General features: G+C 61.8%; 53 protein-coding genes and 1 pseudogene (2 of these 54 cut by a window edge). 25 read left to right on the top strand and 29 right to left on the bottom strand.

The window, feature by feature from the left end:
* Together ACVWYU_RS06230 and dmeF are read left to right on the top strand one after the other, a co-directional pair.
* Positions 1 to 127 carry the 3' end of a metal/formaldehyde-sensitive transcriptional repressor gene (locus ACVWYU_RS06230; protein ID WP_047528162.1) on the top strand. It extends 149 nt beyond the left edge of the window, so 127 of the gene's 276 nt are visible here — the last part of the coding sequence; its start codon lies beyond the left edge, outside the window; the stop codon is at positions 125 to 127.
* Positions 128 to 139: 12 nt separating this feature from the next.
* Positions 140 to 1,066, top strand: coding sequence for a CDF family Co(II)/Ni(II) efflux transporter DmeF (gene dmeF, locus ACVWYU_RS06225; protein WP_248916586.1), 927 nt, complete (start codon positions 140 to 142; stop codon positions 1,064 to 1,066).
* Between the two features lie 453 nt (positions 1,067 to 1,519).
* Here dmeF and ACVWYU_RS06220 read toward each other — a convergent pair whose 3' ends face one another.
* The 5 genes from ACVWYU_RS06220 to ACVWYU_RS06200 form a co-directional block, all read right to left on the bottom strand.
* Positions 1,520 to 2,539, bottom strand: a complete 1,020-nt coding sequence (locus ACVWYU_RS06220) for a branched-chain amino acid aminotransferase (RefSeq protein WP_090320577.1) — start codon at positions 2,537 to 2,539, stop codon at positions 1,520 to 1,522.
* Positions 2,540 to 2,858: 319 nt separating this feature from the next.
* Entirely contained in the window at positions 2,859 to 4,241 is a 1,383-nt protein-coding gene (gene lpdA / locus ACVWYU_RS06215) for a dihydrolipoyl dehydrogenase (RefSeq protein WP_390956386.1), read from the bottom strand.
* 3 nt (positions 4,242 to 4,244) lie between these two features.
* A complete protein-coding gene (locus ACVWYU_RS06210; protein ID WP_457372231.1) occupies positions 4,245 to 5,519 on the bottom strand; it encodes a dihydrolipoamide acetyltransferase family protein in 1,275 nt (424 codons plus the stop codon).
* Positions 5,520 to 6,578 (bottom strand): alpha-ketoacid dehydrogenase subunit beta, encoded by a 1,059-nt coding sequence (locus ACVWYU_RS06205; RefSeq protein ID WP_090320586.1) that lies wholly within the window; start codon positions 6,576 to 6,578, stop codon positions 5,520 to 5,522.
* A 1-nt stretch (position 6,579) separates the two neighbouring features.
* Positions 6,580 to 7,815, bottom strand: coding sequence for a 3-methyl-2-oxobutanoate dehydrogenase (2-methylpropanoyl-transferring) subunit alpha (locus ACVWYU_RS06200; RefSeq protein ID WP_090320589.1), 1,236 nt, complete (start codon positions 7,813 to 7,815; stop codon positions 6,580 to 6,582).
* 186 nt (positions 7,816 to 8,001) lie between these two features.
* Between ACVWYU_RS06200 and bkdR the strand changes: the two genes are divergently transcribed.
* Positions 8,002 to 8,490: a Bkd operon transcriptional regulator BkdR gene (gene bkdR / locus ACVWYU_RS06195; protein ID WP_008059350.1), complete on the top strand. Its 489-nt coding sequence runs from the start codon at positions 8,002 to 8,004 to the stop codon at positions 8,488 to 8,490.
* Positions 8,491 to 8,740: 250 nt separating this feature from the next.
* On the opposite strand, the gene ACVWYU_RS06190 is transcribed toward bkdR, so the two are convergent.
* Entirely contained in the window at positions 8,741 to 9,604 is an 864-nt protein-coding gene (locus tag ACVWYU_RS06190) for an MBL fold metallo-hydrolase (protein WP_457372230.1), read from the bottom strand.
* A gap of 162 nt (positions 9,605 to 9,766) precedes the next feature.
* Between ACVWYU_RS06190 and ACVWYU_RS06185 the strand changes: the two genes are divergently transcribed.
* The 3 genes from ACVWYU_RS06185 to nahK all read left to right on the top strand — a co-directional run bounded on the left by ACVWYU_RS06185 (position 9,767) and on the right by nahK (position 14,482).
* On the top strand, positions 9,767 to 10,573 hold the full coding sequence (locus ACVWYU_RS06185; RefSeq protein ID WP_247258024.1) for a sulfite exporter TauE/SafE family protein: 807 nt from the start codon (positions 9,767 to 9,769) through the stop codon (positions 10,571 to 10,573).
* A 182-nt stretch (positions 10,574 to 10,755) separates the two neighbouring features.
* The gene (gene nosP, locus ACVWYU_RS06180) at positions 10,756 to 11,919 is read left to right on the top strand and encodes a nitric oxide-sensing protein NosP (RefSeq protein ID WP_390956383.1); all 1,164 of its coding nucleotides are present in this window, start codon (positions 10,756 to 10,758) and stop codon (positions 11,917 to 11,919) included.
* Positions 11,849 to 14,482 carry a hybrid sensor histidine kinase/response regulator NahK/ErcS' gene (gene nahK, locus ACVWYU_RS06175; protein ID WP_457372229.1) on the top strand — a complete coding sequence of 878 codons (2,634 nt, stop codon included), beginning with the start codon at positions 11,849 to 11,851 and terminating at the stop codon, positions 14,480 to 14,482. The genes nosP and nahK overlap by 71 nt, the downstream gene beginning before the upstream one ends.
* Positions 14,483 to 14,569: 87 nt before the next feature.
* Here nahK and ACVWYU_RS06170 read toward each other — a convergent pair whose 3' ends face one another.
* The 6 genes from ACVWYU_RS06170 to ACVWYU_RS06145 form a co-directional block, all read right to left on the bottom strand.
* A complete protein-coding gene (locus tag ACVWYU_RS06170) occupies positions 14,570 to 15,235 on the bottom strand; it encodes a response regulator (RefSeq protein WP_457372228.1) in 666 nt (221 codons plus the stop codon).
* A gap of 56 nt (positions 15,236 to 15,291) precedes the next feature.
* A complete protein-coding gene (locus ACVWYU_RS06165) occupies positions 15,292 to 15,849 on the bottom strand; it encodes a PQQ-dependent catabolism-associated CXXCW motif protein (RefSeq protein ID WP_457372227.1) in 558 nt (185 codons plus the stop codon).
* Positions 15,850 to 15,965: 116 nt separating this feature from the next.
* Positions 15,966 to 16,757 carry an ABC transporter permease gene (locus tag ACVWYU_RS06160; RefSeq protein WP_457372226.1) on the bottom strand — a complete coding sequence of 264 codons (792 nt, stop codon included), beginning with the start codon at positions 16,755 to 16,757 and terminating at the stop codon, positions 15,966 to 15,968.
* Complete coding sequence (locus ACVWYU_RS06155; RefSeq protein WP_457372225.1) at positions 16,754 to 17,485, bottom strand: ABC transporter ATP-binding protein; 732 nt, start codon at positions 17,483 to 17,485, stop codon at positions 16,754 to 16,756. Before ACVWYU_RS06155 ends, ACVWYU_RS06160 begins: the two co-directional genes overlap by 4 nt.
* Positions 17,482 to 18,441 (bottom strand): YVTN family beta-propeller repeat protein, encoded by a 960-nt coding sequence (locus ACVWYU_RS06150; protein WP_247258019.1) that lies wholly within the window; start codon positions 18,439 to 18,441, stop codon positions 17,482 to 17,484. The genes ACVWYU_RS06155 and ACVWYU_RS06150 overlap by 4 nt, the downstream gene beginning before the upstream one ends.
* A gap of 31 nt (positions 18,442 to 18,472) precedes the next feature.
* Positions 18,473 to 19,657, bottom strand: coding sequence for an ABC transporter substrate-binding protein (locus ACVWYU_RS06145; protein ID WP_457372224.1), 1,185 nt, complete (start codon positions 19,655 to 19,657; stop codon positions 18,473 to 18,475).
* 157 nt (positions 19,658 to 19,814) lie between these two features.
* Between ACVWYU_RS06145 and ACVWYU_RS06140 the strand changes: the two genes are divergently transcribed.
* From ACVWYU_RS06140 to ACVWYU_RS06120, 5 genes are all read left to right on the top strand, one after another.
* On the top strand, positions 19,815 to 19,937 hold the full coding sequence (locus ACVWYU_RS06140; RefSeq protein ID WP_457372223.1) for a hypothetical protein: 123 nt from the start codon (positions 19,815 to 19,817) through the stop codon (positions 19,935 to 19,937).
* A gap of 151 nt (positions 19,938 to 20,088) precedes the next feature.
* Entirely contained in the window at positions 20,089 to 20,550 is a 462-nt protein-coding gene (pedF, locus tag ACVWYU_RS06135; protein ID WP_090320621.1) for a cytochrome c-550 PedF, read from the top strand.
* A 3-nt stretch (positions 20,551 to 20,553) separates the two neighbouring features.
* Complete coding sequence (locus ACVWYU_RS06130; RefSeq protein ID WP_457372222.1) at positions 20,554 to 21,429, top strand: substrate-binding periplasmic protein; 876 nt, start codon at positions 20,554 to 20,556, stop codon at positions 21,427 to 21,429.
* A gap of 9 nt (positions 21,430 to 21,438) precedes the next feature.
* The gene (locus ACVWYU_RS06125) at positions 21,439 to 22,206 is read left to right on the top strand and encodes a quinoprotein dehydrogenase-associated SoxYZ-like carrier (protein ID WP_090320627.1); all 768 of its coding nucleotides are present in this window, start codon (positions 21,439 to 21,441) and stop codon (positions 22,204 to 22,206) included.
* Positions 22,207 to 22,222: 16 nt separating this feature from the next.
* Positions 22,223 to 23,161: a quinoprotein relay system zinc metallohydrolase 1 gene (locus tag ACVWYU_RS06120; protein ID WP_457372221.1), complete on the top strand. Its 939-nt coding sequence runs from the start codon at positions 22,223 to 22,225 to the stop codon at positions 23,159 to 23,161.
* Between the two features lie 3 nt (positions 23,162 to 23,164).
* Here ACVWYU_RS06120 and ACVWYU_RS06115 read toward each other — a convergent pair.
* Positions 23,165 to 23,251 (bottom strand): annotated as a pseudogene (locus ACVWYU_RS06115) (outer membrane lipoprotein carrier protein LolA); the annotation flags it as partial.
* A gap of 173 nt (positions 23,252 to 23,424) precedes the next feature.
* On the opposite strand from ACVWYU_RS06115, the gene ACVWYU_RS06110 reads away from it, so the two are divergent.
* From ACVWYU_RS06110 to ACVWYU_RS06070, 9 genes are all read left to right on the top strand, one after another.
* A complete protein-coding gene (locus tag ACVWYU_RS06110; RefSeq protein ID WP_090320633.1) occupies positions 23,425 to 25,200 on the top strand; it encodes a PQQ-dependent methanol/ethanol family dehydrogenase in 1,776 nt (591 codons plus the stop codon).
* Positions 25,201 to 25,437: 237 nt separating this feature from the next.
* Positions 25,438 to 26,958 (top strand): acetaldehyde dehydrogenase ExaC, encoded by a 1,521-nt coding sequence (exaC, locus tag ACVWYU_RS06105; protein ID WP_247258014.1) that lies wholly within the window; start codon positions 25,438 to 25,440, stop codon positions 26,956 to 26,958.
* Between the two features lie 262 nt (positions 26,959 to 27,220).
* Positions 27,221 to 27,292, top strand: a complete 72-nt coding sequence (pqqA, locus tag ACVWYU_RS06100; protein WP_003253598.1) for a pyrroloquinoline quinone precursor peptide PqqA — start codon at positions 27,221 to 27,223, stop codon at positions 27,290 to 27,292.
* Positions 27,293 to 27,348: 56 nt separating this feature from the next.
* Entirely contained in the window at positions 27,349 to 28,263 is a 915-nt protein-coding gene (pqqB, locus tag ACVWYU_RS06095; protein ID WP_457372220.1) for a pyrroloquinoline quinone biosynthesis protein PqqB, read from the top strand.
* 133 nt (positions 28,264 to 28,396) lie between these two features.
* Positions 28,397 to 29,149, top strand: a complete 753-nt coding sequence (pqqC, locus tag ACVWYU_RS06090; RefSeq protein ID WP_457372219.1) for a pyrroloquinoline-quinone synthase PqqC — start codon at positions 28,397 to 28,399, stop codon at positions 29,147 to 29,149.
* Positions 29,146 to 29,418, top strand: a complete 273-nt coding sequence (gene pqqD, locus ACVWYU_RS06085) for a pyrroloquinoline quinone biosynthesis peptide chaperone PqqD (RefSeq protein WP_090320645.1) — start codon at positions 29,146 to 29,148, stop codon at positions 29,416 to 29,418. Before pqqC ends, pqqD begins: the two co-directional genes overlap by 4 nt.
* Positions 29,396 to 30,538, top strand: coding sequence for a pyrroloquinoline quinone biosynthesis protein PqqE (gene pqqE / locus ACVWYU_RS06080; protein ID WP_090320648.1), 1,143 nt, complete (start codon positions 29,396 to 29,398; stop codon positions 30,536 to 30,538). The genes pqqD and pqqE overlap by 23 nt, the downstream gene beginning before the upstream one ends.
* Before the next feature lie 247 nt (positions 30,539 to 30,785).
* The gene (ercA, locus tag ACVWYU_RS06075) at positions 30,786 to 31,949 is read left to right on the top strand and encodes an alcohol dehydrogenase-like regulatory protein ErcA (protein WP_457372218.1); all 1,164 of its coding nucleotides are present in this window, start codon (positions 30,786 to 30,788) and stop codon (positions 31,947 to 31,949) included.
* The gene (locus tag ACVWYU_RS06070) at positions 31,933 to 33,672 is read left to right on the top strand and encodes a PAS domain-containing hybrid sensor histidine kinase/response regulator (RefSeq protein ID WP_457372217.1); all 1,740 of its coding nucleotides are present in this window, start codon (positions 31,933 to 31,935) and stop codon (positions 33,670 to 33,672) included. The genes ercA and ACVWYU_RS06070 overlap by 17 nt, the downstream gene beginning before the upstream one ends.
* Here the strand turns inward: ACVWYU_RS06070 and ACVWYU_RS06065 are convergent.
* The 9 genes from ACVWYU_RS06065 to copC form a co-directional block, all read right to left on the bottom strand.
* Positions 33,657 to 34,526, bottom strand: a complete 870-nt coding sequence (locus ACVWYU_RS06065) for an aldose 1-epimerase (protein ID WP_457372216.1) — start codon at positions 34,524 to 34,526, stop codon at positions 33,657 to 33,659. The genes ACVWYU_RS06070 and ACVWYU_RS06065 overlap by 16 nt on opposite strands.
* 76 nt (positions 34,527 to 34,602) lie before the next feature.
* The gene (locus ACVWYU_RS06060) at positions 34,603 to 35,883 is read right to left on the bottom strand and encodes a TRAP transporter large permease (protein ID WP_457372215.1); all 1,281 of its coding nucleotides are present in this window, start codon (positions 35,881 to 35,883) and stop codon (positions 34,603 to 34,605) included.
* A complete protein-coding gene (locus ACVWYU_RS06055; protein ID WP_090320663.1) occupies positions 35,884 to 36,411 on the bottom strand; it encodes a TRAP transporter small permease in 528 nt (175 codons plus the stop codon). It lies immediately after the preceding gene.
* A gap of 80 nt (positions 36,412 to 36,491) precedes the next feature.
* Positions 36,492 to 37,475 (bottom strand): TRAP transporter substrate-binding protein, encoded by a 984-nt coding sequence (locus tag ACVWYU_RS06050; RefSeq protein WP_090320665.1) that lies wholly within the window; start codon positions 37,473 to 37,475, stop codon positions 36,492 to 36,494.
* 66 nt (positions 37,476 to 37,541) lie between these two features.
* On the bottom strand, positions 37,542 to 38,429 hold the full coding sequence (locus ACVWYU_RS06045) for an SMP-30/gluconolactonase/LRE family protein (protein WP_457372214.1): 888 nt from the start codon (positions 38,427 to 38,429) through the stop codon (positions 37,542 to 37,544).
* Positions 38,430 to 38,484: 55 nt separating this feature from the next.
* On the bottom strand, positions 38,485 to 39,309 hold the full coding sequence (locus ACVWYU_RS06040) for an NAD-dependent epimerase/dehydratase family protein (protein WP_247258003.1): 825 nt from the start codon (positions 39,307 to 39,309) through the stop codon (positions 38,485 to 38,487).
* A 191-nt stretch (positions 39,310 to 39,500) separates the two neighbouring features.
* Complete coding sequence (locus ACVWYU_RS06035; RefSeq protein WP_457372213.1) at positions 39,501 to 40,796, bottom strand: OprD family porin; 1,296 nt, start codon at positions 40,794 to 40,796, stop codon at positions 39,501 to 39,503.
* Between the two features lie 235 nt (positions 40,797 to 41,031).
* Positions 41,032 to 41,889 (bottom strand): copper homeostasis membrane protein CopD, encoded by an 858-nt coding sequence (gene copD / locus ACVWYU_RS06030; RefSeq protein WP_457372212.1) that lies wholly within the window; start codon positions 41,887 to 41,889, stop codon positions 41,032 to 41,034.
* Between the two features lie 3 nt (positions 41,890 to 41,892).
* Complete coding sequence (gene copC, locus ACVWYU_RS06025) at positions 41,893 to 42,258, bottom strand: copper homeostasis periplasmic binding protein CopC (protein ID WP_457372211.1); 366 nt, start codon at positions 42,256 to 42,258, stop codon at positions 41,893 to 41,895.
* 140 nt (positions 42,259 to 42,398) lie between these two features.
* Here copC and ACVWYU_RS06020 point away from each other — a divergent pair, with 140 nt between their 5' ends.
* The gene (locus ACVWYU_RS06020; RefSeq protein ID WP_090320682.1) at positions 42,399 to 43,019 is read left to right on the top strand and encodes a TetR/AcrR family transcriptional regulator; all 621 of its coding nucleotides are present in this window, start codon (positions 42,399 to 42,401) and stop codon (positions 43,017 to 43,019) included.
* Between the two features lie 155 nt (positions 43,020 to 43,174).
* Here ACVWYU_RS06020 and preA read toward each other — a convergent pair whose 3' ends face one another.
* From preA to hydA, 3 genes are all read right to left on the bottom strand, one after another.
* Positions 43,175 to 44,449: an NAD-dependent dihydropyrimidine dehydrogenase subunit PreA gene (gene preA / locus ACVWYU_RS06015; RefSeq protein ID WP_457372210.1), complete on the bottom strand. Its 1,275-nt coding sequence runs from the start codon at positions 44,447 to 44,449 to the stop codon at positions 43,175 to 43,177.
* Positions 44,450 to 45,817, bottom strand: a complete 1,368-nt coding sequence (locus ACVWYU_RS06010) for an NAD(P)-dependent oxidoreductase (RefSeq protein ID WP_457372209.1) — start codon at positions 45,815 to 45,817, stop codon at positions 44,450 to 44,452.
* Between the two features lie 204 nt (positions 45,818 to 46,021).
* Positions 46,022 to 47,461, bottom strand: coding sequence for a dihydropyrimidinase (gene hydA / locus ACVWYU_RS06005; protein WP_248916563.1), 1,440 nt, complete (start codon positions 47,459 to 47,461; stop codon positions 46,022 to 46,024).
* Between the two features lie 545 nt (positions 47,462 to 48,006).
* Between hydA and ACVWYU_RS06000 the strand changes: the two genes are divergently transcribed.
* Positions 48,007 to 49,491, top strand: a complete 1,485-nt coding sequence (locus tag ACVWYU_RS06000; RefSeq protein ID WP_090320694.1) for an NCS1 family nucleobase:cation symporter-1 — start codon at positions 48,007 to 48,009, stop codon at positions 49,489 to 49,491.
* Positions 49,492 to 49,633: 142 nt separating this feature from the next.
* A complete protein-coding gene (locus tag ACVWYU_RS05995) occupies positions 49,634 to 50,917 on the top strand; it encodes a Zn-dependent hydrolase (protein WP_457372208.1) in 1,284 nt (427 codons plus the stop codon).
* Positions 50,918 to 50,982: 65 nt separating this feature from the next.
* Here the strand turns inward: ACVWYU_RS05995 and ACVWYU_RS05990 are convergent, their stop codons facing one another.
* Both ACVWYU_RS05990 and ACVWYU_RS05985 read right to left on the bottom strand, forming a co-directional pair.
* Positions 50,983 to 51,396 (bottom strand): DUF6691 family protein, encoded by a 414-nt coding sequence (locus tag ACVWYU_RS05990; RefSeq protein WP_247258033.1) that lies wholly within the window; start codon positions 51,394 to 51,396, stop codon positions 50,983 to 50,985.
* Positions 51,397 to 51,398: 2 nt separating this feature from the next.
* On the bottom strand, positions 51,399 to 51,833 hold the full coding sequence (locus tag ACVWYU_RS05985) for a YeeE/YedE family protein (RefSeq protein WP_248916561.1): 435 nt from the start codon (positions 51,831 to 51,833) through the stop codon (positions 51,399 to 51,401).
* A 195-nt stretch (positions 51,834 to 52,028) separates the two neighbouring features.
* Between ACVWYU_RS05985 and ACVWYU_RS05980 the strand changes: the two genes are divergently transcribed.
* Together ACVWYU_RS05980 and ACVWYU_RS05975 are read left to right on the top strand one after the other, a co-directional pair.
* On the top strand, positions 52,029 to 53,525 hold the full coding sequence (locus tag ACVWYU_RS05980) for a helix-turn-helix transcriptional regulator (RefSeq protein WP_457372207.1): 1,497 nt from the start codon (positions 52,029 to 52,031) through the stop codon (positions 53,523 to 53,525).
* 181 nt (positions 53,526 to 53,706) lie between these two features.
* Positions 53,707 to 53,958 carry a DUF1652 domain-containing protein gene (locus ACVWYU_RS05975; protein WP_090320707.1) on the top strand — a complete coding sequence of 84 codons (252 nt, stop codon included), beginning with the start codon at positions 53,707 to 53,709 and terminating at the stop codon, positions 53,956 to 53,958.
* Between the two features lie 589 nt (positions 53,959 to 54,547).
* Here ACVWYU_RS05975 and ACVWYU_RS05970 read toward each other — a convergent pair.
* Together ACVWYU_RS05970 and ACVWYU_RS05965 are read right to left on the bottom strand one after the other, a co-directional pair.
* Positions 54,548 to 55,315, bottom strand: a complete 768-nt coding sequence (locus tag ACVWYU_RS05970) for an SDR family oxidoreductase (RefSeq protein WP_457372206.1) — start codon at positions 55,313 to 55,315, stop codon at positions 54,548 to 54,550.
* 137 nt (positions 55,316 to 55,452) lie between these two features.
* A protein-coding gene (locus tag ACVWYU_RS05965; protein ID WP_247257991.1) for a phosphotransferase family protein crosses the window boundary here: on the bottom strand, positions 55,453 to 56,023 show its 3' portion. It continues 497 nt past the right edge of the window; only the last 571 of its 1,068 coding nucleotides appear in the window; the start codon falls outside the window, past its right edge — the gene reads right to left on this strand; its stop codon occupies positions 55,453 to 55,455.

Raw genomic sequence — 56,023 nt, 5'->3', positions numbered from 1 at the left:
CGGGTTGCTGGAACAGTTCATCGACGCCCACGCCCGTGAGCACGTCGCACATCCGGGACTCAGTGACGAAGCCCGTGCCGAAGGTCTGGAAGACTTGTTGCAAGCCATTCGTCGTTATTCGAAATAGAGATCTGTAACCATGACACTGACACCACAGGCTGCGCGCTTTTCTCACGACCATGTGTTTCTGGGCGCCTCCCATGACGACAATGCCCGCCGCACCCTATGGGTGGTGGTGCTGACGTTTGTAATGATGATCGGCGAAATTGCCGCCGGCTACATCACCGGTTCGATGGCGTTGCTGGCCGACGGCTTTCATATGGCAACCCATGCCGTAGCCCTGGGCATCGCCGCGGCGGCTTATGGCTTCGCTCGCCGACACGCCAACAACGCGCGTTACAGCTTTGGTACCGGCAAGGTCGGGGATCTGGCCGGGTTTGCCTCGGCCATGGTGCTGGGGCTGGTATCGATCGGCATTGCGGGTGAATCCATCCTGCGCCTGTTCCAGCCGACGACCGTGGCCTTCACCGAGGCGACAGTGATTGCGGTGGTGGGGCTGGTGGTGAACATCGTCAGTGCCTTCCTGCTGGCGGGCGATCACGGTCACCACGATCACGGGCACAGCCATGACCACGGCCATCATCACCATCATGACAACAACCTGCGCTCGGCTTACGTGCATGTACTGGCCGACGCCCTGACCTCGATCCTGGCGATTGCCGCCTTGCTGGCGGGGCGCTATCTGGGCTGGGTCTGGCTCGACCCGGCAATGGGGATTGTCGGCGCGATCGTGATTGCGAAATGGGCGCTCGGATTGATGCGCGACAGCGCCGCCGTTCTGCTGGACGCCACGGATGAGCATGTGGCTGAGGAGATTCGCGAGTTGCTTGAGTCTTCAGACGATGTGCGCATCAGCGACCTGCATGTCTGGCAGGTCGGCCCGCAGGCACGGGCGGCGATCGTCAGTGTCGTGGCGGCGGCGAACATCAGCGCCGACACCATCCGCGAACGCCTGGCGCCGGTGCATGAACTGTCCCACCTGACGGTAGAACTGCGCAGCGTTTAACCAGGTAACACGCGTTATCGTTAACGCCCATCGCCAGCAGGCTGGCTCCTACACAGGAGTCTACCCACGCACAGGTAGCGCGATACCTGTAGGAGCGAGCCTGCTCGCGATGGACTAAAGTGCGCCGCGTTTAACCAGGTTATACGCGTTATCGTTAACGCCCATCGCCAGCAGGCTGGCTCCTACAGGCGGCGGTGCCAGGCTTAGGTGACGCGATACCTGTAGGAGCGAGCCTGCTCGCGATGGACTCAAATACGCCGCGTTTAACCAGGCCACACGCGTTATCGTTAACACCCATCGCCAGCAGGCTGGCTCCCACAGGGCGGCGCGTGTGCCAGCAAATAACGAGTTCGAGCGTTAGCTCGCCTTGTCGAACGAAACACGCAAAACACGCTTAAAACAAAGCCCCCCATCGGCAGGCCGATGGGGGGCTTTTGTGCATCTGGCGTCGGGTCAGACCTTGACGATCCAGCCTGCTGGCGCTTCGATGTCGCCGGTTTGCACGCCGGTCAACTCTTTGTAGAGCTTCTGGGTGATCGGGCCGACTTCGGTTTCGCTGTGGAACACATGCAGGTGGTCGTTGTAGCTGATGCCGCCGATCGGCGTGATCACCGCAGCAGTACCGCAGGCACCGGCTTCCTTGAAGTCCGACAGCTTGTCGATGAACACGTCGCCTTCGACAACTTCCAGGCCCAGGCGGGTTTTCGCCAGTTCGATCAGCGACAGACGGGTGATGCCCGGCAGCACGGATGGCGAGTTCGGGGTCACGAACTTGTTGTCGTGGGTGATCCCGAAGAAGTTGGCCGAACCGACTTCCTCGATCTTCTTGTGGGTCATTGGGTCCAGATAGATCGCGTCGGCGAAATGCGCCTTCTTGGCCTGGGAGCCCGGCATCAGGCTGGCCGCGTAGTTGCCACCGACCTTGGCCGCACCGGTACCTTGCGGGGCGGCGCGGTCGTAGCTGGAGATCAGGAAGTTATGCGGGGTCAGGCCACCCTTGAAGTAGGCGCCTACCGGGATGCAGAAGATCGAGAAGATGAACTCGGGTGCGGTACGCACGCCGATGTTGTCGCCGACGCCGATCACGAACGGACGCAGGTAAAGCGCGCCGCCGGTGCCGTAAGGCGGAATGAAACGCTCGTTGGCGCGAACCACTTCCTTGCACGCTTCGATGAACTGCTCGGTGGACACGTGCGGCATCAGCAGGCGGGCGCAGCTGCGTTGCATGCGCGCGGCGTTCTGGTCCGGACGGAACAGGTTGATCGAGCCGTCCTTGCAACGATAGGCCTTCAGGCCTTCGAAGCATTGCTGGCCATAGTGAAGGGCCGTGGAGCCTTCGCTGATGTGCAGCACGTTGTCTTCGGTCAGGGTGCCTTTGTCCCACTCGCCATTACGCCAGTGCGACAGATAGCGCTTGTCGGTCTTGATGTAGTCAAAACCCAGCTTGTCCCAATTGATGCTCTCGTTACCCATGACACCCTCTATCACTTAACAACCGCCGAAACGGTTCAAGGCTTCTGACGTTTTTCCGGATGGGCACAACAATACTTCATTCCGGGCCGGTTTCGCAGCCCGGACGATGGGGGGATAGGCAAAAATCGAAGCTTGCTTATTAAACTCCCATTGTTCTCGCATGTTTCACCCCCTTTTTGTGGCGAGGGAGCTTGCTCCCGCTCCAGTGCGCAGCACTGGTAAAACCTGCCACTGTGGTGCATCAGATGTTCCGCAGTGGCAGGTTTGGGGTCGCTTCGCAGCCCAGCGGGAGCAAGCTCCCTCGCCACAGGGGGCGCATTTACAAATGCAACGCATGCCCCAGCGCCCGCAATGCCGCTTCCTGCACTGCCTCGCCCAGCGTCGGGTGCGCATGAATCGTGCCGCCGATGTCCTCCAGTTGCGCGCCCATCTCCAGGCTTTGCGCAAAGGCCGTGGACAACTCGGACACCCCGACGCCTACCGCCTGCCAACCGACAATCACATGATTGTCGCGACGGGCGACCACGCGCACGAAGCCGCTTTTCGACTCCAGGGTCATTGCCCGGCCATTGGCAGCGAACGGGAAGCTGGAAACGATGCAGTCCAGTCCGGCAGCCTTGGCTTCGTCCGGCGTCTGGCCGACCACCACCAATTCCGGGTCGGTGAAGCACACCGCAGCGATGGCCGTCGGGTTGAACTCACGGGATTTGCCGCTGATCAGTTCGGCGACCATCTCGCCCTGGGCCATGGCCCGGTGCGCGAGCATCGGTTCGCCGCTGAGGTCGCCGATGGCGTAGACGTTACGCATGCTGGTCTGGCAGCGGTTGTCGATCTTGATCGACGAGCCGTTCATCGCCAGGTCCAGCGCTTCAAGGTTCCAGCCCTGGGTGTTCGGCTTGCGGCCGACGGCCACCAGTACCTGATCGGTTTCCAGGTTCAGGGTGTCGCCGTTGGGGGCCAGAACTTGCAGGGTATTTGCTTTGGAATCAAAGCCTTGAACGCTGTGCTTCAAGTAAAGCTTCACGCCGAGCTTTTTCAGTTCTTCGTGCACCGGCTGGGTCAGTTCGGCGTCGTAGGCCGGCAGAATCCGCTCCTGCGCCTCGACCACGCTGACCTCGGCACCGAGCTTGCGGTAGGCAATGCCCAGCTCCAGGCCGATGTAACCGCCACCGACCACAATCAGCCGTTTCGGTATCGATTTCGGTGCCAGGGCTTCGGTGGACGAAATGATCGGCCCGCCAATCGGCAGCATCGGCAGGTTAACGCTCTTCGAACCCGTGGCCAGCACCAGGTGCTCACATTGAATGCGGGTGTCGCCGACTTCGACGGTCTTGCCGTCGATGACCTTGGCCCAGCCTTGAATGACCTGGACCTTGTTCTTTTTCAGCAGCGCGGCGACGCCGGTGGTCAGGCGATCAACGATGCCGTCTTTCCACTCGACGCTCTTGCCGATGTCCAGGGTCGGCGCCGACACGCTGATGCCCAGGGCCGAATGCTGGCTGTGCTGTTGAGTCTGGTGAAACTGCTCGGCGACGTGGATCAGTGCCTTGGATGGAATGCAGCCGATGTTCAGGCAGGTGCCACCCAGGGATTGCCCTTCTACCAGAATGGTGGCAATGCCCAACTGGCCGGCACGGATCGCCGTCACGTAACCGCCGGGACCGCCGCCGATGATCAGCAGCGTGGTGTTCAGAGTTTGCATGACTTACTCCACAAACAGGGTGGCGGGTTGTTCGAGCAGGCCACGCACGGCCTGGATGAATTGCGCCGCGTCCATGCCGTCGACCACGCGGTGATCGAAGGAGCTGGAGAGGTTCATCATCTTGCGAATCACGATCTGGCCTTTGATCACCATTGGCCGTTCGACGATTTTGTTCACGCCGACAATCGCCACTTCCGGCAGGTTCAGCACCGGCGTACTGACGATGCCGCCCAACGCGCCGAGGCTGGTCAGGGTGATGCTCGAACCGGACAGTTCATCGCGGCTGGCCTTGCCATTGCGTGCGGCCGTGGCCAGACGGGCGATTTCTGCCGCGCTGTCCCACAGACTGCGGGCTTCGGCGTGGCGCACCACCGGGACCATCAAGCCGATGTCGGCCTGGGTGGCGATCCCCACATGCACCGCGCCGAGGCGGGTGATGACCTGGGCTTCGTCGTCGTAACGGGCGTTGATCTGCGGGAAGTCGCGCAGGGCGACGACCAGGGCGCGGACCAGGAAGGGCAGCAAGGTCAGCTTGCCGCGAGTGGCGCCGTGTTTTTCGTTGAGGTGCGCGCGCAGCTCTTCCACGGCGGTGACGTCGATTTCTTCGACGTAGCTGAAATGCGCGGCGCGTTGCGTGGCGTCCTGCATGCGCTGGGCGATCTTGCGGCGCATGCCGATCACCGGGATCTGCTCTTCATCGTTGCGCTGGGCGTAAGCGCTGCTGACGCTCGACGCATTCGACTGGCCCTGGGCCAGGTAGGTCTCGAGGTCTTCGTGCAACACCCGACCGGCCGGGCCGGTGCCGCGTACCAGACGCAACTGGATGCCCAGGTCCAGCGCATGCTTGCGCACGGCCGGGGATGCCAACGGACGCTCATTCGCTTCACGGGCCACCATCGGGCCCTGGCACACGGCCGGGCGTGGCGCAGCGGCTGCGACTGGTTTGCTTTCGACCACGGCTTCCACTTTCGGGGCTGCAATCGCTGCTTCTTTGACAGGGGCCGCTGGCTGAGCCGACTCTTTAACGTTGCCCGCACCTTCGACTTCAATGCTGATCAGCACACTGCCGACCGCCATGACTTCGCCCGGTTGACCGCCAAGGGCGATGACTTTGCCATGCACCGGCGACGGGATATCGACCATCGCCTTGTCGGTCATGACATCGGCCAGCACCTGATCTTCGACGACCATGTCGCCGACTTTGACGTGCCATACCGACAATTCAACTTCTGCAATGCCTTCGCCAATGTCCGGCATTTTAATGACGTGCGTGCCCATTCAGACCTCCATGACCCGTTTCAAAGCCGCGCCCACTCGGGACGGACCAGGGAAATACGCCCACTCCTGCGCGTGCGGGTAGGGGGTGTCCCAACCGGTGACGCGTTCGATCGGCGCTTCCAGGTGGTGGAAGCAGTGCTCTTGCACCAGCGCTGTCAGTTCGGCACCGAAACCGCAAGTACGGGTGGCTTCGTGAACGATCACGCAGCGCCCGGTTTTCTTCACCGACTTGACGATGGTTTCCAGGTCCAGCGGCCACAGGCTGCGCAGGTCGATGACTTCGGCATCCACGCCGCTTTCTTCGGCGGCAACCAGCGACACGTACACCGTGGTGCCGTAGGTCAGAACGGTGACATCCTTGCCCGGACGGGCGATGGCGGCCACGTCCAGCGGCACGGTGTAGTAGCCGTCCGGAACCTGAGCGGCGGGGTGTTTCGACCAAGGGGTCACCGGACGGTCGTGGTGGCCGTCGAACGGGCCGTTGTACAGGCGCTTGGGCTCGAGGAAGATCACCGGGTCATCGTTTTCGATGGAGGCGATCAGCAGGCCCTTGGCATCGTAGGGGTTGGATGGCATGACGGTGCGCAGGCCGCACACTTGAGTGAACAGGGCTTCGATACTCTGGCTGTGGGTCTGGCCGCCGTAGATGCCGCCGCCGCAGGGCATGCGCAGGGTCAACGGCGCGGTGAACTCGCCGGCCGAGCGATAACGCAGGCGGGCGGCTTCGGAAATGATCTGGTCGTAGGCCGGGTAGACGTAGTCGGCGAACTGGATCTCCACCACCGGACGCAGTCCGTAGGCGCCCATGCCCACGGCAGTACCGACGATACCGCTCTCGGAGATCGGCGCATCGAACACCCGCGAGGTGCCGTACTTGGCCTGCAGGCCTTCGGTGCAACGGAACACGCCACCGAAGTAGCCGACGTCCTGGCCGAACACCACAACATTGTCGTCACGCTCAAGCATCACATCCATGGCCGAGCGCAGGGCCTGGATCATGGTCATGGTGGTCGTGGTCATGGCGGTGTCCAACTGAATATTGTTGTTGTGATCGTTCATGTCAGATCCCCAGTTGCTGACGCTGGCGCTTCAAGTGCTCCGGCATCTCTTTGTAGACGTCTTCGAACATGGTCGCGGCGCTCGGAATCTGGCCACCGGCGAGGGTGCCGTACTGTTCGGCTTCCTTCTGCGCGGCGATCACTTCGGCTTCCAGTTCGGCGCTGACCGCGGCGTGTTCCTCTTCGGACCAGTGGCCGACCTTGATCAGGTGTTGCTTGAGGCGCGCGATCGGGTCGCCCAACGGGAAGTGGCTCCAGTCGTCGGCAGGGCGGTATTTGGACGGATCGTCGGAGGTCGAGTGCGGGCCGGCACGGTAGGTGACCCATTCGATCATGGTCGGGCCGAGGTTGCGGCGGGCGCGTTCGGCAGCCCAGGCAGAAGCGGCGTAGACCGCATAGAAATCGTTGCCATCGACCCGCAGCGAGGCGATGCCGCAACCCACGCCACGACCGGCGAAGGTGGTCGCTTCGCCACCGGCGATGGCCTGGAAGGTGGAGATCGCCCACTGGTTGTTGACCACGTTGAGAATCACCGGCGCGCGGTACACATGGGCGAAGGTCAGGGCAGTGTGGAAGTCCGATTCGGCGGTGGCGCCGTCGCCGATCCACGCCGAGGCGATTTTGGTATCGCCCTTGATCGCCGAGGCCATGCCCCAGCCCACTGCTTGCACGAACTGGGTGGCGAGGTTGCCGGAGATGGTGAAAAAACCCGCGTCCTTGACCGAGTACATGATCGGCAACTGACGGCCCTTGAGCGGATCGCGTTCGTTGGACAGCAGTTGGCAGATCAGGCCCACCAGCGGCACTTCGCGGGCCATCAGGATGCTTTGCTGACGGTAGGTCGGGAAGCACATGTCGTCGATGTTCAACGCCAGGGCCTGGCCGCTGCCGATGGCTTCTTCGCCGAGGCTCTGCATGTAGAACGACATTTTCTTCTGGCGCTGGGCGACCACCATGCGGTTGTCATAGATCCGCGTCTTGAGCATGGCGCGCATGCCTTTGCGCAGGATCTCGACCGGCACGCCTTCAGCCCATGGGCCGAGGGCATTGCCTTGGTCGTCGAGCACGCGAATCAGGCCCTTGGCCAGATCGGCGGTATCGGCGGGTTCAACGTCAATGGAGGGTTTGCGCACCGTGCCGGCGTCGGTCAGACGCAGGTAGGAGAAGTCGGTTTTGCAGCCGGGACGGCCCGAAGGTTCGGGAACGTGCAGGCGCAGCGGTTCGTACGCTTGGTTCATGGCTTCTACGCTCGATCTTGTGAATTTCTTGTAGTGAGCTGACAGATTTCGTTCTTGTAGAAGAAATCTTGTCCTACAAACATCATAGGCCCGGCCAAGAAGAATATTTCTCTCTGTTTCGTTGCGCTCAAGATCATTTACAGATAAAAAATCTGCATAAACATAAAAAACAGGTGGTTTTGTCTCATGCGCAAACTGGACCGTACCGATATCGGCATTCTCAACAGCCTTCAGGAGAACGCACGGATCACCAATGCCGACCTCGCACGCTCGGTGAACCTCTCGCCGACCCCCTGTTTCAACCGGGTCAAGGCGATGGAGGAACTGGGTCTGATTCGCGAGCAAGTGACTCTGCTAGATGCCGACCTGCTGGGGCTGCACGTGAACGTGTTCATCCATGTCAGCCTGGAAAAACAGGTGGAGGAGGCGTTGCAGCATTTCGAAGAGGCGATTTCCGATCGCCCGGAAGTCATGGAGTGCTACCTGATGGCGGGCGACCCGGATTATCTGATCCGCGTTCTGGTACCGACTATCCAGTCGCTGGAGCGCTTCATGATGGACTTTCTGACCAAAGTGCCGGGGGTGGCGAATATCCGTTCGAGCTTTGCGCTCAAGCAGGTGCGCTACAAGACCGCGCTGCCGTTGCCGGCGAACGGGTTGACCCTTGGCACCTGAACAACCGAAAACCACGCAGGAGCGAGCCTGCTCGCGATGGGCGTGAACGATAACACTGGCTACCTGGATGAACGCGGTGCTCTTACGTCCATCGCGAGCAGGCTCGCTCCTACAGTGTTTTTGGTCGCCCTAAGATTCCGCAGACACCCACAACCCCTGTGGGAGCGTGGCTTGCCCGCGATGGCGTCTGCACAGTCAACATCAACGTCGCCTGACACACCGCCATCGCCGAAAAGCCATTCACCTGCAGTCAGAGTTTATTCAGCGGGATTTTCAGGTAGACCACGCCATTGTCTTCTGCCGGCGGCATGTTCCCCGCCCGCACATTCACCTGGATCGCCGGCAGCAACAGCGTCGGCATCCCCAACCCGGCGTCGCGGTGGGTGCGCATGGCGACGAAGGTGCCTTCGTCGATGCCGTCATGCACATGGATATTGCTTTTTCGTTGTTCGCCGACGGTGGTCTGGCATTGCGCTTGCCGACCTTCGGGCGGGTAGTCGTGGCAGACGTAAAGTTTCACATCGGCCGGGAAGGCCAGCAGTTTCTGGATCGAAGCGTACAGATGATGAGCGTTGCCGCCGGGGAAGTCGCAACGGGCGGTGCCCACGTCCGGCATGAACAGCGTATCGCCCACCAGAATCTGCTCGCCGTCGATGAGATAGGCCATGTCCGCCGGGGTGTGCCCTGGGACATGCAGCGCGGTGGCCTTGAGGTTGCCGATGCTGAAGGACTCGTCCGGGGCGAACAGATGGTCGAACTGCGAACCGTCCACGCAGAACTCCGGTTCAAGATTGAACAGTGCCTTGAACACGTTCTGGACCTTGCTGATTGACGCGCCGATGGCAATCTTGCCGCCCAGTTCCCGACGCAAATAGGGCGCGGCCGACAGGTGGTCGGCATGGGCGTGGGTTTCCAGCAGCCATTGCACCTGCAACTGATGTTGGCGAACGAAAGCGATGATCCGGTCGGCCTGGGTGGTGGCGGTGCGCCCGGCGGCCGGGTCGTAGTCGAGCACCGGGTCGACGATTGCGCACTGGCTGCCATCGGCTTCGTAGATCACGTAACTGTAGGTCGACGAGGCAGGGTCGAGGAAGGCTTCAATCAAGGCGGGCATGGGGGCGGTTTCTGTTTGGTAGAGCATTGAGGGTAGTTTCATTCTCACCGGGTTGACCAGCCCCGAGTCGAATCCATGCGGTAAAAAAGCCGTGCGGGCTCTATCCTGTCACTCAATCGATACCGGGCGTTCCCGGCTTTTTCCGTGGATCATGAGCGTTTTATGGGGCTGGCGAGTTTTTTTGGGGTGGTGATGGGATTGGTGCTCGGCTTGACCGGTGCCGGCGGCGGGATTCTTGCGGTTCCCGCGCTGGTACTGGGGCTGGGCTGGAGCATGACCCAGGCCGCGCCCGTCGCGCTGTTTGCGGTGGGCAGCGCGGCAGCGGTCGGGGCGCTAGATGGTTTGCGCCATGGCCTGGTGCGTTACCGCGCGGCCCTGCTGATTGCCCTGCTGGGGGCGGTCTTTTCGCCGGTCGGGATCTATTTCGCCCATCAGATGCCGGAAAAAATCCTGATGATCCTGTTCAGCCTGCTGATGGTCATGGTGGCCGGACGGATGTTGCGTCGTGAGCGCCAGGAAGAGGGCCCGAGCGATCACGGTCACGCCAACTGGGGCCAGAAAAACTGCATGCTCGACCAGCACACCGGGCGGTTTTCCTGGACCGCCAAGTGCACCGCGACCCTCGCGGCCCTCGGCGCAGTGACCGGTGTGGTCTCGGGTCTGTTGGGCGTGGGGGGCGGATTCCTGATTGTCCCGGCCTTCAAGCAACTGACCGATGTGCAGATGCGCGGAATCATCGCCACCTCTTTGATGGTGATCAGCCTGATCTCGGCCATCGGCGTGATCGGCGCCTTGCATGCCGGGGTTCGTATCGATGGTCTGGGCTATGCGTTCATTGCCTCAAGCATCGTCGGCATGATCATCGGCCGAAAACTCAGCGCACGGGTGCCCGCCCGGGCATTGCAGGTGGGTTTTGCCAGCATCTGCCTGGTGGTCGCGGCCTACATGCTTTTGAAGGCGGCCATCTAGCCGGGGCCTGCGGCGTGCAGCGAAGAAGCGTTCCCGAGCCTGATGACTGTGCGCGTCACGGCCCGCTCCGTCTCCCTCTCATCCCATTGAAGCGACTACCCGCTACCCAAGTAGCATAGGTCGCTTCCCGCTGGCTTCGTACACTCGTACCTCATACACACGCACCTGCGGGGGGGGCGACGATGCAGGAGGTCCAGAACGAAGGTATCGTCAGCGCGATGTCCCAGGCCACCGATGCCCTGCAAGTGGCGCAGGAGCTGGCGCGGCAGTTGTTGCACCCGCACCTGGGCTTCGTGCTGTTCTTCTGTTCCGCCGAGTACGATTTGCAGGCGCTGGGGCAGGCCCTGGAACAAAGCTTCGGCGGCATTCGTTTGGCGGGCTGCACCAGCGCCGGTGAAATCACTCCCCTGGGGTATGGGCGCAATTGCGTGACGGCGGTCGGTTTCGATCACCGGCACTTCTCCATCGCCCTCGAACTGATCGACGAAATGGAACGCTTCAGCCTGATCGACGCCCAGCAAATGGTCGAACGCCTGGTCGGCGGCTGTCGCAGCAACACCCTGGCACCGATCAAGGGCAACAGCTTTGCCCTGACCTTGCTCGACGGCCTGTCCAGCCGAGAAGAAATGGTCCTGGCGGCCTTGAGCGCCGCGCTGGGCGACATTCCGCATTTCGGCGGTTCGGCCGGCGACGACAACTACCTGACCCACACCCATGTCTACTTCGACGGCGAATTTCACAGCGGCGCGGCGGTGGTGGTGCTGGTCAATACCTGGCTGGACTTCGAAGTGTTCACCACCCATCACATCCTGCCCCGGGCGGAAAAACTGGTGGTCACCGGGGCCGACAGCGCTTCGCGGCGGGTCTTCGAACTCAATGCCGAGCCGGCCGCCGCCGAGTACGCTCGACACATCGGGGTGCCAGTGGCCGAACTCGATCACCGCATCTTCGCCGCGCATCCCTTGGCGGTGCGGATCAACGAGCAGTATTACGTGCGCGCCATTCAGCAGGTTCATGCCGATTTGAGCCTGAGTTTCTATTGCGCCGTTGAGAACGGCATCGTCCTCACCGCCATGACCCCCGGCCCAATGCTGCCGAACCTGCAGAGCCTGTTCGACGGCTTGCAGGAACGCCTCGGCGATTTGCTGCTGACCATTGGCTGCGACTGTTTTCTGCGCCGCCTGGAGCTGGAGGACGACGGTAGCCTGGAACGGATCGGCGCCTTTTTGCGCGAGCAGCGGGTGATGGGGTTCAACACCTACGGAGAACAGTTCAATGGCATGCACATCAACCAAACGTTCACCGGGGTCGCCATTGCCCGAGGGCGTTCCCTCGGACTGCGCTGAGCTACGGGCGCAGATCGCCGGCCTGCAACACGACAACCAGAAACTGCAACGCATCAACGCCGCGTTGATTGAACGCATCGAGTCTGGCATCACCCGGGGCAATGATCCCTACGCCGCGTTCCAGCATTCGGTGGTGCTGGCCGAGCAGGTGCGGGAACGCACCGACGCATTGAATCAGGCCATGGCCGAACTCAAGGCGGGCAACCATTTGCTCAGCGAAGCACGCTTGCGCGCGGAAACGGCTCATCGACACCTTATCGACGCGATCGAGAGCATCTCCGACGCCTTCGTGCTGTTCGATGCCCAGCAATGCATCGTCCTGTTCAACAGTCGCTTCAAGGCCTTCTGGAGCAACAGCCGGGTACGGATCAACGCCGGTATGCGCCTGACGGAGGTCAAGCGCCTGATGATGAACAACGGCCTGTTCAGCGAAGAGCCGCGCGGGCATGCCGACGAAAACCTGTTGTATCGCCTGCAGGATGGTCGCTGGTTGCAAGTCAGCGAGCGGCCGACCCAGGAAGGCGGGCGGGTGATCCTGTTCACCGACATCACCGACGTCAAACTCAGTGAAACCGTGCGCCGCGAGCAAGCAGTGGCGCAGAAGTCGCATCTGTTGCAACGGGCGGTGGACAACCTTTCCCAAGGGGTGGCGATGGTCAACGCCGACGGCATCCTGGAACTGTGGAATCGCCGGTTTCTCGAACTCAGTGGCCTGGCACCGGTAGCGGCGCATAGACCGTTTGCCGAAGTGATCGCCGACAGCGAATTGACCCTGCTGACCCCGGCCAGCCGCGACGCCAACGGGCGGCCCATGCAGGAATGCGAGCAACGCCTTTACGATGGCCGGGTCCTGGAAATTCGCACCCATCCGCTGCCCATGGGCGGATTCGTCAACACCTTCACCGACATCACCGAACGCTACCAGCACGCCGAAGCCCTGAGCGAAAGCGAGCGCTGGATTCGCCTGATCACCGACCATGTGCCGGCATTGATCGCCTATCTGAATGCCGATCTGGTCTACGAATTCACCAACAAGGTCTACGAGGAGTGGTACTGCTGGCCACGGGGCGTGATGCTCGGCCAACGCTTGCGCGAAGTGCACAGCGAGCAACATTACCAGCGCCTGGAGTCCTACGTGGCCAGGGCGTTGGCGGGCGAGAGCGTGACCTTCGAGGTCGCCGAAACCAACGTCAATAACCAGGAACGCTACATGTTGCGTTCCTACGTGCCCAATCGGCTGGCCAGCGGTGAGGTGGTGGGGATTTTCGTATTGATCCGCGACATCACCGAACGCCGTCGCACCGCCGAGGCGTTGCACCAGGCCTATCAGAATCTGGAGCTGCGGGTGCGCGAACGCACCGCCGAACTGACCACCCTCAACGACCAGTTGCTGCGCGAGATCGAGGAGCGTCGCCGGGTCGAATCACGCTTGCGCGAGGCCAAGCAGGAGGCCGAGCAAGCCAATCTGTCGAAGACCAAGTTTCTCGCGGCCGTCAGTCATGACCTGCTGCAACCCTTGAACGCGGCGCGGTTGTTCACCAGCGCCTTGCTGGAACGTCGGGAAGCGGTCAGCAACGAGGTGCTGGTGCGCAATGTCAGCAACTCCCTGGAAGACGTGGAAAACCTGTTGGGCACGCTGGTGGATATTTCCAAACTCGATGCCGGGGTGATCAAGGCTGACATCGCGCCGTTCGCCCTGAGCGAGCTGTTGGAGACCCTGGCGGCGGAATACACCCAGGTCGCCCGCAGCGAAGGTCTGGAGCTGCATTTCATCGCCTGTTCGGCACTGGTGCGCAGCGATATCCAGTTGTTGGCGCGCATTCTGCGCAACCTGCTGAGCAATGCCATTCGCTACACCTACAGCGGTCGCGTGGTACTGGGTTGCAGGCGCCATCACCAGCGCCTGTCGATTCAGGTCTGGGACAGCGGCATGGGCATTGCCGAAAATCGTCTGGAGGAGATTTTCCAGGAGTTCAAGCGTGGCGATGTGCAACGCCCGGATCAGGATCGCGGCCTCGGGCTGGGCCTGGCGATCGTCGAAAAAATCGCCGGCATTCTCGGGCATAGGGTCCAGGTGCGCTCATGGCCGGGCAAGGGCTCGATGTTCTGCGTCGAAGTGCCATTGAGCGCCACCGCACCGCAAGCTGCCCCCGGTTTGCCGATGAGCGAGCCGATGCTCGAACGGCTGCGCGGGGCACGGGTCTGGGTGCTGGACAACGATGCGACCATCTGCGCCGGCATGCGCACGCTGCTGGAAGGCTGGGGTTGCCGGGTGGTCACGGCGCTGTCGGAAGAAGACCTGGCACGGCAAGTGGACAACTACCACGCCGACGCGGACTTGCTGATCGCCGACTATCACCTGGACAACGAGCAGAACGGTGTGGACGCCGTGGCCCGGATCAATGCCCGGCGCGGCAAACCGATCCCGGCGATGATGATCACCGCCAACTACAGCAACGAGCTCAAGCAGCAGATCCGCGAACTGGGGCACACCCTGATGCACAAGCCGGTACGGCCGATGAAGCTCAAGACAGCCATGAGCCATTTGCTTGCTCGGCCTTGATTTCCCCGGTGTGGGTGCCCCCCTGTAGGCGCGAGCCTGCTCCGGGCGGCGTTCCGACGATAGCCGCGATGCGGTCTTCAGGCAGACTCACCGCCGCAAATACGACCCGAAATCAATGTCCCCGGCACTCAGGATTGCCTGCACCCGGTTGTGCACGTTGAGCTTGCGCAGGATCGCCGAGACGTGGGCCTTGACCGTGGTTTCGGCGATTTCCAGGGTGTAGGCGATCTGTTTGTTGGACTCGCCCTTGGTCATGCGTTCCAGTACCTGCAATTGCTTGCGGGTCAGGGCCTGGAGCAGCTCCGGCGGGAAGCTTGGGGTGTCGTTCATCCGCCGGTGGGTGCCGGCTCTGGCCGAGCGGATAATGTCCGGGGGCAAGTAGACATCGCCGTTGAGAATCTGTTGGATCGCGTCGGTCATCTGGCTGCGGGGCGAGGATTTGGTGATGAACCCCACGGCGCCGTAAGTGATGGCCTGCAGGACGATTTGCTTGTCTTGCTCGGCAGACACGATCACCACCGGAATGGTCGGCGCTTCGTTGCGCAGGTTGATCAAGCCATTGAGCCCGTGCATGCCGGGCATGTTCAGGTCGAGCAGGATCAGGTCCAGGTCATCGTGTTCCCGGGTCAGGGCCAGGGCGCTGTCCAGGTCGGCGGTTTCCATCACTTCGCTGCCGGCAAAGCCGTCGCTGATGACGTTGTGGATGGCTTCGCGAAACAGCGGGTGATCATCGGCAATCAGAATTTTGTACATAGCCTTTCACCTCATTATTTTGATTATGGTGTGGCAACAACACGCACGCGTAAAGCTCAGGGAAAGGGTTCGGGCCGGGCCGGCGTCACCGGCAGGTTGGCCGCCTGCCAGGCGTCCACTCCGTCACGGTACCAATACAGTGTCTTATAGCCCAGGGTGGCCGCGCGTTTGACCGCGTTCCAGCTCAACCAACAGTCGGAGCGGCAGTAAAAGACCAGCGGTTGCGTCGGGTCACCGGCGGTCAGTTTTTTCAGGTTGTCAGCGAAATAGTCCTGCCACTGTGGCGTCAGCTCACCGTCACCGGTGTTGGCCAGCCAATGGCTGCCGGGCAGGTTTTCATGGGGCGTGTCTTCGATGAAGCGGCCTTGCAGCCATTGCCGGCGGTAGACGTCGATCAGCAGCGGGCGCGGGGATTGTTCAAGCAGGCTTTGCAGGGCCGGGGTGTCGACGAGTGTCGCGCCCTGCAGCTGGTCCGGCGTCGGGCTGCGGTACAGGTCGATGCGATAGCCCTCTGCGGAAAACAGCGGGGCTTGAGCGTGGGCGTTGCCCAGCCACAGGCTCAGCGACAACGCAGCAAGAGAGAGACGCAGCAGGCGATGTCTGGCATGCGGCATGGGTTCAGTCCTTATCGTTATGAGCCCATTACATGCCAGTCGCGCTGCGTTTGGAATGCGACCATAGACAGGAAAACCAGTACTAAAGTAGTAATTTTGGTCCTGCAGAGGGGCTGTCAGCCGGATTTGCGCAGGGCGGCGTGTTGCGGGTTGAACGTCAGCACGGCCAGCAGCGAAAACAGCAGGGTCAGCCCCACGCACACCGCCAGCGCCAGTGCATTGAAGCGTTCATACAAGGAAAACCGCACCAGTTCCACGGCATGGGTGAACGGGTTCAGGGCGCACAACCAATACAACCACTCACTGGACTCGCGCATCTTCCACAGCGGGTACAGGGCCGACGACAGGAAAAACAGCGGGAAGATCACGAAATTCATCACCCCGGCAAAGTTCTCCAGCTGGCGGATCGCGTTCGACAGCAAAAGGCCCAGGGCACTGAGCATCAACGCCACCAGCAACAACGCCGGCAAGGCCAACAGCAGGCCCATGGCCGGCGGTTGCACGCCGTAGACCCAGGCAATGGCCAGAAACGCATACACCTGCAACAACGAAATCAGCGCCGTGGCCAACAGCTTGCTGCACAGCAGAAAGGTCCGGGGCAGGGGGCTGGTCAACAGCACGCGCATGCTGCCCATCTCGCGGTCGTAAACCATCGACAGCGAACCCTGCATGCCGTTGAACAGCAGGATCATGCAGGCCAGGCCGGGAATGATGTACACCTCATACGGAATGTAGGTGTCGTAGGGCTCGATGATCGCGATGCCAAGTGCTGCGCGAAAACCCGCGGCGAACACCAACAGCCATAACAGGGGCCGCACCAGCGCGCTGAGAAACCGCGTGCGTTGCAGGACGAAACGCAGCCATTCGCGCAGCACGATACCGCTGAAACATTGCCAGTACGCATTCATCGGGCAGCTCCGGATGTGGTCAGACGGCTGAAGACCGAACCCAGATCGCCGCCGTGTTCCAGGCTCAGCGCATCGGCCTGCCCGCTGGCGACCAGTTGGCCTTGATGGAGGATCAGCAAGTCATCGCTGGGCTGCACTTCGTCGAGCAAGTGGGTGGTCCAGAGCACGCTGATGCCCTGCTCGCGGCACAGGTTGCGAATGTGCTGGTTGAGCGCCAGGCGGCTGGCGGGATCGAGTCCGACACTGGCTTCGTCGAGCAGCAGAAGACGCGGTTCATGCAGCAGGGCGCGGGCAATTTCCACCCGCCGGCGATGGCCGCCATTGAGCTCGCGTACCCGTTCGCGCCGGCGTTCGGTCAGGGCCTGCCGGGCCAGTTCCGCCTCGACCCGGATGGCGCTCTGGCGCCTGGACAGGCCATGCAGCGCCGCGTGATAACGCAGGTTCTGCTCGACGCTGAGGTCCAGGTCGAGGGTGCTTTGTTGAAACACCACGCCCAACTGCCTGAGCGCTGGCCGTGGTGTCCTCGACAACGAGCAGCCACCGACGCGGATGTCACCGCGCTGCACGTCATAGAGCCGGGTCAGCAAGGCGATCAGGGTCGATTTGCCGGCACCGTTGGGCCCCAGCAGCGCCGCGAAGCGCCCCGGCGCCAGACTGAAACTCACTTGGCGCAAGGCCTCTCGGGCACCGTAGGCGAAGCTCAGGTCGACGACCTCCAGGGCGTTCATGGGGTCACCACCACGCCCCAGGGATAGCGTCCGACCTTCACGGATTTGGTGACCTTGAGGCTATCGACATCAATCACCGAAACGTCACCGCTGACGCCATTGGTGGCCAGCAACTGCTTTTGATCCGGGGTAAACGCCATCTGCCAGACCCGTCGCCCCACCAGCAGATAGTCGAGAATCTCGAAGGTCCTGGCATCGATCACCGCCACATGGTTGGCCGGGCCCAGCGCGACGAAGCCGTACTTGCCATCGGCGCTGAGCTTGACGCCCACCGGCTGGACCTTGTCCGGGTGCACGCCCTTGATCTGGAAGTTCAGGGTCTTGAGGATCTTGCGGCTGGCCACATCGAGAATGGTCACGGTGCCGCCGATTTCCGCCGAGGCCCACAGCTGCGAACCATCCGCCGAGAACTCGACGAAACGCGGGCGTTGATCCACCAGGGTGCTGTCAGTCAGGGTCTGGGTGCCGGTATCGATCCAGTGCAGCATGTTAGTGGTTTCGCTGGTGTTCACCGCCCACTTGCCATCGGGGCTGACGGCCATGCCTTCGGGTTCGACGCCGACATTGATCTGGCTGAGGACCTTGGACGTTTCGGTGTCAATCACCGTGACCAGCGCATCGTCCTCGTTGGACACATACAACCAGCGATTGTTGGGGTGCAGGGCGAACTGCTCGGGATCCTTGCCCGAAGGCAACTCCTTGATGATCTTGCGCGTGGCCACGTCCATCACCTGCACCCGGTCCGAGTCGCTGGCGCAGATGTACAGCAGCTTGTTGTCATGGGACAGCAGCAGGCCGCGCGGGCGCTGGCCGACGGGCAGGGTGTCGGTGACTTGCAGGGTCTGCATGTCGATCAGGCTCAGGCTGTTGTCCTTTTCGTTGGAGACCCAGGCGGTGCTGGCCGTGGCATGCCCGGCGGCGAGCAGCAGGGCGCATGAAAGCAGGGTGCGGCGCATGGCAGATTCCTTGTTGTTGTCGTTGTTGTGCTCAGGGAAAGCGGCAGCTGACCTCGGGCTTGTCGTAACCCAGGCTGTCCATCTCGTTGAAGGGGTGCAGAAAGCCGTCCTGGGGCGAGGTGCTGACCAGTGCCCGGGGCTGGACGATGGGAATCGGTTGCCGCAACTGGCCGTTCCACGGTCGATAACTGAGCTTGCGGCCCTTGAAGCCGTCCAGCGGCAGTTGATCGCTGATTTCCAGGTCACGGATCGCCATGGGCTCGGTCTGGCGCAGTTTGCTCACGGCACTGGCGATGCTGCGCACGGCCATCCACGCGGCGAAGTCACGGTCGTTCATCCAGCGTCCGGCCAGGGCTTCGAAGCGTTTTTGCAACTGCGCGGCGCCGTAGGTTTCCACGGTTTTGTGCCAGCCCACCGGGGTCAAGCCCTGGGTGCCCGCCACCGGGCGCGGGTACCAGGTCTGGTACGGCACGTATTCACCAAAATCGCCGCGTTCATCGGCCACCAACACCACGTCATATTCAGCGGTCTGGGTGAACAGTGGCATGTCGGCCTGGGCGCTGCGTCGTTGATCGTTGTCGAAACTCCAGGCCTTTTCCGCCACCAGTTGCAGGCCGAAGCGTTTCGCCGCGCGGCGCAGGGCGGCGGCGTAGGCTTGATCGTCCGCGGTCGGGCCGACGATCAGCAGCGCCCGCTGCCATTTGCGCACCACCAGAAATTGCCCCAGGGCATCGGCGAGCATCGCCCGGCTGGGCAGGCTGTGCAGCACGTTCGGCAGGCAATCGGTGGTGCGCAGGCTGTCGTCCGGGCTGCCGGCGTTGAACAACAGACTGTCGGGAAGCACCGCGCTGAGCCGGCGCAGGGTCTCTGCCGGCGCGTTCACCACAAACAGCCGCAGGCCTTCTGCGTGCTGGGCCTTGGCGGCTTCGATCAACCCATCCGCATTGTCGGCGCTGGCACTCACCAGGCTGTAGCTGTGGTTGAGAAAGCGCCCGGTGCTGTTGCTGTCGGTGATCGCCAGTTCGGCGCCACGCAACCCGGCATCGCTCGGTTCAGGAATCACGTTCGACAGCAGTGGTCCGGGGTCGGGGCGATAGCCCAGGTAGCCGATCCGCACCTGCAATGACGCGTCCGCTGCCTGGCTCTGAGTCGCCAGGCCGGCAGCGCAGGCAATCGCCAGCAGATAGAACAAGGCGTAAGGGGCAAGCTGGCGCATAGGGCACTCCTTAACAGGTAGCGCCAGCATAGGAAGGCCGTGGAACCGTGGAAATATGCAGAAAGTACCGATGAGGCAGTACCAAGGTCGTAACCCGCGGCAAACGGCGCGGTTCTAGCATGGGCAGCAACGACCGTCATTCTGGATGGGACTGACCATGCTTATTCTCAAGGCACTGCTCTTGCCGTTTCTGCTGATTCTTACCCTGATCGGCGTTGACAGGCTTCACGCCCCGCGTCCCGTGGCGCCCCAGGTCCTGCCCCTGACACCGGGTCGCTAGCACCGCCGAGGTGCGAGTGCGCCACAAGCTCTACGACCAAGGGAGGAGGTCGCGACCACCAAAGCAGCATGGGGCCGGCGCGGCGGGGTTCCTAAGATGATCGCCATAGCCTCTGCCAAGAGGTTTTGCGTGCAATCTTGAGGGCATAACAATGACAACAAAACGCAACGCCTTGCTCGCTGCCGGACTGCTGGCCGGCTTTATCAGTGCAGGTTCCGTATGGGCCCACGGCAACGTGGTGCCTCAGGCCGTCGAAACCAAAGGCCTGACGCCGATCAAGGATGCCGGTGTGAAGGTGGATGGCGATGGCTGGGCCGCCGAGAACCCGTACCGCAATTCCCCGGAGCACGACAAGGCCCTGGAAATCGGCTCGTCGGCCTACACCCAGAACTGCGCGGCCTGTCACGGTCTGGAAGCCATATCAGGCGGAATCGCACCGGATTTGCGCAAGCTTGATGTCGGCGATGCCGGCGATGAGTGGTTCGTCGAACGGGTGCGCAACGGGGCGGTGCGAGACGGTCGGGTCTACATGCCGAAGATGGCCGACTACCTGAGCCAGGAAGCCCTGTGGGCGGTCCGCACTTATCTGGACAGCGTCCACATCGAGGAGTAACCCATGCGCCTGCTCGCGGTGTTGATCAGCGCTGTGTGGCTGTGCTGCCAGTCGGTGCAGGCGCAGGTCCGCAACTATGACGAAATGATCGCCGCCGGGGAACTGAAGGTAGCGGTCTACAAGGACTTCGCGCCCTACAGTTTCGAAGACGCCGGTCAGCCTCGCGGTGTCGACGTCGAACTCGCCGAGGCGCTGGCCAAGGCGCTGGGCGTGCGCCTGAAGCTGATCTGGGCGCCGGCCGGAGAAAAGCTCGACGACGACCTGCGTGACTACATCTGGCGTGCCAGCCCGCTGCACAAGCAGCAACTGGCCGACCTGATGATGCGCGTGCCTTACGACCGCGATTACGCGCAGAAACGCAACGAATTCGGCGAGATGGAAAACGGTCATGTGGTGATGTTCGGTCCTTACCAGAACGAGCAATGGCAAGTGGCGTACGACCGTCGGCGGCTGGACAAGGTCGGCAGTGTCGCGGTGTTCGAGCAGCACCCGATCGGGGTCGAGGTCGACAGCGTGCCGTCGTTTTACCTGACCTCGGTGTTCAACGGCATGCTCGCCGTCAAGACCCACCATTACCCGGGCGTACCCCAGGCGTTTGCAGCGATGAAGGCCGGTGAGGTCGACGCGGTGATGGCCATGCGCGGCGAGATCGACTGGCAGGTGCACGAGGCCGCCGACCCGCAAGTGGCGCTGGCGGAAAACGCTTATCCGAACATGGGCAAACAACTCTGGGAAATCGGCATGGCCGTGCACGAAAGCAACCGGCAGCTGGCCTATGCCGTGGAAGAGGCACTGGAAGGCCTGATCCGCGAGGGCTCGGTGAAAACCATCTATGGCCATTACGGCCTGCGGTATGACGTACCCGAGATGTATCAATAGGAGCGGGCGATGAACTGGCAAGCGAGTTGTCTGTTGGCCTGCTGGTTGAGCCTGGGCCAGGCCGCACAGGCCGCCGACATCGATCCGGGCAAGGACCCGGTGCCCTCGGTCATGTGGTCGTTCTATCACAAGCAAATGCTCGGCGATGCGCCGTTCGTGTTCGATGAGCGGGTCAAGCTGCTGGCCCCGCCGTTTGCCGAGGACGCCCGACAAGTGCCGGTGGAAATCGACGCCCGGGCGTTCAAGGGCGAGGTGGTGAGAATACTGGCCTGGGCCGAGCTGAACCCGTTGCCGAAAATCGTCGACTTCGAACCCTTGAGTGGTGTGCTGCCGTGGCTGTCGGTGCGTATTCGCGTCGAACAGGCAACGCCGTTGCGCGCGGCGGTACTGACCCGCGATGGCTTGTGGCATGTCGGTTCGGCCCTGATCGATGCGGCGGGCGGCGGCTGTACCGCGCCCAGTGTGGTGCGTACCCAGCCGGGCTGGGAGGAACACATCGGCGAAGTGCTGGGTGGGCGCTACCCGCGCGGTGATTTCAGCCGTTTGCGCCTGCAAGTGGCACACCCGATGGACAATGGCATGGTCAGCGGCATCCCGGAGTTTTTCATCAATCACGCCGAATTAAGGGACTCGAACAATCACGTATTGGCGCGCCTGGAACTGTTTCCCGCCGTCAGTGAAAACCCCAACCTGGCCTTTGACATTGAAGGGGCAGGGCAGACGCGCCTGGTGTTGCGCGACAACAGCGGCAATCAATTCGATGCGTCGATCCCCTGACCCCAAGGAGTGTGTCATGCGCTGGATGCTGTTGTTGTTCATGGGCCTGAGCCTGGCGGCCATGGCCGATCTCGACTACGTACTCAAACCCCGGCAGATCGCCGAAGACACCTGGCTGCTGGAAGGCAGCACCGACAATTTCGCCACGGCCAACGGCGGCAATATCGTCAACACCGCATTCATCGTCACCGAGCGCGGCGTGGTGGTGATCGATACCGGGCCATCGAAGCGTTACGGTGAAGCCATGCGCCGGGCGATTGCCACCACCACGGATAAACCGGTGATCGAAGTGCTGTTGACGCACCATCACCCGGACCATGTGCTGGGCAACCAGGCCTTCACCGATGTGCCGATCGGTGCGCTGGCCGGCACCACCGAGCTGTTGCATCAACAGGGTGATGCGATGGCGCAAAACATGTATCGGCTGGTGGGCGACTGGATGCGGGGCACCGAAGTGGTGTTGCCGACCCGGACCCTGACCGCCGGCATGCAACGTTTTGGGAACCACGATCTGCAGCTGCTGAGCCTGGGTGGGCATACGGGTGCGGATCTGGCTATTCTCGACCAGAAAACCGGCGTGCTGTTCGCCGGGGATCTGGTGTTTTATCAACGGGCGCTGACCACGCCCAACAGTCCGGGGCTATCGGTGTGGCTGTCGGACATTGCCACCTTGCAAGCGTTGCCCTGGACGCTGGTCGTGCCCGGCCACGGGCCGGTGGCCAGCGATGCAAAGCCGTTCGAGCAAATGCGTGATTACCTGAGCTGGCTTGACCAGCTGATGCGCGACGGCGCCGCCCAGGGCATCGACATGGCCGAGATGATCCGCAGTCCCATTCTCGAACGCTTCGCCGGCATCAACCTGAGCCGCTATGAGCTGATCCGCAGCGTCAGCCACCTGTACCCGCGCTACGAACGCACGCAAATGACCCGAGTGGACTCGGCCGCGCAGCAATGATCAACACCCCTTTGTAGGAGCGAGCCTGCTCGCGATGAACCTGAGAGCGCCGCGGGGTGTCAGGTTTCCAACGTTATCGTTCACCACCATCGCGAGCAGGCTCGCGCCTACAGGGGAGCGCGCCCTATCCACACCCAACCCCCTACCAAGGAACTAGAAAACTCCACACAGCGGGTCATTGTTGCAAGGGCGCCGGCGCCCAAGAATCTGCATCACACCGGGAAAATTTCCCGCGAATAACAAAAACCGCAGAGGTAGCCGTCATGACTCAACCCGCACGTCGCCAGCCCTTCGTCTTGAGCCTGTTGCTCAGTGCCATGCTGTTGTCCGGCCAGGCACTGGCCGGAGTCACCGACCAGGACATTCTCCAGGACCCCAAGAACCCGGAGCAGATCGTCACCAACGGCCTGGGCGTCCAGGGTCAGCGCTACAGCCCGCTGGACATTCTCAATGTCGGCAACGTCAAGGAGTTGCGGCCGGTCTGGGCCTTCTCCTTCGGCGGTGAAAAGCAGCGCGGTCAGCAAGCGCAGCCGATGATCAAGGACGGCGTGATGTACATGACCGGCTCTTACTCGCGGGTGTTCGCCGTGGATGCGCGCACCGGCAAGAAACTCTGGCAATACGATGCGCGCCTGCCGGATGACATCCGTCCGTGCTGCGACGTGATCAACCGTGGGGTGGCGTTGTATGGCGACCTGGTGATCTTCGGCACCCTCGACGCCAAGCTCGTGGCGCTGAACAAGGACACCGGCAAGGTGGTCTGGAGCAAAAAAGTCGCCGACCACAAGGAAGGCTACTCGATCAGTGCCGCGCCGCTGGTGATCAACGGCAAGCTGATTACCGGCGTGGCCGGTGGCGAGTTCGGCGTGGTGGGCAAGATCGAAGCCTATGACCCGAAAAACGGTGACCTGCTGTGGACCCGGCCGACCGTGGAAGGCCACATGGGCTACGTCTACAAGGACGGCAAAGCGGTGGAGAACGGTATTTCCGGCGGCGAGGCTGGCAAGACCTGGCCCGGCGACCTCTGGAAAACCGGTGGTGCGGCGCCCTGGCTGGGCGGCTACTACGACCCCGAAACCAATCTGCTGCTGTTCGGCACCGGCAACCCGGCGCCGTGGAACTCGCATTTGCGCCCTGGCGACAACCTCTACTCGTCCTCGCGCCTGGCGCTCAACCCGGACGACGGCACCATCAAATGGCACTTCCAGAGCACCCCTCACGACGGTTGGGACTTTGACGGCGTGAACGAACTGATCTCGTTCAACTACAACGAGGGTGGCAAGGAAATCAAGGCGGCGGCGACCGCCGACCGTAACGGTTTTTTCTACGTGCTGGACCGCACCAACGGTAAATTCATTCGCGGTTTTCCGTTCGTGGACAAGATCACCTGGGCCACCGGGCTCGATAAGGACGGCCGGCCGATCTACAACGAAGCCAGTCGTCCTGGCGCACCGGGCACCGAAGCCAAGGGCAGTTCGGTGTTCGTAGCACCGGCATTCCTCGGCGCGAAAAACTGGATGCCGATGGCGTACAACCGCGACACCGGGCTGTTCTATGTGCCGTCCAACGAATGGGGCATGGACATCTGGAACGAGGGCATCGCCTACAAGAAAGGCGCGGCGTTCCTCGGCGCCGGTTTCACCATCAAGCCATTGAATGAAGACTACATCGGCGTGCTGCGGGCGATCGACCCGAAAACCGGCAAGGAAGTCTGGCGCCACAAGAACTACGCGCCGCTGTGGGGCGGGGTACTGACCACCAAGGGCAACCTGGTGTTCACCGGGACCCCGGAAGGATTCCTGCAAGCGTTCAATGCCAAGACCGGCGAGAAGGTCTGGGAGTTCCAGACCGGTTCCGGCGTGCTGGGCTCGCCCGTGACCTGGGAAATGGACGGCGAACAGTACGTCTCGGTTCTTTCGGGTTGGGGCGGCGCCGTACCGCTGTGGGGCGGCGAGGTGGCCAAGCGCGTCAAAGACTTCAACCAGGGCGGCATGCTCTGGACCTTCAAGCTGCCGAAGGATCTGGTGGCCAAGCACTGACGCCAGGACCACCGCATAACCCCTGTAGGAGCGAGCCTGCTCGCGATGGCCGTCAACGATAACGCTGGATTTCTGAAATCCCGCGGTGCTCTCAGGTTTCTCGCGAGCAGGCTCGCTCCTACGACCAAATAACGAGAGTCCCCCTGCCAACGGCGCATTCGTCTGGCGCGCGGGGCTCTCTAGTATCGGTTCATCGCCTGTTGGTTCGACAGGCACCGACCCAGACAGAGGCCCACCATGATCTACGCACAACCCGGAACACCAGGCTCAGTCGTATCCTTCAAGCCACGCTACGGCAACTTCATTGGCGGCGAGTTCGTCGCGCCGGTCAATGGCGAGTACTTCACCAATACCTCGCCGGTCAACGGTGAAGTGATTGCCGAGTTCCCGCGCTCCAGCGCCGCCGACATCGACAAGGCCCTCGACGCGGCCCATGCCGCCGCCGATGCCTGGGGCAAGACCTCGGCCCAGGATCGCTCCCTGGTGCTGTTGAAAATTGCCGATCGCATCGAGCAAAACCTGGAAATCCTCGCCGTCACCGAAACCTGGGACAACGGCAAGGCCGTGCGTGAAACCCTCAATGCCGACGTGCCGCTGGCCGCCGACCACTTCCGTTATTTCGCCGGCTGCATCCGCGCCCAGGAAGGCGGCGCCGCCGAGATCAACGAGCTGACCACCGCCTATCACTTCCACGAGCCTCTGGGCGTGGTCGGGCAAATCATTCCGTGGAACTTCCCGCTGCTGATGGCGGCCTGGAAACTCGCCCCGGCCCTGGCTGCCGGCAACTGCATCGTGCTCAAACCGGCCGAACAGACGCCGCTGTCAATCATGGTGTTTGCCGAACTGATCGCCGACCTGCTGCCGGCTGGCGTACTGAACATCGTCCAGGGTTTCGGCCGTGAAGCCGGCGAGGCCCTGGCCACCAGCAAGCGCATCGCCAAGATCGCCTTCACCGGTTCAACCCCGGTCGGCGCGCACATCATGCATTGCGCTGCGGAAAACATCATTCCAAGCACCGTGGAACTGGGCGGCAAGTCGCCGAACATCTTCTTCGAAGACATCATGAACGCCGAGCCCGCGTTCATCGAAAAAGCCGCCGAAGGGCTGGTGCTGGCGTTCTTCAACCAGGGCGAAGTGTGCACCTGCCCGTCGCGGGCGCTGGTGCAGGAGTCGATCTACGAACCGTTCATGGCCGAAGTCATGAAGAAAATCGTCAAGATCAAGCGCGGCAATCCGCTGGACACCGACACCATGGTCGGCGCCCAGGCGTCGGAGCAGCAATACGACAAGATCCTCTCGTACCTGACCATCGCCCAGGAGGAGGGCGCCGAGCTGCTCACCGGTGGCGCGGCCGAGCGTCTTGAGGGTGACTTGTCCAGCGGCTATTACATCCAGCCGACGCTGCTCAAGGGCACCAACAACATGCGCGTGTTCCAGGAAGAAATCTTCGGTCCGGTGGTGGGCGTCACCACCTTCAAGGACGAAGCCGAAGCCCTGGCGATCGCCAACGACACCGAGTTCGGCCTCGGTGCCGGGCTCTGGACCCGCGACATCAACCGCGCTTATCGCATGGGCCGGGCGATCAAGGCCGGACGTGTCTGGACCAACTGCTACCACCTGTACCCGGCGCATGCCGCGTTCGGTGGCTACAAGAAATCCGGTGTCGGCCGCGAGAACCACAAGATGATGCTCGACCATTATCAGCAGACCAAAAACCTGCTGGTGAGCTACGACATCAACCCGCTGGGGTTCTTCTAACCTCGCACTAACGACACCCAACCTGTAGGAGCGAGCCTGCTCGCGATGGACGTCAACGATGACGCGTTCAGTCTGTATGTACGCGGTGTCTTTACGTCCATCGCGAGCGGGCTCGCTCCTACAACGTTTGTGCGTGCATGACGATCATGCACCCCCTACCAACGCACCCTGCCACCTCCTTCGAAAGTAGCATTCGACCCCCCGGCGCCCCGTGCATTAATGGTTCTACCGGAATCGCCCGGCACAACAAGAGGATTGACCCATGTGGACTAAACCCGCGTTTACCGACCTGCGCATTGGCTTCGAAGTGACGATGTATTTCGCCAACCGTTGATGGTTCACCCGGCCAGCCAGGGTGTTGGCCGGGCCTGCCTTTTGGGAGCATTGCCCATGCACATCCGCGTTCTCGGTTCCGCCGCCGGCGGTGGTTTTCCGCAATGGAACTGCAACTGCCGGCAATGCGCCGGCCTGCGCAATGGCAGCCTGCGCGCGCAACGGCGCACCCAGTCGTCGATTGCCCTGAGCGACGACGGCGTGGCGTGGGTGCTGTGCAATGCTTCACCGGACATCCGTGCGCAACTCGAGAGTTTTGCGCCGCTGCAACCGGCCCGTCGCCTGCGCGACACTGCCGTCGCGGGCGTGGTGCTGATGGACAGCCAGATCGACCACTGCACCGGCCTGCTGAGCCTGCGTGAGGGCTGCCCGCATGACGTCTGGTGCACCGAACGGGTCCATCAGGACCTGAGCACGGGCTTCCCGTTGTTCAACATGCTTGCGCACTGGAACGGCGGGTTGCACTGGCAACCACTGGGTCTGGATCGCCAGCCCTTCAGCATCAAGGCCTGCGGGCATTTGCAGTTTCGGGCGATTCCCCTGGTGAGCAACGCACCGCCGTATTCGCCCAATCGCGGCAACCCGCAGCCAGGCGACACCATTGGCCTGTTCATTGAAGACCTGCGCAGTGGCGCGTCGCTGTTCTACGCGCCAGGCCTGGGGCAAATCGATGACGAAGTATTGGGCTGGATGCAACGCGCCGATTGCCTGCTGCTCGACGGCACCCTGTGGCGCGACGATGAAATGCGCGTGTGTGAAGTCGGCCAGAGCCTGGGCAGCGAGATGGGGCATCTGCCGCAAAGCGGGCCCGGCGGCATGCTCGAAGTGCTGGAAGGTTTCCCCCGTCAGCGCAAGGTGCTGATCCACATTAACAACACCAATCCGATCCTCGATGAAGACTCGGCCGAACGGGCGCTGCTGGAAAGGCGGGGCATCGAAGTGGCGTATGACGGCATGAGTATCGAGCTGTAGCCGACGGCCCCTTCGTCGGAGCGCCGCCCGGAGCAAGCTCGCACACAGGTTTTGTTTACACCGCAGAACCCTGTGGGAGCGGGCTTGCCCGCGAAGGCGTCAGTCCAGACACCGCCAAATCCGGAGACCCCCAATGACCGACACCCCCATGACCCCCACCGAATTCGAAACCGCCCTGCGTGCCAAGGGCGCCTACTACCACATCCACCACCCATTCCACCAAGCCATGTACGCCGGGCGTGCCAGTCGCGAGCAGATTCAGGGTTGGGTCGCCAATCGCTTTTACTACCAGGTGAACATCCCGTTGAAGGACGCGGCAATTCTGGCCAACTGCCCGGACCGCGAGGTGCGTCGGGAATGGCTGCAACGGATTCTCGATCATGACGGCGCACCCGGCGGCGAGGGCGGCATCGAAGCCTGGTTGCGCCTGGGCGAGGCCGTGGGGCTTGAGCGTGAGCGGATTCTGTCCCAGGAGCTGGTGTTGCCCGGGGTGCGATTTGCCGTGGACGCCTACGTCAATTTCGCCCGCCGTGCCTGCTGGCAAGAGGCGGCGAGCAGCTCGCTGACCGAACTGTTCGCACCACAGATCCATCAATCGCGGCTCGACGCCTGGCCCACGCATTACCCTTGGATCGACGTCGCCGGCTACGACTATTTCCGTACCCGCCTGAGTCAGGCCCGACGCGATGTCGAGCACGGGTTGCGCATCACCCTGGCGTATTACACCACCGCCGAGGCGCAGCGGCGCATGCTGGACATCCTGCAGTTCAAGCTCGATGTGCTGTGGAGCATGCTCGATGCCATGAGCATGGCCTATGAACTGGAACGCCCGCCGTACCACACGGTGACCCGCGACAACGTCTGGCACCGGGGGATTGCCCTGTGAGCCCGATCGGTCGCGACCAGGCACTGGCCCTGCGCCGGGGTTTTCGCCTGCAATGGGAGCCCCGCCAAGGCTGTCACGTGCTGCTGTACCCCGAAGGCATGATCAAGCTCAACGCCAGTGCCGGGCTCATCCTTGAACGGGTGGACGGCCAGCGCAGCGTGGCGGCGATCATTGATCACTTGACCGAGAGTTTCCCCGGTGTGCCGGGGATCGATGAGGATGTGTTGGCGTTTCTGGAGGTGGCCCATGCGCAATTCTGGATCGAGTGACGCGCTGCCGGGGCCGCCGCTGTGGCTGCTGGCGGAGCTGACGTATCGCTGTCCCTTGCAATGCCCCTATTGCTCCAATCCACTGGATTTTGCCGGGCAGGGCGAAGAGTTGAGCACCGACGAATGGATTCGGGTGTTCCGCGAGGCGCGTGAGATGGGCGCCGCGCAATTGGGTTTTTCCGGTGGCGAGCCCCTGGTTCGCCAGGACCTGGCCGAGCTGATCAAGGCCGCCCGGGACATGGGGTACTACACCAACCTGATCACCTCGGGCATTGGCCTGACCGAGCAGAAAGTGCGCGACTTCAAGGTCGCCGGGCTCGATCACATCCAGATCAGCTTCCAGGCCGCCGACGAAGCGGTGAACAACCTGCTCGCCGGTTCGCGCAAGGCCTTCGCGCAGAAACTGGCCATGGCCCGGGCGGTAAAAGCCCAGGGCTATCCGATGGTGCTGAACTTCGTCACCCATCGGCACAACATCGACCGCATCGAGCAAATCATCGACCTGTGCCTGGAGCTGGAAGCGGATTTCGTCGAATTGGCCACGTGCCAGTTCTATGGCTGGGCCGAGCTCAACCGCGTCGGGCTGTTGCCGACGCGCGCGCAATTGCAGCGAGCCGAGCGTATTACCAACGAGTATCGCGAACGTCTTGAGGCCCAGGGGCACCCGTGCAAACTGATCTTCGTCACCCCGGACTATTACGAAGAACGGCCCAAGACCTGCATGAACGGCTGGGCCAACCTGTTTCTCGACATCACCCCGGACGGCACGGCCTTGCCTTGTCACAGCGCCCGGCAATTGCCGGTGCCGTTTCCCAACGTGCGCGAACACAGCATCGAGCACATCTGGAACCACTCGTTCGGCTTCAACCGTTTTCGCGGCGATGACTGGATGAAGGAGCCATGCCGCTCCTGCGATGAAAAGCACAAGGACCTGGGCGGCTGTCGTTGTCAGGCCTTCATGCTCACCGGCGACGCCGCCAATGCCGACCCGGTGTGCAGCAAGTCGCCCCATCACGGGGTCATCCTCAAGGCTCGTGAAGAAGCAGAAGCGCCGGGGCTGGGCATGGAACACCTGACGTTGCGCAACGAAAAAGCGTCGAGGCTGATCTACCGTGGCTGATTGAACACACACATCCCCTGTAGGAGCGAGCCTGCTCGCGATGGTGTATCAGTAAAAGGCGCGGCGACTGACACTCCATCGCGAGCAGGCTCGCTCCTACAGGGGGCATTGGTTGACGCGACAATCCAGGTACACACCGAATCCCCTTCAGGATCTGTAGTGAACCCAGCCATTGGTCTGATTGCATTCGCAGCCGGATGCTTTAGTGTGATCGCTACCTTCCAAAACAATAAAAACAGGCTTTCCAATGAGCCAGAGTCTCAGCCAGCTGCGTAAATTCGTTTCGCCTGAAATCATCTTCGGTGCCGGTTGCCGGCACAACGTCGGCAACTACGCCAAGACCTTTGGCGCGCGCAAGGTCCTGGTGGTCAGCGACCCCGGGGTGATTGCCGCCGGTTGGGTGGCCGATGTGGAGGCCAGCCTGCAAGCCCTGGGCATCGAATACTGCCTGTACAGCAGCGTATCGCCCAACCCGCGCGTCGAAGAAGTGATGCTCGGTGCCGAGCTGTACCGGGAAAACCACTGTGATGTGATCGTTGCCGTCGGCGGTGGCAGCCCGATGGACTGTGGCAAGGGCATCGGCATTGTCGTCGCCCACGGTCGCAGCATTCTCGAGTTCGAGGGCGTGGACATGATCCGCGTGCCCAGCCCGCCGCTGATCCTGATTCCGACCACCGCCGGCACCTCGGCGGACGTTTCGCAATTCGTGATCATTTCCAATCAACAGGAGCGCATGAAGTTCTCCATCGTCAGCAAGGCCGTGGTGCCGGACGTTTCGCTGATCGACCCGGAAACCACCCTGAGCATGGACCCGTTCCTGTCGGCCTGTACCGGCATCGACGCGCTGGTGCATGCCATCGAAGCCTTCGTGTCCACCGGGCACGGGCCCTTGACCGACCCCCATGCGCTGGAGGCCATGCGCCTGATCAATGGTAACCTGGTGCAAATGATCGCCAACCCGACGGACATCGCGCTGCGCGAGAAAATCATGCTGGGCAGCATGCAGGCCGGGCTGGCGTTTTCCAATGCGATCCTGGGCGCGGTGCATGCCATGTCCCACAGCCTGGGCGGTTTTCTCGATCTGCCCCACGGCTTGTGCAACGCGGTGCTGGTGGAGCACGTGGTCGCCTTCAACTACAGCTCGGCGCCGGACCGTTTCAAGGTGATTGCCGAGACCTTTGGCATCGACTGCCGTGGCCTCAACCACCGGCAGATCTGTGGGCGGCTGGTGGAGCACCTGATCGCGCTGAAACACGCCATCGGTTTCCACGAAACCCTCGGTTTGCATGGGGTCAGCACCGCGGACATTCCGTTCCTGTCGCAACACGCGATGGACGACCCGTGCATCCTGACCAACCCGCGCGAATCCAGTCAGCGTGATGTCGAGGTCGTGTATGGCGAAGCCCTCTGACGAGCAACAACGGGCGCTGGCCGGGCTGCTGGGGTTAGGCAACCATTCGGCGCGCAAGAGCCATTACCCGGAGCTGGCCGCACGGCTGGACGAGCTGGAGGCCGAGCGCAACCGCTACAAATGGTTGTTCGAAAACGCAGTCCACGGGATTTTCCAGGCCAGCCTGCAAGACGGCATGCGCGCGGCCAACCCGGCACTGGCGCACATGCTCGGTTATGAGGACCCCCAGGAGGTGCTGTTTTCCCTGACCGATCTGGCCAGCCACCTGTTTGCCGGCGGCGTGTCGGAGCTGGAAACCATCGGTGAAATCCTCAGGCAACAACGCAGCCTGCACGGTTACGAAACCCGCTTGAGGCGCAAGGACGGCAGCCATCTCGATGTGCTCATGAACCTGCTGCTCAAGCCCGATCAGGAAGGGCTGGTGGAAGGTTTTGTCGCCGACATCACCGAGCGCAAACTGGCCCAGCAGCGCCTGCAACAACTCAATGACGAACTGGAACAACGGGTCACCACGCGCACCGATGAACTGCTGGAAGCCAACCGCAACCTGCAGCAGCAGATCACCCAGCGTCAGCAGATCGCCCAGGCCTTGCGCGATGCCCGTGATGCCGCCGAGGCGGCCAATCGCAGCAAGGACAAATACCTCGCCGCCGCCAGTCATGACTTGCTGCAACCGTTGAACGCCGCGCGCTTGCTGATCTCGACCCTGCGCGAGCGCAAGCTGCCGGCCGTCGAGCAGGTGCTGGTCGAACGCACGCACCAGGCACTGGAAGGCGCCGAAGACCTGCTGACGGATTTGCTCGACATTTCCCGGCTCGATCAGGCGGCGGTCAAGCCCGACGTCGCCGTCTACCGCCTCGACGAATTGCTCGGGCCGCTGGTGTCGGAATTTCAGTCGGTCGCCGAGGCGGCGGGATTGAATCTGCGCGTGCACATGGGCCATTACGCGATCAGCACCGACTTGCGCCTGATGACGCGGATCCTGCGCAACTTCCTCAGCAACGCCTGCCGCTATACCGATGAAGGCAGCATCCTGCTGGGGGCCAGGCGCCGGGGTGAGATGTTGCGCCTGGAGGTCTGGGACACCGGGCGCGGTATCGCCGCGGATCGGCTCGATTCGATTTTCCTCGAGTTCAACCAGTTGGACGTCGGACGCGCCGCCGACCGCAAGGGGGTGGGTCTGGGGCTGGCCATCGTCGAGCGCATCGCCAAGATCCTCGGCTACAAAATCGGCGTGCATTCGCTGCCGGGGCGCGGCTCGATGTTCAGCATCGATGTGCCGATCTGCGCCGAGATGCCGTTGCCTGTCAGCCTGGCCGCGCCACAGCCCGGGACAGGCAATCCGCTGCCGGGACGGCGTTTGCTGGTGCTGGACAATGAAGTGAGCATTCTGCAAAGCATGAGCGCGTTGCTCGGGCAGTGGGGCTGCGATGTGGTCACCGCCACCGACGAAGCCTCGGCCCTCTCGGCCTTGCGCGGGCAGGCACCGGAACTGATCCTGGCGGACTATCACCTCGATCATGCGGTGGTCGGTTGTGATGTGGTCCGGCATCTGCGCGAACATTTTCATCAAACCATCCCCGCCGTGATCATCACGGCCGACCGCACCGATCAGTGTCGGCGTGCGTTGCAACGCCTGGACGCACCGCTGCTCAACAAACCGGTGAAGCCCGGCAAGCTGCGTGCGGTGTTGAGTCAACTGCTGGGTCAGAGCGTTCGATAGTGCAGGGTGAAACCAAGTTCGGTGGATTGTCCCTGTTCGAGTAAACGCAGGCCCGGTCGACCGGGCAAATGGTGAGCGTTGACCGGGTGGCTGACCGGTTCGATACAGAAAAAATCCAGGCCCACGGGGCAGTAGAGCAGGTAGTAATCGCTGCCGCTGGCCTGGCATTGCAGTTCATAGCCCAGGTCCGGTTGCTGAATCAGGCAACGGCCGTCCCATTCGCAGAAGCCGTTGTCGACCAGGGTTTCCGGCAACGCCCTGGGCTGCTGGAAATCCCATTCGGCCGGCAGTTCGCCAAGCTGTGTCGGCAGTTTTGTCGCGTCGCAAAACCACACCTGGCGAGCTGGCGCCTGCAATCGGGTCTTCACGGTTCGCGGCAAGTACGGGTGTAACCCCAGGCCATGCCAGGCCGCGCGTTCGGCCAGGTGGGTGACGCTCAGTTCGATGCTCAGCTTGCCTTCGCCCAAATGGAAACGCTGGCGCGCGCGATAGGCGAAGGGTGTGCTGCTGTCGAGTTGCAAGACCGCTTCATTGGGCGTGTGAACGATGACTTGCCACGGCTGCTGCCAGGCGCTGCCATGAATCGGCAGGGGATCGGTGAGGCTGTTGGGTGTCAGCGACTGCCAGCCATCCGGGCAATCGAAACCGCCCTCGGCGATGCGGTTTGACCACGGCACCAACGGAAAGCAGCCGAGTTTGCCGGGCAGACCGGTGTTCAGAGCGTGGGCGTCGGCATGGCGCAGCAAGGGCTGGCCTGTATCGCGCACGGTCCAGTTGACGATGCTCCCGCCCAGTTCAGGGGCGAGGGTGAGGCGGGTGAATTCGTCTTCGAGTTCGAGGGTTGCTAACGTCATGGCCTTCTCTGCAGGTTGATGAGCTGATGTGGCGAGGGAGCAAACTCCCTCGCCACAATGCGTTTGCGAGTCCTGGTTACAACACCAGATGCGGCAACCACAGTGACAGCGCGGGAATGTACGTTACGGCGATCAGCACCAGGAACAGCACGCCGTAGAACGGCAACAGGGCTTTGACGGTTGATTCGATACTGACCTTGCCCACGGCCGACCCCACAAAGAGTACCGCGCCCACGGGCGGCGTGATCAAGCCGATGCCCAGGTTGACCAGCATGATCATGCCGAACTGCACCGGGTCCACGCCAATGCCCACAATCACCGGCATCAGGATCGGCGTGAGGATCAGGATCAGCGGCGCCATGTCCATCACGGTGCCGAGCAACAGCAGCATGACGTTGATGCACATCAGGATCACGTAACGGTTGTCCGAGAGCGTGAGGAACATCGTGGTGATCTTCGCCGGGATCTGCATCAGCGTCATGATGTAGCCGAAGCTGGCGGCGAAGCCGATCAGGATCATCACGATCGAAATCGTCCGCACCGTGCGGTGCATCAGTTTCGGCAGTTCGCTCCACTTGTAGTCGCGGTAGATGAACATGGTCACGAAGAATGACCACAGCACCGCAATCGCCGCCGACTCGGTGGCGGTGAAAATCCCCGAAAGAATCCCGCCGAGAATGATCACCATGGCCATCAGGCCCCACAGCGCTTCAACGCAGATCTTCAGTGCTTCGCGCATCGGAATGACTTCACCCTTGGGGTAGTCGCGCTTCTTGGCGAAAATCAGGCACAGCACCATCAGGCACGCGCTCATCAGCAGGCCGGGCACCACACCGGCCATGAACAGCGAGGCAATCGACACGGTGCCGCCCGCGGCCAGCGAATAGAGCACCGAGTTGTGGCTCGGCGGGGTCAACAGTGCTTGCACCGAGCCGCTGACGGTGACCGCCGTGGCGAACTCCCGTGGATAGCCGCGACGCTCCATCTCCGGGATCAACACCGAGCCGACCGAGGCGGTGTCCGCGACCGAAGAGCCGGAGATCGCGCCGAAGAAGGTCGAGGCCATGATGTTGACCAGCGACAGACCGCCACGGACAAAACCTACCAGCACCCCGGCAAACGCCACCAGCCGCCGGGACATGCCACCCTCGGCCATGATCGCGCCCGCCAGGACGAAGAACGGAATCGCCAGCAGGGAGAATTTGTTCACGCCGCCGGCGACCTGAATCATCAATGCCTGGAACGGAATGTCGATCCACCATGCGCCGATCAGGGCCGAAAGCCCCAGGGCGTAGGCGACCGGCATGCCGATCAGGATCAAGGCAATAAAACTGCCCAGCAGAATCAATGCGTCCATTCAGGCAGCCCCTTCGTTTTCTTCAACCAGGTCGAAGCGCACGACCCGCCGGTTGCTCTGGTCACCGAGCAGGAGTTTTTCCAGCACAAAGATCAACGTCAGCAAACCGCCAATCGGGATCGGCATGTAAGTGATGCCGACGCGCAGGGTCGGCAGGGCGCTCATGAACTGGTTCCAGGTCGACAGGCACAGCCTGGTCCCCCAGATCGCCATGAACAGGCTGATGGTCGCCATCAGCAATTGGGCAAACACGCTCATGGCTTTGCGCAGGTTCGGTGGCATGCGATCAGTGAGCATCGCCACCGCCATGTGCGAGCCGGAACGATAGCTAGCGGCGGCGCCAATGAAGGTGAACACCATCATCAGCAATATGGCGCTGGGCTCCGGCCAGCTGGAACCGGTGCCAAGGACGTAGCGGGCGAACACGCCCCAGGGAATGATCAGAGCGATGGCCAGTACGGACAGGCCTGCGACCCAGATACAGGTCATGTAGATCCTGTCGTTGATGCGCAGCAGTAGATTCTTCATCGGGTTTCACCGTAACCGGGCGCGCACTGACAGACACCCACTGTCAGTGGCGCCGGGCCTTTCTTGAATGCAGGGAGGGATTACTGAACGGCTTCGATGCGCTTGATCAGGTCGGCATAGGGCGCGCCGTATTTCTCGCGGATCGAGGCGGTGGCCTCATAGAAAGGTTTCTTGTCGACGGTGATGAACTCGACGCCCGCAGCCTTGAGCTTCTCTTCGCTGCTGGCCGATTTGGCGTCCCACAGGATGCGTTCCTGTGCCTGCGCGGCCTTGGCGGTTTTCTTCACCAGTGCCTGTTGCTCGGGCGTCAGTTTTTCCCAGGTGATCTTCGACATCACGATCGGTTCTGGCAGGATCAGGTGCCCGGTCAGGCTGTAGAACCTGGCGTTCTGGTAGTGGTTGTGTTCAAGCAGGGTCGGCGGGTTGTTTTCCGCGCCGTCGATCACCCCGGTCTGCAATGCACTGAAGATCTCACCGGTGTCCATGGCAATGCCGTTTCCGCCCATGGCATTGATGGTGTCGATGAACATCGGGTTGCCTTGCACGCGGATCTTCATGCCCTTGAGGTCTGCCAGGCTGCGCACCGGTTTCTTGGTGTAGAGGTTGCGCGTGCCGCCGTCCATCCAGGCCAGGGCGACCAGGCCGAATTCGGAGTCGGTGATTTTGGCGAGGATCTCGTCGCCGACTTCGCCGTCGATCACCTTGCGCATGTGCGCCTGGTCGCGGAACACGAACGGCATGTTGAACACGTTCACGTCCGGCACCACCGGACCGACAATACCGAGGCTGACCCGGGCCATCTGGATGGCACCGACCTGGGCTTGTTCGATCACTTCCTTTTCCGAGCCGAGCACACCGCCGGAAAACATCTTGAAGGTCAGTTTGCCGTCGCTGTCGGCCACCAGGGTTTTACCCAGTTGCTCCTCGGCCACTACGGTCGGGTAGCCGGCGGGGTGGATGTCGGCGAATTTGATTTCCAGCGCATGGGCGGCGCTGCTGAGGGAGAAGGCGAGGGTTGCAGTGAAGGGGAGTGCAGCGGCGAGCAAGGTGCGTTTGAAGTCCATTGGGGGTGTCTCCTGTTTTATTGTTTTTGTGTTCAAGGCACAGCGTTGCAGCACGAGCAGTTGCGGTCAGACGTTGAAAAGTGGCTCCGGCAAACCCTTTACGCCGGGGTTGAGGGCGAACACGCCACCGGCCAGTGACCGTTCGTCGTGGTCGTCTGCGGGGCGGATCGAGGTGACGAACAAGGTGTCCAGGCGGCTGCCACCGAAGGCACACATGCTCGGTTTTTTCACCGGTACGGCGAGGGAACGGTCCAGGCGCCCATCCGGGGTAAAGCGGTGAATCAGCCCGGCATCGTTGGCACAGATCCAGTAGCCACCCTCGGCATCGACCGCGGCGCCATCGGGGCGCCCGGCGTGGTGATTCATGTCGACAAACAGCCGACGATTGCTCGGCGTGCCGCTGTCGATGTCGTAGTCGAAGGCCCAGATCTGCTGGACGGCGGGATGGGAGTCGGACAGGTACATCGTGCGCCCGTCCGGGCTGAAGCCCAGGCCGTTGGGCACGATTAAGCCGCTCAGTTGGGCGTCGAGCGGTCCGCGTTGTCCGGCGCTGTAGCGGTACAGCCGGCCCTCGGCGGCGTTGGCACCCATGTCGAGCACCATGCTGCCGGCCCAGAACCGCCCCTGACGGTCACAGCGACCATCGTTGAGGCGCATGTCGGGGCGGCTGTGATCGATGCCCGCCAGGGGTTCGCTGTCGAGGCTGCCGTCGTTGTGCGGGCGCAGCTGGAAGAAGCCGCTCTCCATGCCGGCGACCCAGCCGCCGTCAGGGTGACGGGCAATGCACGCGAGCATTTCCGGGGTTTTCCACGCCGACACATGGCCGGTGTCGGCGCTCCAGCGTTGCAGGCCACCGGCCGGGATATCGACCCAGTACAGGGCGTTTTCGGCGCCGACCCACACCGGGCATTCGCCCACGGCGTTGCGCGCATCGACAATCAATTCAGCTGGCATGGCCACTCATTCCCTTGGTTTTTGTTGTGGGGATCACGCAGTAAGCACTGGCGGTTCAGTCGCCGAACGGGCCGGCCACGCAGAACGCGCCGCCCTGGTAGATCCGCGTCGGGTCATCGGCCGCTGGCATCGGCAGGGCTTCGACCTTTTCGCGGAACACTTCGGAGCTGTCGTTCGGCGCATAGCCCAGGACCGTGGCGTAACGGTTGTCCCACCAGACGTCCTTGTTGTCGGACGCGCCATAGACCACGGTGTGGCCGACATTCGGCGTGTACAACGCCCGTTCGAGCAGTTGGGTCAGGTCGCCGAAGCTCAGCCAGGTGCTCATCATCCGGCGGTTTTGCGGTTCCGGGAACGAGGAGCCAATGCGCACGCTGACGGTCTCGATGCCATAGCGATCGAAGTAGAAAGTGGCCATGTCTTCGCCGTAGGACTTGGACAAGCCGTAGTAACTGTCCGGGCGGCGAGGGGAGTGGGCGTCGATGACTTCGTCTTGCTTGTAGAAGCCGATCACGTGGTTGGAACTGGCGAAGATCACGCGCTTCACGCCGTGACGGCGCGCAGCTTCGTAGATGTGGAACACGCCGCAGATATTGGCGCCGAGGATCTCTTCGAACGAGCGCTCGGTGGACACGCCGCCGAAGTGCAGGATCGCGTCCACGCCTTCGACCAGTTGATGCACGGCGTGCTTGTCGGCCAGATCGCACGGCACGACTTCTTCACGGTCATCGATGGCCGGCGCAATGTCGGCGATGTCCGACAGGCGAATGACATTGGCGTAGGGGCGCAGGCTTTCGCGCAGGACCTTGCCCAGGCCACCGGCGGCACCGGTCAGCAGCAGGCGATTGAAAGGGGCGCGGGCAGGGGGTGTGGTGGTCATGGAGAGTCCTGGACAAGCAGTGGTGGTTATTGAATTTGTTGTAAGTTGTCGTACGACTAATGGCAGTATCGTAAGGCTTTCCGTTTCTTGTCAACGCGTCTTGTGTCGAATTTGACGAAGGGTTGGGTTCACCGCTCTTGTGGTGATGGAGCAAGCTCCCCCGCCACAAGAGCGGTGCCAGCCGAACCGGCTTACAACAACGAAATCGGATAGCTGATGAAGATCCGGTTTTCGTCGAACTCGTTGGTGCTGAAGTTTTTGCGGATGCTCGCGTTACGCCATTTGACGTTGAGGTTTTTCAGCGGACCGCTTTGCACCGTGTAGGCCAGTTCCGATTCACGGCCCCACTCCTTGCCGTCGGTGATAGCCCCGGTATGCACGTTATCGCCACTGATGTAGCGGTTCATCATCGTCAGGCCCGGCACGCCCAGGGCCACGAAGTTGTAGTCATGACGCACTTGCCAGGATTTTTCCCTGGCATTGTCATAACTGGAGTTGTAACTGTCGTTGGCCAGGGTGCCGCCGCTGGTGCCGTTGACGCGCATCCAGACATCGTCGCCCGTGAGCTTCTGCAGGCCGACATAGAAGGTGTTGCCACCGTACTTGGCCGAGAGCAGGGCGAACGCGGTTTTGTTATCGAGGTCGCCGGCCAGGGCGCTGCCGTCTTCCTTGCCGATGAAGTAGCCGAGGTTGGCGCCGAGGGTCCAGTCGCCAATGGGCTGGCTGTGGCTCAGGTTGAAGTACTGTTGTTGATAGATGTCGCTGAGTTCCGCGTACCACACGCCGACCTGGGTGCGTTTGTCGTTGAAGGTGTACTCACCGCCGCCGAAGTTGAAACGGTCCGAGGTGAACGCCGCTTTGCCGTTCATGAACATGTTTTCCATGCTCGAATCATTACGCGGGCTGTTCTGGCGGAACTGCCCGCCGTAGAGCGTCAGGCCGCTGATTTCAGTGGAGGTGACCTGACCACCACGGAAGGTTTGCGGCAGCGAACGGCCGTCGTCCGAGCGCAGGATCGGCAGCACTGGCATCCACTCACCGACCTTGACTTCGGTCTTCGAGATCTTGCCCTTGAGCGCCACGCCCAGGCGACCGAAGTTGTCGGCCGGGCGACCGTCGTGGTCCAGTGGCAGCAACTGTGTACCGCCGGTGCCCTTGCCGCCATCGAGCTTCTGCGAAAACGTTCCCAGCACGTCCACACCGAAGCCGACCGTGCCTTGGGTGAAGCCGGATTTGGCGTCGAGGATGAAGTTCTGGGTCCATTCCTCGGCCTTGCCCTGGGGGTAGGCCGGGTTGGTGTAGTTGCGGTTGAAGTAGGCGTTGCGCAGGTTCAGCGTGGCTTTGGCGTCATCGGCGAAACCTTCGGCATGACTGGTCATGGGCAGGGCGATGGCCAGGCTGCTGTAACCGATCAGGCTCAGGGCATGACGGCGGGCGAAGTGTGGACGTGGGGCACGGGGGGACGAATTGCGGGCGGGCTTGCTCACTGTAACGCTCCAGTTCTTTTTTGTTTTTATAATTGTTATACGTTGTCGTACAACATTGGAGGCGATTATTTACGCGGCGTTTCAGTGTTGTCAATCGGAAGTTGTACGATGACGTGGGGCGCGGAAATTTTATGTGGGAGCGAGCCTGCTCGCGATGGCGGTGAGTCAGTTGACAGTGATGTTGAATGTGACGACGCCTTCGCTGGCAAGCCAGCTCCCACAGGAGTTTGGGTTGTCAGCCGGCAATCATGGGCGGCAGGGTACCCAGCAGCGAAACCGCCGCCACCGCGCCAATGCCCAGCAACCATTCGGCAATCACGCTTTTACGCAAAGCCGACAGGCGCTGTTCGCAGTCCTTGATCCGCAGACGGTTGAACAACGCCAGACCGAGCATCGCAGTGATCAGGGTGACCTTGATCAACAGGATCAGGGCAAACCCGGACAGCAACGGCGTCGGCCAGAAGGCGCCGGTCAGGACCCGTACGTTGATCAGCCCGGTGATCAGCAATCCCGCCACCACGACGTATCCCACACCACTGAATCGCTGCAACAGCGTCCGGATGTCATGCCCGGCAGGACGGCGCAGGATCATGACCAAGAGCATCAGGCCGCCGAGCCAGATGCCAACGCAGGCCAGGTGCACCAGTTGATTGAGCATCAGCCATCGGCCTTCGGCGCCGTCGAGCATGGCGCCGTGGCCGACCGGCGCGAGGGTCGCCAGCAGCGAAGCGCCGAGGGCCAGGCGCGAGGGAAGGTGGCTGCGCAGCAGGCTTAGCAGCAATGCCAGCAACACGCCGTTGAGCAGCAAGTGCCAGCTCCAGACCTGGCCAAAGAACGTGCTGCGTAACACCAGGCGCAAGGTCGAGGGCTCGAACGCGGCGTCCCAGGCACCGGCCATGCTGGCGGTGATCAGCAGCAGCCAACAGACGCCGCTGACCAACGCCAATCCCGCCAGCCAACGGCTGATGTGCGTCAGCGCTCGATCCAGTGTGGTCTCACGGCCCAGCAACAAAGGCTTGTAAACCCAGGCTCCGAACAGCATCAGTACCACGGTGAAATGCAGGAAGCGGCACAGCACCAGCGCGCTCGCCATGTATTACTGGCCAACCTTGAAGCTGTAGGTGCCTTCGCTTTTATGGGTATCGACCGACACGGCATGCCATTCGACTGTATAGGCACCAGCGCTCAACGGCGCAGCGGGTGTGACCACCAGGGTCTTCTTGTCGCTGCCCTCGGTGGCCAGGTTTTTCACCGCAACAGAGGCCCCGTCCTTGCTGATCGTGACTTTGGTGAAGGCCGCTTCAACGCCTTCGGAAAACATCAGGCGCAGTTCCGTCGGTGCGCTCACGGTGCTGTTGGCGGCCGGTGTCTCACTTTTCAGATGGGCGTGGGCAAATACCGAGGAGGCGGCCAGTAGCGAGCCGAGCAGGGCGGCGGCGGTGAGGGCTTTTTTGAGCAGCATTGTCGGGTTCCTGTCGGTCAGTTGCGAAATGGGCGTCAGTTTAGCCGCCAGAGGCCTGTTGTACGAAGTTTGGTTTTACCCTGTCGCCGCGAGGTAGAGCGGATGCTAGTCTTGTTTAACGCTGTTGTCAGGGAGCCCTCATGGGCAATCACAAGATCGAGATTCGTCGCAGTAACGTCGAGAAAATTCTGCTGGGGGCCGAGAAGGTCTTCGCCGAGAAAGGCTTCGGCAGCACCGCCATGGCCGACATCGCCGCCGAGGTGCAACTGCCGCGCTCCAACCTGCATTACTACTTCAGCACCAAGACCGAGTTGTACAGCGCCGTGCTGTTCGACTTGCTGGAAGTCTGGAAGCAGGATGCGCTGTGCTTCGAGATGTTCGATGACCCGCGCGTGGTGCTCAGCAGCTACATCCGCGCCAAGATGAACCACTCCCGCAGCCGTCCCTACGGTTCGAAAGTCTGGGCCAACGAAATCATCCACGGTGCCCCGACCCTGGGCGTGGCACTGGATGCGAGCCTGTACGACTGGGCCAAGATGAAAGAAGCGAAAATCCGCCAGTGGGTGGACGACAAGCGCATCCTGCCGGTGGAGCCTTCGAGCCTGCTGTACATGATCTGGGCCTCGACCCAGCATTACGCCGACTTCGACCACCAGGTGAACATTCTCAACGACCATCAGCCGCTGTCGGACATGCAGTTCGAACGAGCGATACAGACCGTGACCAGTGTGATTTTGCGCGGGATCGGGTTGGAGCCGTAAGTTTTGTGGCGAAGCGGGTGGCCTCATCGTCGGAACGCCGCCCGGAGCAAGTTCGCTCCCACAGTAGATCTTCAGTCGACACAAAATTTGTGAATACCAGAGACCCTGTGGGAGCGGGCTTGCCCGCGATGGCGTCTTTTCAGGCGCGGCCCATCTCAAGGACTGACGTGATACGGATTCCTCGGATCATGGTTCCAGTCCAGAAACGGCTTGCCGTTTTCCACCGGCACCATCTCGATGCAGTCCTGCACCGGGCAGGTGATCTGGCACAGGTTGCAGCCCACGCATTCATCCTCGATCACTTGATACTTGTGCGTGCCGTCGGCCTGCTTGAGGCTGGCCACCGCCTGGTGCGAGGTGTCTTCGCACGCGATGTGGCAGCGACCGCAACCGATGCAGGCGTCCTGGTCGATTTTGGCGATCACCTGATAGTTGATGTCCAGGTACTTCCAGTCCGTGGTATTGCCCACCGCGCGCCCGGAGAATTCTGAAATGCTCGCGTAACCCTGACTGTCCATCCAGCGCGACAAGCCATCCTTCATCTCCTCGACGATCCGGAAGCCATGCAGCATGGCCGCCGTGCACACCTGCACCGAACCGCTGCCCAGGGCCATGAATTCCGCCGCATCGCGCCAGTTGCCAATGCCGCCGATGCCGCTGATGGGCAGGCCACGGGTCTGTGGATCGCGGGCGATTTCGGCGACCATGTTCAAGGCAATCGGCTTGACCGCCGAGCCGCAATAGCCGCCGTGGGTGCTCTGGTTGCCGACCATGGGGTTGGCGACCATGCGCTCCAGATTGACGCTGGTGATTGAGTTGATGGTGTTGATCAGCGACACCGCATCCGCGCCGCCACGGTGCGCCGCACGGGCCGCGACTCGGATGTCGGTGATGTTCGGCGTCAGCTTGACGATCACTGGCAGCGAGCAATAGGTCTTGCACCAGCGGGTGACCTGTTCGACGTATTCCGGCACCTGGCCGACCGCCGCGCCCATCCCGCGTTCCGGCATGCCGTGCGGACAACCGAAGTTCAGTTCGATGCCGTCGGCACCGGTGGCTTTCACCAGCGGCAGGATGTGTTTCCACGACTCTTCGACGCAGGGCACCATCAACGACACGATGAGCGCGCGGTCCGGCCAGTCCTTTTTGACCTGGGTGATTTCCCGCAGGTTGATCTCCAGGGAGCGATCGGTGATCAGTTCGATGTTGTTGAAGCCCAGCACTTCGCGGTTCGCTCCGAAGTGCGCCGAGTAGCGCGACGATACGTTGACCGCCGCCGGGTCTTCACCCAGGGTTTTCCAGACCACGCCACCCCAGCCGGCCTCGAAGGCGCGGACCACGTTGTAGGCCTTGTCGGTGGGCGGCGCGGAGGCCAGCCAGAACGGGTTGGGGCTTTTGATGCCGGCGAAGACAATCGAGAGATCGGCCATTTACGCAGCCTCCACGTTGAGCATCAGTTGAGCGTTGATGGCCTCGGCGGCCCGTTTGCCGTGCTGCACCGCCTGCACGGTGAGGTCCTGGTCGAGGCTGGTGCAGTCGCCGCCGGCATATACGCCGGGAACGCTGGTGCGCAGCTGTTCATCGACCTCAATGCGATCCCCCTGGCGCTTGAGTTCACGGGCCAGCGGGTCGGCGAGGGCGCTGCTGTCGAAGGCCTGGCCGATGGCTTTGAAGATGGCGTCGGCGGCCAGTTCAAAGGTTTCGCCGGTGGTTTGCAGACGGCCTTCGACCAGATGCGTGCGCGCGAATCGCATGCCGCGCACACGGCCCTGAGCATCGAGCAGGACCTCTTCGGGTTGTGCCCAGGTCATCAGGCGCACCTGATTGGCCTTGGCGATGTCCTGTTCGTGATGGGTGGCGCCCATGTCCTCGGCACCACGGCGATACACCAGATTGACGTCATGGGCGCCCAGGCGTGCCATCTGTACGGCCATGTCGATGGCGGTATTGCCGGCGCCGAGCACAATGCAGCGGTCGGCCAGTGGCAGTTGGCTCAGGTCATCGCTCTGGCGCAGTTCGCGGATGTAGTCGGTGGCGGCCAGCAGGCCTGGCGCGTCCTCATGGGCCAACCCCAATTGCTTGCTCGCCGCCAGGCCCAGGCCGAGGAACACCGCATCGAATTGCTGATGCAGTTCGGTCAGGCTCAGGTTCTCGCCGAGTTTTTGCCCGTGGCGGATCTCGATGCCGCCGATTTGCAGCAGGAACTCCAGTTCCTTCTGCGCGTAGTCGTCCACCAGTTTGTACTTGGCGATCCCGTATTCATTGAGACCGCCGGCCTTTTCCCGGGCTTCGAAAATCACCACGTCATGGCCGTGCATGGCGCTGCGATGGGCGCAGGACAAACCGGCCGGCCCGGCACCGACCACGGCGATGCGTTTGCCGGTGGCGGCGGCGCGGGGGAAGGGGTGTTCGCTGAAGTGCGCGTTGTCCACGGCGTAGCGCTGCAGCAGGCCGATCAGCACCGGTGCGCACTCCTGAGCGTTGTTGCGCACGCAGGCGTGCTGGCAGAGGATCTCGGTGGGGCAGACCCGGGCGCAACTGCCGCCGAGGATATTGGCCGAGAGGATTTTCTGCGCCGCGCCCTGCACGTTGTCCTGATGGATATTGCGGATGAATGACGGAATATCGATTTCGCTCGGGCAGGCATTCACGCACGGCGCGTCGTAGCAATACAGACAGCGCGAGGCTTCGAGGTGAGCCTGTCGGGCGTTGAGCGGGGGCGCCAGATCGGTGAAATGACTGGCGAGGACGGCCGCATGCTCAACGGGATGCGGGAGGTGGGTCAGGGTCTTGATCACGGTATTGGCCTCACGGTGATGGAGGTGCTGCCTCTAAATGGGCATTGTTTTTGTGCATTGCCCTGTGGCGAGGGAGCTTGCTCCCGCTGGCCTGCGCAGCAGGCCTGAAACCCAGTCGATCCGGAGTGTCAGGAGTACCGGGGCGGCAGGGTTTGGGGCGGCTTCGCCACCCAGCGGGAGCAAGCTCCCTCGCCACGGGGGCGGTCAGCGTTTCACGGCGACCGGTTGATTCAACTCAGCGCGCTTGCTCAGCAAGTCAAACACCGCTGGATACGCCGGCCGTTCGATATACCGCCCGGCGCCGCGCTCGGCCCGCAGATCGCCGTCGGCCCAGACCACCCGGCCCTGACTGATGGTGTGGCTGGGCACGCCGCGAACGGTCTTGCCTTCGAAGATGTTGAAGTCGACTTGCTGATGGTGGGTCTTCGCCGAAATCGTGCGCGTCCCTTGTGGGTCCCACAGCACCAGGTCGGCATCGGCACCGACGCGGATCGCACCTTTGCGTGGGTAGAGGTTGAAGATTTTCGCGGTGTTGGTGGAGGTCAGCGCGACGAAGTGCTGCATCGATAACCGCCCGGTGTTAACGCCTTCGTCCCAAAGCACGGCCATGCGGTCTTCGATGCCGGCGGTGCCATTGGGGATCTTGCTGAAATCGTCCTTGCCGGCGGCTTTCTGCTCGGCGCAGAAACAGCAGTGATCAGTGGCGGTGGTGTGCAGGTTGCCGGCTTGCAGGCCATGCCAGAGCGCTTCTTGATGGCCGACAGGACGGAACGGCGGGCTCATCACGTAACCGGCGGCGGTCTGCCAGTCCGGGTGTTGATAGACGCTGTCGTCCAGCAACAGGTGCCCGGCCAGCACTTCGCCGTACACCGGTTGGCCCTTGGCCCGGGCGTAGGTGATTTCGTCGAGGGCTTCCTTGGTCGAAACGTGCACCAGGTACAACGGTGTGCCGAGGGTTTCGGCGATCCGGATCGCCCGGCTCGCCGCTTCGCCTTCCACTTGCGACGGGCGCGACAAGGGGTGCGCCTCCGGCCCGGTCATGCCCTGGGCCATCAACTTGCGTTGCAGGTGATAGACCAGCTCACCGTTTTCCGCGTGCACGGTGGGCACCGCGCCGAGTTCCAGGCAGCGTTCGAAACTCGCCACCAGGGTGTCGTCGGCGGCCATGATCGCATTCTTGTAGGCCATGAAGTGCTTGAAGCTGTTGACCCCGTGATGCATCACCAGCTCGGCCATTTCTTCGCGAACCTGCTCGCTCCACCAGGTGATGGCGACGTGGAAGCCGTAATCGGAAGCTGATTTCTCGGCCCAGCCACGCCACTGATGGAACGCTTCCATCAGCGACTGCTGGGGATTGGGAATCACGAAGTCGATGATCGACGTGGTGCCGCCGGCCAGACCGGCCGCGGTGCCGCTGTAAAAATCTTCGCTGGCCACGGTGCCCATGAACGGCAGTTGCATGTGGGTGTGCGGATCGATGCCGCCCGGCATCAAATACTGGCCGCTGCCGTCGAGTATTTCGGCACCTGTGGGCGCCTCGAGGTCTTCGCCGATGGCCTTGATCACGCCGTCTGCGCAATACACATCGGCGCGATAACTTTCATCATGGGTAATAACAGTGGCGCCACGGATCAACAGAGACATTCCGAGTTCCTCGCAGGCATGACCGGCTGGTGCCGGCTCTAAATGTTTTTATATGAAGCGAGTTGCAACAGGTGTATTCCTGTCATCGCTGTCAGGAATAAACGCTAGCTGGTGTTATGGGAATCGGCAAGAATATTTTTTATAAGCTTATAGCTGTTTTAAGTTGTTGATATATAAAGATAAAAAATGAAAATCACCAAAATGGTGAGGCCTCTCACCATTTTGACGCACTTGACAGGATAGAAATATGGTCAAGATTTCCTATGTGAAATCAGCTGTTTGACGATGGTCTATGGTTGACGCGCAACGTTTAAAAAAAGATTCGCGCACCAGATTGAGTCCTGACTGTTTGGACAACTTGCCTGGCATTTGCCTTGAATGGTCCGGCACGTCAGCGAAGACCGAAGGGTTGAATAAATAAAACTGATAAACATCAGTTGCTTACAAAATGTTTATGGAACTGCCCGATGCGCAAACGGGGTACGCGGCACGTTTATTGAAGTCGCCAGCCCCGATGAGCAAAACAAAACAACAATGGAGCGGCCATGCAACAGATCAGATCGCAAGTGACCGAGCGCGACGGCTTGTTTGAGTTGGAGGCCGGCAGCGATGTCCTCGACAGTCCCCGATACAACCACGACATGGCACCGACCAAGGTGCGCGAACGAACCTGGAACAAATGGCACATCACGGCCTTGTGGGTCGGCATGTCGATTTGCGTGCCGACCTACACCCTGGGCGGCGTGCTGACGGCGTACTTCGGCCTGACCGTCGGCGAAGCGCTGCTGGCGATCCTGTTTGCCAACATCATCGTGTTGATCCCGCTGACCCTGAACGCCTTTCCCGGCACCAAGTACGGCATCCCGTTTCCGGTGTTGCTGCGCTCGTCCTTCGGCGTCCTCGGTTCCAACATTCCGTGTCTGATCCGCGCCCTGGTGGCCTGCGGCTGGTTCGGCATCCAGACCATGTTCGGCGGCCTGGCGATTCACCTGTTCCTGGGCTCGGTGTTCGACGGCTGGAAATCCCTGGGTGGCACCGGCGAAGTCATTGGCTTCATGATGTTCTGGGCGCTGAACCTGTGGGTGGTGATTCGTGGCGCCGAGTCGATCAAATGGCTGGAAACCCTGTCTGCGCCTTTGCTGGTGGCGGTAGGCGCAGGGCTGCTGGTGTGGGCGATGCCCAATGTGTCGATGACGGAACTGCTGGCAATTCCGGCCAAGCGTCCAGAGGGCGCCAGCGTGGTCAGTTATTTCGCCGCCGGGTTGACCGCGATGGTCGGTTTCTGGGCCACGCTGTCGCTGAACATCCCGGACTTCAGCCGCTACGCGAAAAGCCAGAAGGACCAGATCGTCGGGCAGATCATCGGTTTGCCGCTGACCATGTTCCTGTTCGCCTCGCTGGGCGTGGTGATGACCGCCGCGTCGGTCAAACTGGTGGGCGTGACCGTCTCCGATCCGGTGACGCTGATCGGCCATATCCAGAGCCCGGTCTGGGTCGCGGTGGCCATGGCGCTGATCATCATCGCCACCTTGTCCACCAACACCGCGGCCAACATCGTTTCGCCGACCAACGACTTCCAGAACATCGCGCCCAAGGTCATCAACCGCACCAAGGCCGTGCTGCTGACCGGGTTTGTCGGCCTGGCGCTGATGGCCCATGAACTGCTGAAAAAGCTCGGCCTGATCGTTTCTGACGTGAGCCTGGAAACCGTCTATTCCAACTGGTTGCTGGGTTACTCCAGCCTGCTGGGGCCGATTGCCGGGATCATGGTGGTGGACTATTTCCTGATCAAGAAACAGCAACTGGATCTCGCCGGCCTGTACCGCGACGACGTGTATCCGGCCTGGAACTGGAGCGGGTTCCTGGCGTTCGGGGTGCCGGTGGTGCTGACGCTGCTGTCGTTGGGCAGCGATGCCTTCAGCTGGTTCTACAGCTACGGCTGGTTCACCGGCTCGGCCCTGGGCGGGTTGATTTACTACGGGTTGTGCTCGATGCGGGCGCAGCCGTCTGCCGTGAAATCGGCGGTGTAGCGGCTGGCCCTATCGCGAGCAGGCTCGCTCCCACATTGGGTACGCGTTACCCCTGTGGGAGCGAGCCTGCTCGCGATGACGGCCTCAAATACACCGACGAAATGCCTGACAGAAACCATAAGAACTGCCTGAGGAGATCACCATGAACGCTGCTGTAGACGTTCTGCAGTCCACCCATCAGCACATCAACCGCGACCGACTGTGGCAGTCGCTCATGGAACTGGCCAGGCTCGGCGCCACGGTCAAGGGCGGTGTCTGTCGCCTGGCCCTGACCGACCTCGATCGCCAGGCCCGGGATATGTTCGTCAGATGGTGTGAAGAGGCGGGCTGCACCGTCAGCATCGACGCCGTCGGCAACATCTTCGCCCGCCGTCCCGGGCGCAACCCGAACCTGCCGCCGGTGATGACCGGCAGCCACATCGACACCCAGCCCACCGGCGGCAAATTCGACGGCTGCTTCGGCGTGCTGGCCGGGGTCGAAGTACTGCGCACCCTCAATGACCTGGGCGTGGAAACCGAAGCGCCGCTGGAAGTGGTGGTCTGGACCAACGAAGAAGGCTCGCGTTTCGCCCCTTGCATGATGGGCTCCGGGGTGTTCGCGGAAAAATTCACCCTTGAGGAAACCCTGGCCAAGGTCGATGCCGAGGGCGTCACCGTGGGCGAGGCGTTGAATGCCATTGGTTACGCCGGGCCGCGCGCGGTCAGCGGTCACGCGGTGGGCGCGTATTTCGAAGCACACATCGAGCAAGGCCCGATACTCGAGGACGAGCGCAAGACCATTGGTGTGGTCATGGGCGCCCTCGGGCAGAAATGGTTCGACCTGAAACTGCGCGGTGTCGAAGCCCATGCCGGCCCGACGCCGATGCACCTGCGCAAGGACGCCCTGGTCGGCGCCTCGGTGATCGTCGGCGCGGTGAATCGCGCCGCCCTCGGCCATCAACCCCATGCCTGCGGCACGGTCGGTTGCCTGCAAGCCTATCCCGGTTCACGCAACGTCATTCCCGGCGAAGTGCGCATGACCCTGGACTTCCGCCATCTCGAACCGGCGCGGCTGGACTCGATGATTGCCGAAGTCCGTGAAGTCATCGAAACCACGTGCGAAGAACACGGCCTGACCTACGAACTCACCCCGACCGCCGACTTCCCACCGCTGTACTTCGACAAGGGGTGTGTAGAAGCGGTACGCGGTGCGGCGCAAGGATTGGGCCTGTCGCACATGGACATCGTCAGTGGAGCAGGGCACGACGCGATCTTCCTCGCCGAACTCGGACCTGCCGGCATGATCTTCGTACCTTGCGAAGGGGGTATCAGCCACAACGAAATCGAAAACGCCGCGCCGGATGACCTGGCGGCCGGTTGTGCGGTGTTGTTGCGGGCCATGCTGGCGGCGTCGGCGGCGATCGCCAATGGGCAATTGGCGGCTTGAGGTGCAGGAGATCGCAGCCATCGACCAGGCACCGCTGATGGCTGCGATCTCGATTCACGGGGGATTCAAAGGCGTGCTTGTCGCGCTCTGAAAATCAGCATCCCGGTCAACATGGCGATCATGAAGACCCACGCCTGCCAATGCCCCGTCGGCAGTAACACCAATGCCGGGCCCGGACAGATACCCGCAATGCCCCAGCCGACGCCGAACAACAGGCTGCCGCCGATCAGGCGTCGGTCCAGTTCGCGGCTGACCGGCAACTGCATGGGGGCTCCGAGCCAGGACGTCGATTGCTTCATGGCCCAATGAAAGGGTGCCCAGGCAACGGCAATCGCGCCAAACATGACCAGCGCCAGGGAAGGGTCCCAGGTCCCGGCAATGTCCAGAAAGCCCAGCACTTTGGCCGGGTTGGCCATGCCGGCCAGTAACAGGCCGATGCCGAACAAGAGCCCGGCGAGAAAAGCGCTCAGTTTGCGCATCATCAAAACCCCAGCACGTGACGCAGGATGTACACCGTCACAAAACCACTGAACATGAAGCTCAATGTGGCGACGATCGAGCGCGGTGACAGGCGCGAGATGCCGCACACGCCGTGGCCGCTGGTACAGCCGGAACCGTACCGAGTGCCGATGCCGACGCACAATCCGGCGATGATCAGCCCCAGCGGCCCGGTTTTGAATTCAATGGCCGGCCACTCGTGAAACAACGCCCACAACACAGGCGCAGCCAGGAGTCCGAGTATGAACAGGGCCTTTTCGCCCCACGCCGAGTCATTGCGCTCCAGCAGGCTGCCCAGCAACCCGCTGATTCCGGCAATCCGTCCGTTGGCCACGACCAGTACGCTGGCGGCCAGGCCGATCAGCGCGCCTCCGGCCAGGGCGGAAAACGGCGTGAAGTGAAGCGAGTCAAACATCATGGCGACGCTCCTGAAGGGTGAAAAGCGCATTACACCACTCATTCTGTTCTGTTAAGGACGAACACGCTATCTGAGACAAGCTCGCACTCCACAGTTTCCTTGCCGCAGGCCCGCAGGAACTTCGCACGATTGCAGGCTCCGGCGGTCGTACTTTTCACAGGAGCGCAATCGCTCCGTCGTACGTAGGGAGATGCAATGAGCCAAGACGTCCTGACCACAGAAACCAGCCGCCGCCAGTTGCAGCAGATCATCACCGGCCTGTCCGATGGGGTGATTCTGCTCGATCTCGACCAGGCCATTGTCTGGGCCAATGACGCCGCGTTGGCCATGCACGGCATCGAACGGATCGGTGATCTGGGGGCGAACGCCAAGGAGTACGCCCGACGCTTTGCCTTGCGTTATCGCAACAATCACCCGGTGCCGGTGGCCAATTACCCGATCAGCCGTGTCGCCCGTGGCGAGACCTTCAGCGATGTGTTGGTCGAGCTGACCCCGGTTGATGACGAAGAGCGCACCTGGGTGCACAAGGTGCGCAGCCTGGTGGTCACCGACAGCCACGGTGAGCCGGAGTCGTTGGTGCTGATCATGGACGATGTCACCGAGTGGGCCAGTGCCGAGCAACGCTTCGAGAAAACCTTCGCCGCCAACCCGGCCCCGGCGGTGATCTGCCGGCTCAGTGATCTGCGCTACATCAAGGTCAACCCCGGCTTCCTCGAAATGACCGGTTATTCCCGTGATCAGGTGATCGGCAGCTCCACCTATGAACTGGACGTGCTGGATCAGGCGCAGAACAAGGATCTGGCGAAGCAGCGTTTGCGCGAAGGCGCGACCATTCCGCAAATGCAGGCCGAACTGCGCGTGGCCGATGGGGCAAGCAAGCAGGTGATCGTCGCCGGCCAGCCGCTTGAGCTCAACGACGAACCCTGCATGCTGTTTTCCTTCGTCGACGTGGAGCCGCGGCGCAAGGCTGAAGTTGCCCTGCGCCAGAGTGAGGAACGCTTCGCCAAGGCCTTTGGCCTGACGCCGGTGCCGATCCTGGTGTGCAGCGCCAGCGACCAGGTGGTGATGGATGTGAACGAGGCGTTCCTCGAGACCCTCGCGTATCCCCGCGAGGAAGTGCAGGGCAGGACTATCGCCGAAATCGACTTCATCCACGACAAAGGCGCGAGGACAAAACTGTTCAGCGCCCTGGAGAAAACCGGGCGCCTGGATCGCATTGATGTTCGCGTGCGAAAAAAAGACACCCAACTGATGGATTGCGCGGTTTCCGCCGACACCGTGAACATTCAGGACAGCGCTTGCTACCTGCTGGTGCTGATGGACATCACCGAGCGCAAGCGCACCGAGCTGGAGCTGGTGACGGCCATTGAAGAGGTGATGAAAGATGCCTCCTGGTTCAGTCGCACGCTGATCGAAAAGCTCGCCAACGTGAAACACGTCAACTCGCCGCAGTTGCCCAGCGTGTCTTTCACTGACCTGACGGCCAGGGAGCGCGATGTGCTGGAACTGATCTGCGAAGGCCTGGCCGACAAGGAAATCGCCGCGCGCCTGAAGCTGGCACCGAACACGGTGCGCAATCATGTGGCGACGGTCTATTCCAAGCTCGATGTACACAGTCGCAGCGAAGCGATTGTCTGGGCGCGCGAGCGTGGGTTGTTTTCCAGTGCATGGAGGCAAAAGGGTCAGCGGTAGGTGCAAATGCACTAGTCGGCAAGGTGCAAATTCACGTTCTGGCGTACAAGTGGCAAGCCTTAGGCTGAGCACGTGCGAATGACTATTTCGGATCATTCGCACGCCTCGAAGTCGCTAAAGGATCAGCCATGCACCCCGAACGTTTTACCTGCACAGTCGCTTGCCGCCGAGGGCCATCGCAATGATTTACCTGGCGCAATTGCGCACGCAGCTTGAGTGGGCCTTTTCACCCTTGGCCTGTGAGTGCGCAGTCACAGGCGATCATTCGTTGACCATCAAGCTCTATCACCCGGTGACCGGACAAGTTGATCTGGTGGTCAGCGGTTTGAACATGACGAGGCTGCAGACGCCCGAATCGATCGCGGCGCTCATTGAAGAGTTGCGTTATGAACTGGAGAGCAACAGCCTGCAGCGCCCCGACCCGGTGGTGTAGGAATTGCCAGGTTTCCCCTGCCTGAACGGCTGATTACGCGATGGAAAATCTATAAAAGTGATATTTCTGCACCTGCCCCGTGAACTTTAGGGCGGTGTTTTGTTGTCACACCCATGTGTACATCCTTTCTCGCGGGTCATCCTATGAACAGTCTTGGGAAACGCGTTTTTGCTCCAATGTCGCTCGTACTTTGCGCCATCATTCTCGGCGGCTGTGCCAGTCCGCCACCTCCACCTCCCGCCGCACCGCCTCCACCCCCTGAACGCACCTGCCAGACCCTGGATAAAACCGATGTCATGGGCGATGCGAGGGCTGAAGGCGAGGTGACTCGGGTGACGACGACCACCCGTTGCGTGACGCAGTAACGCGGGCATAAAAAAGGCAGTCCCAAGGACTGCCGAAAAGTTAAGCGGGACACTGAAACTGTGGCGAGGGAGCTTGCTCCCGCTGGGGCGCGAAGCGGCCCCCAAAACGGGACTGCTGCGCAGTCCAGCGGGAGCAAGCACCCTCGCCACAGAGACGGAGTTCGTCCTTAACTGAAGGGTATTGGTCCCAAAGACTGCCCTTTGCGCCTCCGCCAAAACCGGAATCAGGACAGGAAACCGCCGTCTACGTTCAGAGAAATACCGGTGGTATAGCTCGACGCATCGCTCGCCAGATAAAGCACGGCGCCGGCCATTTCGCTCGGGTCGGCCACGCGCTTCAGCGGAATCTGTGCCAGGGCGGTATTGAGGATGGCCTCGTTCTTCACCAGCGCCGAAGCGAACTTGGTGTCGGTCAGGCCCGGCAGCAGGGCGTTGCAGCGGATACCGAACGGCGCACATTCCTTGGCGAACACCTTGGTCATGTTGATCACGGCAGCCTTGGTCACCGAGTAGATGCCCTGGAAGATCCCCGGCGAGACGCCGTTGATCGAGGCAACGTTGATGATGCTGCCGCCGCCGTTTTCACGCATCAGCTTGCCGGCTTCCACCGACATGAAGAAGTAGCCGCGAATGTTCACGTCGACGGTTTTCTGGAAGGCGCTGAGGTCGGTGTCCAGTACGTTGCAGAACTGCGGGTTGGTCGCCGCGTTGTTGACCAGAATGTCCAGGCGCCCGAATTGCTCCTTGATGGCGGCGAAGACCTGGCTGATCTGCTCCATTTCACCGATGTGGCAGGCGATGGCGGTGGCCTTGCCGCCCGCGGCGATGATCGCGTCGGCCACGTGCTGGCAGCCCTCGAGTTTGCGGCTCGAAACGATCACATGGGCGCCTTGCTGCGCCAGCAGCTTGGCGATGGCTTCACCGATGCCACGGCTGGCGCCGGAAACGAAAGCAATCTTGCCATCGAGGTCGAACAACTGGGTCTTGGACATGGGATTCCCCTATAAAAAATCTTGTTATCGAGTCAAATGCCGGGTTGCAGCCAATGCTGTTCAGTTGAGGCCAGTCACTGCGCGTTATCGTTCACGATCTTCGCGAGCAGGCTCGCTCCTACAGGGATCGCGTAAGGTCACAGGCTGGATTTCTGGATGACCTGCAGGCTCATCTGCTCCAGCAGTTTGTTCATGTGAATGAACTGCGCGAAGCGTTTGTCCTGGGTCTGGCCATGGTAGAAGCGGTAGTAGATCTGCTGCACGATGCCGGCCAGGCGGAACAGGCCGTAGGTGTAGTAGAAATCGAAGTTGTCGATCCGGATGCCGGAGCGCTCGGCGTAGTAATCGACGAACGCCCGGCGGGTCAGCATGCCGGGCGCGTGGCTCGGCTGGCGACGCATCAGTTGCACCGGCGCCGGGTCACCGGCTTCGATCCAGTAGGCGAGGGTATTGCCCAGGTCCATCAACGGGTCGCCGAGGGTGGTCAGTTCCCAGTCGAGCACACCGATGATCTGCATCGGGTTGTTCGGATCGAGGATCACGTTGTCGAAACGGTAGTCGTTGTGGACGATGCTGGACGTCGGGTGATCGGCCGGCATCTTGTCGTTGAGCCAGGCTTTGACCGCTTGCCACTGGGGCGCGTCGGGCGTCAGGGCTTTCTCGTAGCGGTCGCTCCAGCCTTTGATCTGGCGCGCCACGTAACCTTCG

The sequence above is a fragment of the Pseudomonas sp. TE12234 genome (genome assembly GCF_054061835.1).
This window is presented reverse-complemented; position numbering and strand designations above follow the sequence as displayed.

Coding starts and splice junctions, on each gene's coding strand:
- dmeF (WP_248916586.1), top strand. CDS start 140: ATGACACTGACACCACAGGCTGCGCGCTTTTCTCACGACCATGTGTTT.
- ACVWYU_RS06220 (WP_090320577.1), bottom strand. CDS start 2,539: ATGGGTAACGAGAGCATCAATTGGGACAAGCTGGGTTTTGACTACATC.
- lpdA (WP_390956386.1), bottom strand. CDS start 4,241: ATGCAAACTCTGAACACCACGCTGCTGATCATCGGCGGCGGTCCCGGC.
- ACVWYU_RS06210 (WP_457372231.1), bottom strand. CDS start 5,519: ATGGGCACGCACGTCATTAAAATGCCGGACATTGGCGAAGGCATTGCA.
- ACVWYU_RS06205 (WP_090320586.1), bottom strand. CDS start 6,578: ATGAACGATCACAACAACAATATTCAGTTGGACACCGCCATGACCACG.
- ACVWYU_RS06200 (WP_090320589.1), bottom strand. CDS start 7,815: ATGAACCAAGCGTACGAACCGCTGCGCCTGCACGTTCCCGAACCTTCG.
- bkdR (WP_008059350.1), top strand. CDS start 8,002: ATGCGCAAACTGGACCGTACCGATATCGGCATTCTCAACAGCCTTCAG.
- ACVWYU_RS06190 (WP_457372230.1), bottom strand. CDS start 9,604: ATGCCCGCCTTGATTGAAGCCTTCCTCGACCCTGCCTCGTCGACCTAC.
- ACVWYU_RS06185 (WP_247258024.1), top strand. CDS start 9,767: ATGGGGCTGGCGAGTTTTTTTGGGGTGGTGATGGGATTGGTGCTCGGC.
- nosP (WP_390956383.1), top strand. CDS start 10,756: ATGCAGGAGGTCCAGAACGAAGGTATCGTCAGCGCGATGTCCCAGGCC.
- nahK (WP_457372229.1), top strand. CDS start 11,849: ATGGCATGCACATCAACCAAACGTTCACCGGGGTCGCCATTGCCCGAG.
- ACVWYU_RS06170 (WP_457372228.1), bottom strand. CDS start 15,235: ATGTACAAAATTCTGATTGCCGATGATCACCCGCTGTTTCGCGAAGCC.
- ACVWYU_RS06165 (WP_457372227.1), bottom strand. CDS start 15,849: ATGCCGCATGCCAGACATCGCCTGCTGCGTCTCTCTCTTGCTGCGTTG.
- ACVWYU_RS06160 (WP_457372226.1), bottom strand. CDS start 16,757: ATGAATGCGTACTGGCAATGTTTCAGCGGTATCGTGCTGCGCGAATGG.
- ACVWYU_RS06155 (WP_457372225.1), bottom strand. CDS start 17,485: ATGAACGCCCTGGAGGTCGTCGACCTGAGCTTCGCCTACGGTGCCCGA.
- ACVWYU_RS06150 (WP_247258019.1), bottom strand. CDS start 18,441: ATGCGCCGCACCCTGCTTTCATGCGCCCTGCTGCTCGCCGCCGGGCAT.
- ACVWYU_RS06145 (WP_457372224.1), bottom strand. CDS start 19,657: ATGCGCCAGCTTGCCCCTTACGCCTTGTTCTATCTGCTGGCGATTGCC.
- ACVWYU_RS06140 (WP_457372223.1), top strand. CDS start 19,815: ATGCTTATTCTCAAGGCACTGCTCTTGCCGTTTCTGCTGATTCTTACC.
- pedF (WP_090320621.1), top strand. CDS start 20,089: ATGACAACAAAACGCAACGCCTTGCTCGCTGCCGGACTGCTGGCCGGC.
- ACVWYU_RS06130 (WP_457372222.1), top strand. CDS start 20,554: ATGCGCCTGCTCGCGGTGTTGATCAGCGCTGTGTGGCTGTGCTGCCAG.
- ACVWYU_RS06125 (WP_090320627.1), top strand. CDS start 21,439: ATGAACTGGCAAGCGAGTTGTCTGTTGGCCTGCTGGTTGAGCCTGGGC.
- ACVWYU_RS06120 (WP_457372221.1), top strand. CDS start 22,223: ATGCGCTGGATGCTGTTGTTGTTCATGGGCCTGAGCCTGGCGGCCATG.
- ACVWYU_RS06110 (WP_090320633.1), top strand. CDS start 23,425: ATGACTCAACCCGCACGTCGCCAGCCCTTCGTCTTGAGCCTGTTGCTC.
- exaC (WP_247258014.1), top strand. CDS start 25,438: ATGATCTACGCACAACCCGGAACACCAGGCTCAGTCGTATCCTTCAAG.
- pqqB (WP_457372220.1), top strand. CDS start 27,349: ATGCACATCCGCGTTCTCGGTTCCGCCGCCGGCGGTGGTTTTCCGCAA.
- pqqC (WP_457372219.1), top strand. CDS start 28,397: ATGACCGACACCCCCATGACCCCCACCGAATTCGAAACCGCCCTGCGT.
- pqqE (WP_090320648.1), top strand. CDS start 29,396: ATGCGCAATTCTGGATCGAGTGACGCGCTGCCGGGGCCGCCGCTGTGG.
- ercA (WP_457372218.1), top strand. CDS start 30,786: ATGAGCCAGAGTCTCAGCCAGCTGCGTAAATTCGTTTCGCCTGAAATC.
- ACVWYU_RS06070 (WP_457372217.1), top strand. CDS start 31,933: ATGGCGAAGCCCTCTGACGAGCAACAACGGGCGCTGGCCGGGCTGCTG.
- ACVWYU_RS06065 (WP_457372216.1), bottom strand. CDS start 34,526: ATGACGTTAGCAACCCTCGAACTCGAAGACGAATTCACCCGCCTCACC.
- ACVWYU_RS06060 (WP_457372215.1), bottom strand. CDS start 35,883: ATGGACGCATTGATTCTGCTGGGCAGTTTTATTGCCTTGATCCTGATC.
- ACVWYU_RS06055 (WP_090320663.1), bottom strand. CDS start 36,411: ATGAAGAATCTACTGCTGCGCATCAACGACAGGATCTACATGACCTGT.
- ACVWYU_RS06050 (WP_090320665.1), bottom strand. CDS start 37,475: ATGGACTTCAAACGCACCTTGCTCGCCGCTGCACTCCCCTTCACTGCA.
- ACVWYU_RS06045 (WP_457372214.1), bottom strand. CDS start 38,429: ATGCCAGCTGAATTGATTGTCGATGCGCGCAACGCCGTGGGCGAATGC.
- ACVWYU_RS06040 (WP_247258003.1), bottom strand. CDS start 39,309: ATGACCACCACACCCCCTGCCCGCGCCCCTTTCAATCGCCTGCTGCTG.
- copD (WP_457372212.1), bottom strand. CDS start 41,889: ATGGCGAGCGCGCTGGTGCTGTGCCGCTTCCTGCATTTCACCGTGGTA.
- copC (WP_457372211.1), bottom strand. CDS start 42,258: ATGCTGCTCAAAAAAGCCCTCACCGCCGCCGCCCTGCTCGGCTCGCTA.
- ACVWYU_RS06020 (WP_090320682.1), top strand. CDS start 42,399: ATGGGCAATCACAAGATCGAGATTCGTCGCAGTAACGTCGAGAAAATT.
- preA (WP_457372210.1), bottom strand. CDS start 44,449: ATGGCCGATCTCTCGATTGTCTTCGCCGGCATCAAAAGCCCCAACCCG.
- hydA (WP_248916563.1), bottom strand. CDS start 47,461: ATGTCTCTGTTGATCCGTGGCGCCACTGTTATTACCCATGATGAAAGT.
- ACVWYU_RS06000 (WP_090320694.1), top strand. CDS start 48,007: ATGCAACAGATCAGATCGCAAGTGACCGAGCGCGACGGCTTGTTTGAG.
- ACVWYU_RS05995 (WP_457372208.1), top strand. CDS start 49,634: ATGAACGCTGCTGTAGACGTTCTGCAGTCCACCCATCAGCACATCAAC.
- ACVWYU_RS05990 (WP_247258033.1), bottom strand. CDS start 51,396: ATGCGCAAACTGAGCGCTTTTCTCGCCGGGCTCTTGTTCGGCATCGGC.
- ACVWYU_RS05985 (WP_248916561.1), bottom strand. CDS start 51,833: ATGATGTTTGACTCGCTTCACTTCACGCCGTTTTCCGCCCTGGCCGGA.
- ACVWYU_RS05980 (WP_457372207.1), top strand. CDS start 52,029: ATGAGCCAAGACGTCCTGACCACAGAAACCAGCCGCCGCCAGTTGCAG.
- ACVWYU_RS05975 (WP_090320707.1), top strand. CDS start 53,707: ATGATTTACCTGGCGCAATTGCGCACGCAGCTTGAGTGGGCCTTTTCA.
- ACVWYU_RS05970 (WP_457372206.1), bottom strand. CDS start 55,315: ATGTCCAAGACCCAGTTGTTCGACCTCGATGGCAAGATTGCTTTCGTT.